Annotated in this window: 53 protein-coding genes and 6 tRNA genes (2 of these 59 only partly in view); 30 read left to right on the plus strand and 29 right to left on the minus strand. The window is 70.7% G+C overall.

What is annotated here, in order from left to right; genetic code table 11:
* On the plus strand, positions 1-550 hold the 3' portion of the coding sequence (locus tag EIZ45_RS02150) for a DUF4360 domain-containing protein (RefSeq protein ID WP_134661504.1). It extends 89 nt beyond the left edge of the window; the window shows 550 of its 639 coding nt (coding positions 90-639); the start codon falls outside the window, past its left edge; its stop codon occupies positions 548-550.
* Positions 551-587: 37 nt separating this feature from the next.
* On the opposite strand, the gene EIZ45_RS02155 is transcribed toward EIZ45_RS02150, so the two are convergent.
* Entirely contained in the window at positions 588-1025 is a 438-nt protein-coding gene (locus EIZ45_RS02155; RefSeq protein WP_134661503.1) for a MarR family winged helix-turn-helix transcriptional regulator, read from the minus strand.
* A 103-nt stretch (positions 1026-1128) separates the two neighbouring features.
* Here EIZ45_RS02155 and EIZ45_RS02160 point away from each other — a divergent pair, with 103 nt between their 5' ends.
* Positions 1129-1515, plus strand: a complete 387-nt coding sequence (locus tag EIZ45_RS02160) for a nuclear transport factor 2 family protein (protein WP_134661502.1) — start codon at positions 1129-1131, stop codon at positions 1513-1515.
* 94 nt (positions 1516-1609) lie between these two features.
* On the opposite strand, the gene EIZ45_RS02165 is transcribed toward EIZ45_RS02160, so the two are convergent.
* Positions 1610-2455 carry a WD40 repeat domain-containing protein gene (locus EIZ45_RS02165; protein WP_134661501.1) on the minus strand — a complete coding sequence of 282 codons (846 nt, stop codon included), beginning with the start codon at positions 2453-2455 and terminating at the stop codon, positions 1610-1612.
* Positions 2456-2717: 262 nt separating this feature from the next.
* Between EIZ45_RS02165 and EIZ45_RS02170 the strand changes: the two genes are divergently transcribed.
* Positions 2718-3146: a hypothetical protein gene (locus EIZ45_RS02170; RefSeq protein ID WP_134661500.1), complete on the plus strand. Its 429-nt coding sequence runs from the start codon at positions 2718-2720 to the stop codon at positions 3144-3146.
* 361 nt (positions 3147-3507) lie between these two features.
* On the plus strand, positions 3508-4458 hold the full coding sequence (locus tag EIZ45_RS02175) for an aldo/keto reductase (protein WP_134661499.1): 951 nt from the start codon (positions 3508-3510) through the stop codon (positions 4456-4458).
* A gap of 1 nt (position 4459) precedes the next feature.
* Here the strand turns inward: EIZ45_RS02175 and EIZ45_RS02180 are convergent, their stop codons facing one another.
* Genes EIZ45_RS02180 through EIZ45_RS02190 form a run of 3 tightly spaced genes read right to left on the minus strand, consistent with a single transcriptional unit; the run spans position 4460 to position 10080 of the window.
* Positions 4460-6547, minus strand: a complete 2088-nt coding sequence (locus tag EIZ45_RS02180; RefSeq protein WP_134661498.1) for an FUSC family protein — start codon at positions 6545-6547, stop codon at positions 4460-4462.
* Positions 6544-9642: a GH92 family glycosyl hydrolase gene (locus EIZ45_RS02185; RefSeq protein WP_134661497.1), complete on the minus strand. Its 3099-nt coding sequence runs from the start codon at positions 9640-9642 to the stop codon at positions 6544-6546. The genes EIZ45_RS02180 and EIZ45_RS02185 overlap by 4 nt, the downstream gene beginning before the upstream one ends.
* A gap of 39 nt (positions 9643-9681) precedes the next feature.
* The gene (locus tag EIZ45_RS02190) at positions 9682-10080 is read right to left on the minus strand and encodes a GNAT family N-acetyltransferase (protein ID WP_134661496.1); all 399 of its coding nucleotides are present in this window, start codon (positions 10078-10080) and stop codon (positions 9682-9684) included.
* Between the two features lie 55 nt (positions 10081-10135).
* On the opposite strand from EIZ45_RS02190, the gene EIZ45_RS02195 reads away from it, so the two are divergent.
* Positions 10136-10381 (plus strand): hypothetical protein, encoded by a 246-nt coding sequence (locus EIZ45_RS02195; protein ID WP_134661495.1) that lies wholly within the window; start codon positions 10136-10138, stop codon positions 10379-10381.
* 75 nt (positions 10382-10456) lie between these two features.
* Here EIZ45_RS02195 and EIZ45_RS02200 read toward each other — a convergent pair whose 3' ends face one another.
* Complete coding sequence (locus EIZ45_RS02200; RefSeq protein ID WP_134661494.1) at positions 10457-14764, minus strand: GH92 family glycosyl hydrolase; 4308 nt, start codon at positions 14762-14764, stop codon at positions 10457-10459.
* Positions 14765-15871: 1107 nt separating this feature from the next.
* On the opposite strand from EIZ45_RS02200, the gene EIZ45_RS02205 reads away from it, so the two are divergent.
* Together EIZ45_RS02205 and EIZ45_RS02210 are read left to right on the plus strand one after the other, a co-directional pair.
* Positions 15872-16525 (plus strand): bifunctional 2-polyprenyl-6-hydroxyphenol methylase/3-demethylubiquinol 3-O-methyltransferase UbiG, encoded by a 654-nt coding sequence (locus EIZ45_RS02205; protein ID WP_134661493.1) that lies wholly within the window; start codon positions 15872-15874, stop codon positions 16523-16525.
* Positions 16525-17157, plus strand: coding sequence for a class I SAM-dependent methyltransferase (locus EIZ45_RS02210; protein ID WP_134661492.1), 633 nt, complete (start codon positions 16525-16527; stop codon positions 17155-17157). The genes EIZ45_RS02205 and EIZ45_RS02210 overlap by 1 nt, the downstream gene beginning before the upstream one ends.
* A gap of 4 nt (positions 17158-17161) precedes the next feature.
* Here EIZ45_RS02210 and EIZ45_RS02215 read toward each other — a convergent pair whose 3' ends face one another.
* Together EIZ45_RS02215 and EIZ45_RS02220 are read right to left on the minus strand one after the other, a co-directional pair.
* Entirely contained in the window at positions 17162-18466 is a 1305-nt protein-coding gene (locus tag EIZ45_RS02215; protein ID WP_134661491.1) for a M20/M25/M40 family metallo-hydrolase, read from the minus strand.
* Positions 18459-19286, minus strand: a complete 828-nt coding sequence (locus tag EIZ45_RS02220; RefSeq protein ID WP_037805955.1) for a M55 family metallopeptidase — start codon at positions 19284-19286, stop codon at positions 18459-18461. The genes EIZ45_RS02215 and EIZ45_RS02220 overlap by 8 nt, the downstream gene beginning before the upstream one ends.
* Positions 19287-19474: 188 nt before the next feature.
* Here EIZ45_RS02220 and EIZ45_RS02225 point away from each other — a divergent pair, with 188 nt between their 5' ends.
* From EIZ45_RS02225 to mptB, 5 genes are all read left to right on the plus strand, one after another.
* Positions 19475-21259 carry an ABC transporter substrate-binding protein gene (locus EIZ45_RS02225; RefSeq protein ID WP_240690543.1) on the plus strand — a complete coding sequence of 595 codons (1785 nt, stop codon included), beginning with the start codon at positions 19475-19477 and terminating at the stop codon, positions 21257-21259.
* Positions 21260-21551: 292 nt separating this feature from the next.
* Positions 21552-22580 (plus strand): ABC transporter permease, encoded by a 1029-nt coding sequence (locus tag EIZ45_RS02230; protein ID WP_134661490.1) that lies wholly within the window; start codon positions 21552-21554, stop codon positions 22578-22580.
* Positions 22577-23494, plus strand: a complete 918-nt coding sequence (locus EIZ45_RS02235) for an ABC transporter permease (RefSeq protein ID WP_134661489.1) — start codon at positions 22577-22579, stop codon at positions 23492-23494. The genes EIZ45_RS02230 and EIZ45_RS02235 overlap by 4 nt, the downstream gene beginning before the upstream one ends.
* Positions 23491-25143 (plus strand): ABC transporter ATP-binding protein, encoded by a 1653-nt coding sequence (nikE, locus tag EIZ45_RS02240; RefSeq protein ID WP_134661488.1) that lies wholly within the window; start codon positions 23491-23493, stop codon positions 25141-25143. The genes EIZ45_RS02235 and nikE overlap by 4 nt, the downstream gene beginning before the upstream one ends.
* A 91-nt stretch (positions 25144-25234) precedes the next feature.
* Entirely contained in the window at positions 25235-26797 is a 1563-nt protein-coding gene (gene mptB, locus EIZ45_RS02245; RefSeq protein ID WP_134661487.1) for a polyprenol phosphomannose-dependent alpha 1,6 mannosyltransferase MptB, read from the plus strand.
* Positions 26798-26840: 43 nt separating this feature from the next.
* Here the strand turns inward: mptB and EIZ45_RS02250 are convergent, their stop codons facing one another.
* The 4 genes from EIZ45_RS02250 to EIZ45_RS02265 form a co-directional block, all read right to left on the minus strand.
* Positions 26841-27650: a hypothetical protein gene (locus tag EIZ45_RS02250; RefSeq protein WP_134661486.1), complete on the minus strand. Its 810-nt coding sequence runs from the start codon at positions 27648-27650 to the stop codon at positions 26841-26843.
* Positions 27651-27753: 103 nt separating this feature from the next.
* Positions 27754-28359 carry a short chain dehydrogenase gene (locus tag EIZ45_RS02255; RefSeq protein WP_134661485.1) on the minus strand — a complete coding sequence of 202 codons (606 nt, stop codon included), beginning with the start codon at positions 28357-28359 and terminating at the stop codon, positions 27754-27756.
* Positions 28356-29225 carry a helix-turn-helix transcriptional regulator gene (locus EIZ45_RS02260; RefSeq protein WP_134661484.1) on the minus strand — a complete coding sequence of 290 codons (870 nt, stop codon included), beginning with the start codon at positions 29223-29225 and terminating at the stop codon, positions 28356-28358. The genes EIZ45_RS02255 and EIZ45_RS02260 overlap by 4 nt, the downstream gene beginning before the upstream one ends.
* 61 nt (positions 29226-29286) lie before the next feature.
* Positions 29287-30840, minus strand: coding sequence for a hypothetical protein (locus EIZ45_RS02265; protein ID WP_167756317.1), 1554 nt, complete (start codon positions 30838-30840; stop codon positions 29287-29289).
* A gap of 106 nt (positions 30841-30946) precedes the next feature.
* Here EIZ45_RS02265 and EIZ45_RS45940 point away from each other — a divergent pair, with 106 nt between their 5' ends.
* Positions 30947-31417 (plus strand): nuclear transport factor 2 family protein, encoded by a 471-nt coding sequence (locus EIZ45_RS45940; protein WP_167754298.1) that lies wholly within the window; start codon positions 30947-30949, stop codon positions 31415-31417.
* A gap of 340 nt (positions 31418-31757) precedes the next feature.
* Here EIZ45_RS45940 and EIZ45_RS02275 read toward each other — a convergent pair whose 3' ends face one another.
* From EIZ45_RS02275 to EIZ45_RS02300, 6 genes are read right to left on the minus strand one after another with little or no spacing between them, the layout of a single operon-like run.
* Positions 31758-31946, minus strand: a complete 189-nt coding sequence (locus EIZ45_RS02275; protein WP_037805973.1) for a hypothetical protein — start codon at positions 31944-31946, stop codon at positions 31758-31760.
* 2 nt (positions 31947-31948) lie between these two features.
* Positions 31949-32539 (minus strand): hypothetical protein, encoded by a 591-nt coding sequence (locus tag EIZ45_RS02280; protein ID WP_134661481.1) that lies wholly within the window; start codon positions 32537-32539, stop codon positions 31949-31951.
* 1 nt (position 32540) lies between these two features.
* Positions 32541-33215: a hypothetical protein gene (locus EIZ45_RS02285; RefSeq protein WP_134661480.1), complete on the minus strand. Its 675-nt coding sequence runs from the start codon at positions 33213-33215 to the stop codon at positions 32541-32543.
* Between the two features lie 45 nt (positions 33216-33260).
* Positions 33261-33674, minus strand: coding sequence for a TIGR03668 family PPOX class F420-dependent oxidoreductase (locus tag EIZ45_RS02290; protein ID WP_134661479.1), 414 nt, complete (start codon positions 33672-33674; stop codon positions 33261-33263).
* Between the two features lie 2 nt (positions 33675-33676).
* A complete protein-coding gene (locus tag EIZ45_RS02295) occupies positions 33677-34576 on the minus strand; it encodes an LD-carboxypeptidase (protein ID WP_134661478.1) in 900 nt (299 codons plus the stop codon).
* Positions 34573-36504, minus strand: a complete 1932-nt coding sequence (locus EIZ45_RS02300) for a S9 family peptidase (RefSeq protein WP_134661477.1) — start codon at positions 36502-36504, stop codon at positions 34573-34575. The genes EIZ45_RS02295 and EIZ45_RS02300 overlap by 4 nt, the downstream gene beginning before the upstream one ends.
* Before the next feature lie 130 nt (positions 36505-36634).
* On the opposite strand from EIZ45_RS02300, the gene EIZ45_RS02305 reads away from it, so the two are divergent.
* Genes EIZ45_RS02305 through EIZ45_RS02315 form a run of 3 tightly spaced genes read left to right on the plus strand, consistent with a single transcriptional unit; the run spans position 36635 to position 38918 of the window.
* Positions 36635-37210, plus strand: coding sequence for a DUF3090 domain-containing protein (locus tag EIZ45_RS02305; protein ID WP_037805986.1), 576 nt, complete (start codon positions 36635-36637; stop codon positions 37208-37210).
* 8 nt (positions 37211-37218) lie between these two features.
* Positions 37219-38028, plus strand: a complete 810-nt coding sequence (locus tag EIZ45_RS02310; RefSeq protein WP_134661476.1) for an SCO1664 family protein — start codon at positions 37219-37221, stop codon at positions 38026-38028.
* Positions 38029-38039: 11 nt separating this feature from the next.
* Positions 38040-38918, plus strand: coding sequence for a phosphotransferase (locus EIZ45_RS02315; RefSeq protein WP_134661475.1), 879 nt, complete (start codon positions 38040-38042; stop codon positions 38916-38918).
* Between the two features lie 54 nt (positions 38919-38972).
* Here the strand turns inward: EIZ45_RS02315 and EIZ45_RS02320 are convergent, their stop codons facing one another.
* The gene (locus tag EIZ45_RS02320) at positions 38973-39965 is read right to left on the minus strand and encodes an aldo/keto reductase (protein ID WP_134661474.1); all 993 of its coding nucleotides are present in this window, start codon (positions 39963-39965) and stop codon (positions 38973-38975) included.
* A 161-nt stretch (positions 39966-40126) separates the two neighbouring features.
* On the opposite strand from EIZ45_RS02320, the gene EIZ45_RS02325 reads away from it, so the two are divergent.
* From EIZ45_RS02325 to EIZ45_RS02345, 5 genes are all read left to right on the plus strand, one after another.
* Positions 40127-40933 carry a DUF3097 domain-containing protein gene (locus tag EIZ45_RS02325; protein ID WP_134661473.1) on the plus strand — a complete coding sequence of 269 codons (807 nt, stop codon included), beginning with the start codon at positions 40127-40129 and terminating at the stop codon, positions 40931-40933.
* Positions 40934-41025: 92 nt separating this feature from the next.
* Positions 41026-41460, plus strand: a complete 435-nt coding sequence (locus EIZ45_RS02330) for an NfeD family protein (protein ID WP_037805993.1) — start codon at positions 41026-41028, stop codon at positions 41458-41460.
* Positions 41461-41576: 116 nt separating this feature from the next.
* Positions 41577-42923, plus strand: a complete 1347-nt coding sequence (locus EIZ45_RS02335) for an SPFH domain-containing protein (protein WP_370318107.1) — start codon at positions 41577-41579, stop codon at positions 42921-42923.
* Positions 42924-43092: 169 nt separating this feature from the next.
* On the plus strand, positions 43093-43329 hold the full coding sequence (locus EIZ45_RS02340) for a VOC family protein (RefSeq protein ID WP_134661472.1): 237 nt from the start codon (positions 43093-43095) through the stop codon (positions 43327-43329).
* Positions 43326-43898, plus strand: coding sequence for a dihydrofolate reductase family protein (locus EIZ45_RS02345; RefSeq protein ID WP_134661471.1), 573 nt, complete (start codon positions 43326-43328; stop codon positions 43896-43898). The genes EIZ45_RS02340 and EIZ45_RS02345 overlap by 4 nt, the downstream gene beginning before the upstream one ends.
* 22 nt (positions 43899-43920) lie before the next feature.
* On the opposite strand, the gene EIZ45_RS02350 is transcribed toward EIZ45_RS02345, so the two are convergent.
* Complete coding sequence (locus EIZ45_RS02350; RefSeq protein WP_134661470.1) at positions 43921-45264, minus strand: MFS transporter; 1344 nt, start codon at positions 45262-45264, stop codon at positions 43921-43923.
* Between the two features lie 166 nt (positions 45265-45430).
* Here EIZ45_RS02350 and EIZ45_RS02355 point away from each other — a divergent pair, with 166 nt between their 5' ends.
* Positions 45431-46000 (plus strand): TetR/AcrR family transcriptional regulator, encoded by a 570-nt coding sequence (locus EIZ45_RS02355; protein ID WP_037806002.1) that lies wholly within the window; start codon positions 45431-45433, stop codon positions 45998-46000.
* 1 nt (position 46001) lies between these two features.
* Here the strand turns inward: EIZ45_RS02355 and EIZ45_RS02360 are convergent, their stop codons facing one another.
* Entirely contained in the window at positions 46002-47069 is a 1068-nt protein-coding gene (locus EIZ45_RS02360) for a DUF5937 family protein (RefSeq protein WP_134661469.1), read from the minus strand.
* 101 nt (positions 47070-47170) lie between these two features.
* Here EIZ45_RS02360 and EIZ45_RS02365 point away from each other — a divergent pair, with 101 nt between their 5' ends.
* Entirely contained in the window at positions 47171-48361 is a 1191-nt protein-coding gene (locus EIZ45_RS02365; protein WP_134661468.1) for an MFS transporter, read from the plus strand.
* Between the two features lie 4 nt (positions 48362-48365).
* A complete protein-coding gene (locus EIZ45_RS02370) occupies positions 48366-49136 on the plus strand; it encodes an SGNH/GDSL hydrolase family protein (RefSeq protein ID WP_134661467.1) in 771 nt (256 codons plus the stop codon).
* Positions 49137-49311: 175 nt separating this feature from the next.
* On the opposite strand, the gene EIZ45_RS02375 is transcribed toward EIZ45_RS02370, so the two are convergent.
* The gene (locus EIZ45_RS02375; RefSeq protein ID WP_134661466.1) at positions 49312-49839 is read right to left on the minus strand and encodes a CGNR zinc finger domain-containing protein; all 528 of its coding nucleotides are present in this window, start codon (positions 49837-49839) and stop codon (positions 49312-49314) included.
* A gap of 506 nt (positions 49840-50345) precedes the next feature.
* Between EIZ45_RS02375 and EIZ45_RS45945 the strand changes: the two genes are divergently transcribed.
* From EIZ45_RS45945 to EIZ45_RS02400, 6 genes are all read left to right on the plus strand, one after another.
* Positions 50346-50430 (plus strand) — tRNA-Tyr (locus EIZ45_RS45945).
* Positions 50431-50456: 26 nt separating this feature from the next.
* Positions 50457-50529: transfer RNA gene (locus EIZ45_RS02380), tRNA-Gly, on the plus strand.
* A 30-nt stretch (positions 50530-50559) separates the two neighbouring features.
* A tRNA-Arg gene (locus EIZ45_RS02385) sits at positions 50560-50633 on the plus strand.
* A gap of 126 nt (positions 50634-50759) precedes the next feature.
* Positions 50760-50831: transfer RNA gene (locus tag EIZ45_RS02390), tRNA-Gln, on the plus strand.
* A gap of 4 nt (positions 50832-50835) precedes the next feature.
* Positions 50836-50907, plus strand: a tRNA-Gln gene (locus tag EIZ45_RS02395).
* A gap of 9 nt (positions 50908-50916) precedes the next feature.
* A tRNA-Lys gene (locus EIZ45_RS02400) sits at positions 50917-50990 on the plus strand.
* 203 nt (positions 50991-51193) lie between these two features.
* Here the strand turns inward: EIZ45_RS02400 and EIZ45_RS02405 are convergent.
* The 7 genes from EIZ45_RS02405 to narH form a co-directional block, all read right to left on the minus strand.
* A complete protein-coding gene (locus EIZ45_RS02405) occupies positions 51194-51679 on the minus strand; it encodes a hemerythrin domain-containing protein (protein WP_134661465.1) in 486 nt (161 codons plus the stop codon).
* On the minus strand, positions 51672-52898 hold the full coding sequence (locus EIZ45_RS02410; RefSeq protein ID WP_134661464.1) for an MFS transporter: 1227 nt from the start codon (positions 52896-52898) through the stop codon (positions 51672-51674). The genes EIZ45_RS02405 and EIZ45_RS02410 overlap by 8 nt, the downstream gene beginning before the upstream one ends.
* Before the next feature lie 133 nt (positions 52899-53031).
* The gene (locus EIZ45_RS02415; protein ID WP_167756318.1) at positions 53032-53799 is read right to left on the minus strand and encodes a YwiC-like family protein; all 768 of its coding nucleotides are present in this window, start codon (positions 53797-53799) and stop codon (positions 53032-53034) included.
* Positions 53796-54194 carry a CBS domain-containing protein gene (locus EIZ45_RS02420; RefSeq protein ID WP_037806013.1) on the minus strand — a complete coding sequence of 133 codons (399 nt, stop codon included), beginning with the start codon at positions 54192-54194 and terminating at the stop codon, positions 53796-53798. The genes EIZ45_RS02415 and EIZ45_RS02420 overlap by 4 nt, the downstream gene beginning before the upstream one ends.
* Positions 54187-54933: a respiratory nitrate reductase subunit gamma gene (gene narI, locus EIZ45_RS02425; RefSeq protein WP_134661462.1), complete on the minus strand. Its 747-nt coding sequence runs from the start codon at positions 54931-54933 to the stop codon at positions 54187-54189. The genes EIZ45_RS02420 and narI overlap by 8 nt, the downstream gene beginning before the upstream one ends.
* Positions 54930-55607, minus strand: a complete 678-nt coding sequence (gene narJ / locus EIZ45_RS02430; RefSeq protein ID WP_134661461.1) for a nitrate reductase molybdenum cofactor assembly chaperone — start codon at positions 55605-55607, stop codon at positions 54930-54932. Before narJ ends, narI begins: the two co-directional genes overlap by 4 nt.
* Positions 55604-56478: the 3' portion of a nitrate reductase subunit beta gene (gene narH / locus EIZ45_RS02435; RefSeq protein WP_134661460.1), read on the minus strand. It continues 751 nt past the right edge of the window; 875 of the gene's 1626 nt are visible here — the last part of the coding sequence; its start codon lies off the right edge, out of view — the gene reads right to left on this strand; it ends in the stop codon at positions 55604-55606. Before narH ends, narJ begins: the two co-directional genes overlap by 4 nt.

Genomic DNA, 56478 nt, shown 5'->3' on the forward strand with positions numbered 1-56478 from the left:
TATCATCGACGTGGCGACCGTGAACGGGACCGGCTGCCCGCCGGACACGGCCGCGGTTTCGGTTTCCGCGGACAACACCGCGTTCACCGTCACCTACAGCCAATACACCGCGCAGGTCGGCGTCGGCGCGCAGCCGACGGACTTCCGGAAGAACTGCCAGATCGGCCTTCGCGTGCACGTGCCGCAGGGGTTCACCTACGGGATCGCCTCGGCGGACTACCGCGGGTTCGGGCACTTGGAAAACGGCGCGTACGGCGTGGAGCGCGCGAACTACTATTTCCAGGGGAACTCGCCGACCGCGTACGCGACGCATCGGCTCGACGGGTTCTACGACAATGACTGGCAATTCTCGGATTCGACCGACATCGACGCGATTATCTACGAACCGTGCGGGCAGGAGCGGAACCTGAACATCAATACGGAATTGCGGGCGTATGCCGGCACTTCGGATCCGGCGAAGACGACGAGCTTCCTGACGATGGACTCGACGGACGGCAGCGTCCAGACGGTTTACCACTTCGCCTGGAAGACCTGCCCGGAAACCCGGTAACTGCGGGACGCGGACCCGTGAGCGCTTCCTCGGGCGCTCACGGGTCCGGCTGCGCGACGTTTTCCGCGAGCCTGCCCAGCAATGCGGCCAGGGTCGCGATTTCGTCGTCGGTGAACCCGCGGCGCATCCGTTTGTCGTGCGCGATCGCGGCGTCGGCGAGGCGGTGGAAGGTGCGTTCGCCGTAGCCGGTCAGCTCGACCTGGTGCACGCGCCGGTTTTCTGGGTCGCGGGTGCGGGTGAGCAGGCCGGCGGTTTCCATGCCGTTGAGGTGGTGGGTGAGCGTCGCGCCCTGGATGCCGACGGCGTCGGCGAGTTCGCGCTGGCTCGCGTGCTGGCGGGTTTTGAGCGCGATGAGGATCTGCCAGACCGGCTGCGATCCGCCGACCTCGGCGAGCGCGCGGTCGAACGCCTGGCCCGCGGTCTTGGCGGTGCGGGCGAGGAGAACGCCGAGCGGCGGGGTGGCGGGTCGGGGCACGGAGAGGACGGTACCGCAGGTTCGTCGAACTCTAACCGTTTGACGACGAACGATTCGATATCTAACGTTTGTGGTGTCTCATCGATCGGCACTGGAGGACACCATGGATGCTGCGGAGATCTCCGACCTGGGCAAACGCTGGGCGGCCGCCGAGGTCGCGGGCGACACGGAAACCTTGAGCGGCCTGGTCGCCGACGGATTCCGGCTCGTCGGACCGCTCGGATTCGTGCTCGACCGGCAGCAGTGGCTGGACCGCTACCAGTCGGGCGCGCTGGCGACGCAGCGCCTCGACTGGCGCGACGTCGAGGTGCGCGTCCACGGCGACACGGCGATCGCGATCGGCGTACACGACCAGGAAGCGACCCATCAGGGCAACCGCGTGGACGGCACCTTCCGGGCGACCCACGTGCTGGTGCGCGGCGAGGACGGCTGGCGGATCGCGGGGATGCACCTCAGCCCGATGGGCGCGCCGCCCGCTTTCGCCCGCTGACCCGGGGCGACGGACCGTGTGGCTCGGAGTGCCGCCTAGCCCAACGGCGTCGGGTCCGTGTCCCGAGGGCTCCGTCGCGGCATGTGGTGCGGGGTCAGGGTTTGCGCCACAGGTGCACGGTCGTGTCCGCGGTCGAGCCGGTAGTGGTGGCGATGGTTTTCCGGTCCGGGCTGACCGCGAAGCTGAGGATTCCGGGGAGACTGGCTCCGTCCTGGTTGCCGTCGAGGTCCCGGACCGTGACGGTTCCCGCCGCGAGCGCGAGGAGGTGCTGGTCGTCCAGCCCGGCTGAAGCCATGAAGACGTAGGCTTCCCTCATTTCCCCGTAGGCGGGAGCCGGGGCCAGGGAAAACGCCGGGCGCAGCTGCTCGTGCGTGGCGGTGTCCCACTGCCGCACCTGCGGCGGTGCGCCGGCTCCGGCGCTGGTGGTGATCAACGTCCGGCCGTCCGGCCGGAAGGCGAGGCAGCAGATCGGCTCGGTCTCGGAGAAGACGATCGGTTTTCCCGCTGTCTTGAGCGAAGCTGTGTCCCACAGGTCGAGCTGACTGGTGTGGGCGGAGTGGCCGTCCCACTGGTAGACGGCGAGGGTGCGTCCGTCGGGGCTGAATGCCGAGACCCGGAAGGCGGCTGGCGTGTCGATGCTGCCGATGCGGGTGCGGTCGGCGACGCGCCACAGATCGGTCCTGCGCGGGGAGGCCATCGGCACCGCCGCGACGCTGCCGTCGGGGCTGAGCTCGGGCCAGGCGCCGCCGCGGTCGATGTTCTCGAGCACGAGGGGTTCGCCGATTTCCCGGCCGGTTCGCGAGTCCCAGGTGCGCGCCGTGAACTGGTTGTCTTTGACCTGCGCGGTGACCAGGGTGATGCCGTCGGAGCGGAAGGTCATGCCGGGCAAGCCGGTTTCGGGGAAGGGGCCGATGCGCGGGCCGACCGGTTTGCGGGTCACGACGTCCAGGACGTCGATGGTGAAGTCGGCGTTGGCCGTCGCGAGGAGCCGGCCGTCGTGGTTGAACGTGACGTACTGCGGATGTCCGCGCGCGACGAGGAAGCCGGATTCGGTGAGCGGCGACGGGGGTGCGGGCGGGGGTGCGGGCGGGTCCGGCCACGCGATCCAAGCGGCGAGTCCGGCGATCGCCAGGGCGAGCGCGCTGATCAGGATCCGCCGACGCGGGGCGGCACGTCGCGGGGGGCGGCGGGGTGTCCGCGACTTGGTAGATCACCGAGTCGTCCAGCGGCATGTGCTGGCCGTCGAGGAACTGGGCGAGTTCGGCGGTTCGTTCGGCGACGAGTTTCTCGACGGCGGGCGGCCACGGGTCCGCGGACGGCCTGAGCGTTTCGAGCAATTCGGCGGCGGTGGGCCGGTCGGCGGGGTTTTCCGCGAGGCATGGGCGGAGCGCTTCGGGAAGCGCGGACTTCGCGGCGAGAAGGGTGCCGAGCGCGAAGACGTCGTCGGCCGGGTCGTCGCCGGTCGCGCGGGCGATGAGCCTCGCTCCGCTGCTGGTGAGCCGGATGTGGGACGGCGTCAGCTTCCCGTGCGCGAGTCCGGCGCTGTGGAGCTGGGTCAGGTCGGCTGCGATTCCGGCGGCCAGCCGGAGCACCGCGGGTTCGGGCAGTGCGTCGGGTACGTCCCGCAGTGAGGGGCCGGGCACGAATTCTTGTGCCCACCAAGGTGTGGACGCGTCCGGGTCGGCCTCGAGCACCGCGCTCAGCGCCGCGGTTTCGGCGGACTGCCGGGGCACCAGCGTGAGCGCGACCAGACGGTCGTTCGGTCCGCTGCCGAGCAGGACTCGGGTGGTCTCGTCCCGGGCCAGTTCCGCGAGCACTCGGTACTGACCCAGCCAGAGCGGGTCGTCGACCGCCGGTCTTCTCATCAGCTGCCTCCCCAGAAAGCTGTGCGAGAAGATCGATCCTGCCAGGTTTGCGGGCGCGCGAGGTACGAGCGGGCAGAATCGCTCGCCGTCACGGGCATCGGCGGGCGGGGAGTGCTTGAATGCGATCATGGTCGCACTTCGCACACTGGGCTCATCCGACCTCGCCGTCTCCCCGCTGTGCCTCGGCGGGAACGTGTTCGGCTGGACCGCCGACGAACCGGCGTCGTTCGCGGTGCTGGACGCCTACGCCGAGGCGGGCGGGAACTTCCTCGACACGTCGGATTCGTACATGTACCACTTCCCGGGCAACGAAGCCGGGCAGTCCGAACGCATCATCGGCAAGTGGCTCGCCTCGCGCGGGAACCGGGACGACGTGGTCGTGGCGACGAAGGTCGGGGACCACCCGGAGTTCAAAGGGCTTGCGCCGGCGAACGTCAAGGCCGCGGCCGAGGAGTCGTTGCGGCGGCTGGGGATCGAGCGGATCGACCTGTACTACACGCATTTCGACGACGAATCGGTTCCGGTCGAGGACATCGTCACTGCGCTGGACGAACTGGTGAAGGAAGGCAAGGTCCGCGCGATCGCGGCGTCGAACATCAGCCCGGAGCGGCTGGCCGCGTCGCTGGAGTTCTCCGACCGCGAGGGGCTGGCGAAGTACGTGGCGCTGCAGCCGAAGTACAACCTCGTCGCGCGGGACGAGTACGAGAGCGAGCGGCGGGGGATCGTGCAGCGGCACGGGGTCGCCTGCGTGCCGTATTTCGGGCTGGCGTCCGGGTTCCTGACCGGCAAGTACCGTCCGGGCCAGCAGGTGGACAACATCCGCAACCTGCCGGGGCTCGCCGGGGGTTACGCGGACACCGAGCACGGCGTGAAGGTGCTCGCGGCGCTGGAGGAGGTCGCGAAGGCGCGCGGCGCGGAGATGGCGACAGTCGCGTTGGCCTGGCTCGCGCAGCAGCCGACGGTGGCCGCGCCGATCGCGTCCGCGCGCACGGTCGAGCAGGTGCCCGCGCTGGTCGCGATGCACGACGTGGAGCTGAGCGACGACGAACTGCGGATTCTCGACGCCGCCTCCGCGTAGGTCAGCTGTGCCGCGGCGGGTCCTGCGCGCCGACGCCCAGCACGCGGCCCAGCGCGATCAAGCCCTCGTCGAGGTGGCTCAGGCTGGACAGCACGGCGCGGGTCTCGGCCTCGTCGATCCGGTCGGCGACCGGGGTGCCGTCGTCGCGGACGAGTTTCCGCGGCCGCGTGCCGCCGGGGTTGCTGACCGCCTCGTGCACGAGGTCGACGTTCGCGATGATCCGGCCGGCGAACTGGTCCAGCCGTTCCGAGACCGGTCCGGCGAGCTGGCCGGGCTGCGCGCGGGCGGCCACGTGCCGGGCGCGGAAGGCGATGCCCTCCAACGTGGTCAGCACGTGCCAGCCGTAGTCGCGGCGGGCGCTGCGCAGGTTGATCGGGTGGGTGAGCGGTTCGATGGTCAGCCGCACCTGCTCGACCGCGCGGTCGAGGTCGCGGGACATCTCGATGATGTTCACGTTCTCCCGGCCGGAGAGCAGGGTCGCGGCTGACTCGATGAACTCGTGCAGTTCGTCGAGCGCGATCGCGATGTCGTCCAGCATCACCGCGCGCGTGCGGACCGGCAGCACCACCACGGCGGCGAGCAGCCCGCACGCCGCGCCGACCGCGGTTTCGGCGACCCGGATCCACAGCACCTCGATGCTGAACGTGCCGAGCAGGCTGTAGAGCAAGCCGAGCATGCTGGTCACGAAGAACGCCATCAGGAACTGCGAAACCCGCGCGGTGTAGACCATGCCGAACACGCAGACCAGCAGCAGCGCGAGGATCGCCGGGGTGTTCCCGCTGACCAGCAGCGCCAGCGCGACGCCGCCGACGATGCCCAGCAGGGTCCCGCCGGTGCGGCGCATGCCTTTCACGAACCGCGCGCCCGCGCTGGAGGTGCCGATGAACACGACGAACACCGTCAGCACCGCCCAGTACCAGCGCTGCGGCGAGATCAGCTGCCCGGCCAGCACGGCGAGCCCGCCGCCGAGCACGGCCTGGATCGCGCCGCGGGTCTGGTTGTCGTAGGCGAACGCCTTGGTCGGTTCGTCGTCCTCGTCCTCCCCGACGGAGAAGTCCACTTCGGACTGCAGGCTGGCGATCCGCTGCGCCCGGTCGTCCGCGACGGCCAGTTCGGCGATCGCGCGGCGGACGCCGTCGCCGGGGTGCGCGCGTTCGTCGATCCGGCTGCCTTCCACGAGCATCCGGCTGTACTCGCCGGTCTCGCTGATCAGCGGCAGGTCGCGCGGGTCGCGTTCCATCAGCGACCGGAACCGGGCCAGCCGGGCTACGAGATCGTCCGCGACACCCTCGGGCAGCGGCTGCGAGCAGGTCCGGCGCACGGTGATCACCAGCCACTGCACGGCCAGTTCGACCTCGATCACCCGGCGGCGCAGCTGGTCGGCGCGGCGGTCGTCGACGACGTCGGGAGCGTGGTCCTCGATGAGCAGGACCACCTCGTGCAGCCGCTCCACCGAGGTGCGGATCTGCCGGTCGCTGCGGTCCGAACCGCCGGAGGAGATGTACGCCTCGGTCGCCCGCACCGCCGCGCCGAGCCGGGCCCGGAACGCCTGCCGGTAGCGGATCAGCTCGCTTTCGGCGTTGCGGCGCAAGAGAAGGAACCGCACGACGGCGTTCGCCGCGACCCCGATCGCCAGCGCGAGCAGCAGGTGCGGCACCTGCGCGAGGTGCGCCTGCAGGAACATCGGGAAGAAGAACAGGAAGAACGCCATCGACCCGAGCGCGATGCCGCGGGCGCCGAACCGCTGCACGTACACCGCGACGAAGATCAGCAGCACGAACACGATGCTGTCCGCGGGCGCGTACGCGGAGCCGAAGCACGCGGCGGTGATCGACGCGGCGCCGACCACGAGCGCGAGCAGCAGCGTGACGGCCTGGCCGCCGCTGGTGGCGTCGTTGACGGTGAACGCGCTCATCATCGCCGCGATGGCCGCGACGAGCGTCGTGGTGAGCGGGAAATGCAGCGGCAGCATCGCGAGGACCGCGATGACGATGCCGAGCACTGCGGACGCGGCGAGCCGCAGCCGGACGAGCCCGGGGTCGGCCGCCGCCAGCCGGTCGAGGAAGGCGTTGCGCACGTCGGTGATCATCGGGCCAGCAGCTCCCACTGGGCGAGGGCGGCGCGCCGCCGCGTCGAGGCGCGGACCCGCAGCCGGTAGTGCCGGCACGCGGCGGGTTCGGCGAGCACGAACGGCCGGGTCTGGCGCCGCCACCGGAACACCTCGCCGGAGCGTTCGTCCAGGGTCCGCCACCGGTGCCCGTCGTCGGAGCCTTCGAGCACCCAGTCCGTCGGATCGCCCGCTCGGCTGCCGGAGGTGAGCGTGTAGAGGACGACCTCGCGCGGCTCGCCTTCGACGGCGAACGCGATGGTCGGCCTTGGCGTGCGGAAGACGGCTTGGGTGCGGCTGGTGTTGTCCGCCAGAACGCCGTGGACAGTGCGGACGGCGAGGTCGCGCAGCGGAGCGGGGGCGGCCGGGTGGACCGGTTCCGTGCCCCAGTCGCCGGGTTCGGCGCGGACGTCGAACTCCAGCACCGCGCCGCGCGCGAGGACCGCGTGCGCGAGGGTGGCCGAAGGGTGCGGTTCGCCGTCGACAGTCAGGCCGTGCACGTACGGCGTGTCGGCCACGCTGTCGGCGGTCGCGGCGCGGGGTGCTCGGATCACCAGGTCCTTTCCGTTGTCGAGGTGCACGGTGGCGGAGCGGAACAGCGGAGCGCACACCGCGTACCGCGGGCTGCCGACGGCCAGCGGGTAGAGACCGAGGGCGGTGAAGACATACCAGGCCGACATTTCGCCGTTGTCCTCGTCCCCGGGATAGCCCTGGCCGAGTTCGCTGCCGACGTACAGCCGGCGCAATACCTCGCGGACGGTCCGCTGCAGTTTCGCCTGCGCCCCGGCGAAGGCGTAGACGAACGGGATGTGGTGCGAGGGCTGGTTGGAATGCCCGTATTGGCCCATCCGCACGTCGCGGGCCTCGGTCATCTCGTGGATCCGGCCGCCCTGGCCGGTTTCCGGGAGCCGGAAGAACTCGTCGAGTTTCGCCTCGAGACCCGCCGGGCCGCCGTGGAGCGCGGCGAGACCGGGACCGTCGTGCGGCACGGAGAACGCGGTGTTCCAGGCGTTGGTCTCCACGTAGTCCGGACCCCACGCCGTCGGGTCGAATCCTTCGGCCGCGTGCCGCCAGCCGCCGTCGAGGGTGCGGCCCTGGAAGAAGCCGGTCCGCGCGTCGAAGTGGTTGGCGTAGTGCTGGGCGCGCTGGCGGAAGTAGACGGCGTTGTCGGCGAACCGGCGGGCCCGCGCGCCGCTGCTTTCCCGGGCGAGCGCGTCGGACAGGTTGGCGAGGCCGAAGTCGTTGAGACAGCCTTCGAGCGCCCAGGACAGGCCGCCGCGCGTCGAGGTCGGGGTGTAGCCGAGGAACGCGGAGCGGCCGAGACCCTTGCGGCCCACGCCTTTGCGCGGAGGGGTGACGGTGGCGTTCTTGAGCGCGGCGTCGTAGGCGGCCTCGACGTCGAAGTTCGTGACGCCCTTCAGGTACGCGTCGGCGAACGCGACGTCGGAACTGGTGCCGGTCATCAGGTCGGCGTAGCCGGGGGAGGACCAGCGGGCGATCCAGCCGCCTTCGCGGTACTGCTGCACGAAACCGTCGATCATCCGGCCGCACTGGCGCGGCGCGAGCAGCGCGTACGCGGGCCAGGCGGTGCGGTAGGTATCCCAGAAGCCGTTGTTGACGTACAACTCGCCGTCCACGACCTTCGCGCCGGTGCGCCGCCGCGTGCTCGGCCGGAAACTCCGCACGACCGGGCTCGCGTGCCGGATGCCGCGCGGCGTGTTCTCGTGCGCGACGTTCGGATACAGGAACAGGCGGTAGAGACACGAGTAGAAAGTGGTCAGCTCGTCCTCGGACGCGCCTTCCAGCTCGACCCGGCCGAGCGCCTCCTGCCAGCGTTCCCGCGCCCGGTCCCGGACCTGGTCGAACGTCGTGCCCGCCGGGATTTCCAGCGCCAGATTGCGTTTTGCCTGCGCCAGGCTGATCAGCGACGTCGCGATCCGCAGCGTCACCTCGGGCTCGGCGAACTCCAGGCTGCCGGTCACCGTCCGCCAGAACGGCCGCCGGATCCGCCCGCCACCGGAGGGCCGCTGGTCAGCCTCGGCGTAGACGAACATCCGCCGTGCGCCGGTCGACAGCCCGCTCCGCACCCACGTGTGCCCGGTGACGATCCCGCGCTCGGCGTCGATCCGGATGCCGCCGCGGTTGCGGGCGTTGTCGAACAGCACCCAGCCGCGTTCGGCCGGGAACGCGAACCGGAACATCGCCGCGTGCTCGGCCGGCGCGAGCTCGGCGGTGATGCCGTCGCGGAACTGCACGCGGTAATGGTGCGGCCGGTCGGTCTCGTCGTCGTGGCTGAACGCCAGCGAACGCCGCCCGCGGTCCGGCTCGACCGGTCCGGAGCCGGGCATGAGGTGGAAGGTGTGCCGGTCGCCCATCCACGGACTCGGCTGGTGGCTGAGCCCGAACGCCTGCAGCCGCGGTTCGTTCCGCTCGTCGTTGTGCCGGTGGTAGGAGTAGAACCAGCTCAGCGCCCGCGCGTCGGTGACCGGGGTCCAGAAGTTGAACCCGTGCGGGACCGCGGTGGCCGGGAAGGTGTTGCCGCGCGAGAACTCGTCGCTGGAATGCGTGCCGCGCGTCGTGCGGACCCAGTCGACTGGATCTTTGCGCTCCGGCGGATGCTCGGCGATCCGGACGTCGTCCAGCCAGCCCGTTCCGTCGCCGTCGAACGCGGTCGTCAGCAGGATCCGCCGCACCCGCCGTCCGGCGAACGCGTTCAGCGGACGGCGCACCAGGTTCCACTGGTCGACGTAGAGCGCTTTCTCTTCGGGGGCGAACCCGGCGCGGCTGCCGTCGTCGAACTCGACATCGAGCGCGACCCGCGTGCTGCGGTAACTCGGCACCGGACCGTCGGAAGCCGGGAAGACCACATACGACAGTGCACTGTGGTCAGTGACCGGAATGTCCACCTCGAACAACACGACCGGCGGCCCAGCCTGGTAGCGCAAGGCTTTCGCCCCGGTGAACCCGACGCCGGTCTTCGCGGTCGGCGACCGCTGCGGCCCGCTGTCCACCCGCGCCCCCGCGACCGGCTGCGGATCGCCCGCTTCGAACGAGGAGAAGAACGCAGCCGTGGTCACGCCCCCACGGTAATCGCTCCCGCACCGGCGCGCGCCGGATCAGCTCGCGGTGAGCCGGATCAACCCCGCGTCAGTGGAGGTGAACCCGCAGGCGCCGAAGTAGAACGGGCGCAGGCGCGGTTCGAAGTCGACGTGCAGCCACTCGCAGTCCGCGTCCCTCGCGGCATCCCGCGCCCGGCGGACGAGTTCGGTGCCGATGCCGCGGTGCTGCCAGTCCGCGTGCACCTTCGGGTCGAGGAGGAACGCGTGGTCGGCACCGTCCCAGGCCAGGTTCGCGAAGCCGACCAGCTGATCGCCGTCGTGGGCGCTGACCCAGCCGAGACTGTGCTGCCTCGCTCGGTTCCACCAGCCGGGTTCCGCGTCTCCGCCGTGCGCTTCGGTGAGAGCGACGAGCTGCGCGTCGGCGAGGTCGGCTCGCCAGGCGTAGGTGATCTCCATGACGCGACGCTCCCACGGGTTTCGGCGGGCGAGCCACCGAATAAGCCGGGGCGGCGTGCTCTCTGCCGAGCTCCCGCCCCGCTGGAAACACGACGAAGACCTGAACATCCGCTACCCGGGCCTCCGCACCCTCACCCACGACCCGGCCGACTGGACCGGCTTCGGCGCGGTCACCCTGGACGAAATCCTGCCCCACGAGCACGGCTGCAGCCACGAGATCGGCTTCCTCGCCGGATCGCTCACAGTCGTCAGCCGCGACCTGACCGCGGCCTGGACCGAAGCCGACTGCCCGGACAAGTAGCCGGACGCGCCGCAGGCCAGGCGCCCGGAACGGATCCGGGCGACCTGGCCTGCGGCGGGTAGGAAAATCAGCCGATCACAACTGCGCGCACTGCCCGGCGGACGGGCCGCGGACGGTGTTGGCGAGGTCGTGGTCGGTCGGGGCGGGGGAGTTGCCCGTGCAGGCCAGCGGCCCGCCCACGGTGCTGCTCGCGATCAGCGGCCCCTGGTTCCCGGTCAGGTTCACCGGGCCCGAGATGTCGGTCAGCTCGATCGACACCGGACCCGTGCTGCCGGTGATCGACACCGGACCGGCCACCTTCGTCCGGTTCAGCACCACCTGCGCCGCGCCGGCCGCCGCGAGCGGGCCGGTGATCTGGCCGCCGCGCACGATCAGCGAAGCGCCGCGCGCCACGTTCACCGGACCCGACACCGTCGCGCCGTTCAGGCACACCACGCCGCTCGACACGGTCAGCGGGCCGTTCTGCACACCGGTCAGCGTCTTGGTGCACGACGCGTCCGGACGGCCCAGCAGCTCGAACTCCGCCATCGTCGCCGGCCCGCCGGTGGTCGCGGTGACCTCCAGCCGGTAGTAGGCGTAATGCGCCGGGTTCTTCACCGCGAACGCCCGGGTCTGCTGCCGCCACTGGAACGACTGGTCGGTCTGCTGATCGGCGACCGTCCAGTTCTTCCCGTCGTACGAACCCTTCAGCGTCCAGCTCTTCGCGTCGCCCGCCCCGGTGCCGGAGGTGAGCGTGTAGTGCGTGACCGCCTCGTCGGTCGACTTCAGCTGGTACTGCACCGCACCGGTCACCTTCGCCTGCGTGCGCGAGGTGTTGTCCAGCAACGCCGACGCGTCCGAACCGTCCGAAGTGGACAGCGTGCCCAGCCCCGGCCCGGTCTCGTCGTGCAGCGGCGTCGGCACCGCGTCGCCCGTGGTGATCGACTTCGGCGCGTCGCCCGCGCCGGTGCCCCACGTCGACGGGTTCGGGCCCATGTCGAAGTCGAGCGTGGCGCCGTGCGCGAGCACGTCGTGCGGCAGCGACGTCGACGTCCAGTTCTTCCCGTTGACCTTCAGACCCTGGACGTAGACGTTCTTCGCCGAGTTCTTCGGCGCGTTGATCACCAGGTCCCCGCCGGGCAGGTGCACGGTCGCCTTGGTGAACAGCGGCGACCCGATCGCGTAATCCGGGCTGCCCATCTGCAGCGGGTAGAAGCCCAGCGAGCTGAACACGTACCACGCGGACATCTCGCCGTTGTCCTCGTCGCCCGCGTAGCCCTGGCCCAATTCGCTGCCGGTGTAGAGCCGCGACACCGCTTCGCGCACCTTCGCCTGCGTCTTCGCCGGCTGGCCCGCGTAGTCGTACATGTAGAGGATGTGGTGCGAAGGCTGGTTGGAGTGGCCGTACTGGCCCATCCGCACGTCCCGCGCCTCCCGCATCTCGTGGATCACACCGCCGTAGCTGCCCGGGAAATTCGCCGTCTCCTGGTCGGCGAAGAACTGGTCGAGCTTGGCGCCCAGCTTGTCCTTGCCGCCGTAGAGATTCGCCAGCCCCTGCCCGTCCTGCGGCACGGTGAAGGCCATGTTCCAGCCGTCGGTCTCGGTGTAGTCCCCGCCCCACTGGCGCGGGTCGTAATCGGCCTTGGCCTTCGTGAACTTCCCGCTCGCGTCCTTGCCCTGGAAGAACCCGGTGCTCGGGTCGAACAGGTTCACGTACTGCTGCGCCCGGCTGGTGAAGTACTGGTAGTTCTCCAGGTACTCCGCCTTGCGCGGATCGTTCGCCGCGGCCTGGTCGTACAGCTTCTTCGACAGGTTCGCGATGCCGAAGTCGTTGACGTAGCCCTCGATCGCCCACGAGAAGCCCTCGCCGGTCGAATTCGGCGTGTACCCGAGGAAAATCGACTGGTCCAGACCCTTGCGGCCGACCGCCGAGTTCGGCGGCGTCACCGTCGCGTTCTTCAGCGCCGCGTCATAGGCCGCCTTGACGTCGAAGTTCGTCACGCCCTTCTGGTAGGCGTCGGCGAACGCGACATCCGAGCTCGTCCCGGTCATCAGGTCCGCGTAACCGGGGGAGGACCAGCGCGCGATCCAGCCGCCGTCGCGGTACTGCTGCACGAAACCGTCCACCATCTTGCCCGCCATGTCCGGCGTGAGCAGCGAATACGCCGGCCACGTCGTGCGGTAGGTGTCCCAGAAGCCGTTGTTCACATACGTCTGCCCGTCGACGACCTTCGACCCGGTCTGCGTCGCGGTGTCCGGACCCGCCTTCGGCGACACCGGGCTCGCGTACCGGTACTTCGGCGCCTCCTTCGAGCCGACGTTCTCGAAACCCTCGTTCGGGTACAGGAAGAGCCGGTACAGGTTGGAATACAACGTCTCCAGCTGGTCCTTCGACGCGCCCTCGACCTCGATCACGCCGAGCTGCTTGTCCCACGCCTGCTGCGCCGCGTCCCGCACCGAGTCGAACCCGGCGTTCGGGGCGATCTCCTGCTCCAGGTTCTTCTTCGCCTGGTCCACGCTGATCAGCGACGTCGCGATCCGCATCGTCACCGTCTTGTCCGCGCCCGCGTCGAACCGCAGATAGCCGGTCACGTTGTCGCGGTTCTGCCCGGTGAGCTTGCCGCCGGTCGTGACGGGCTTGTCGAACGTCGCGTAGACGAACATCCGCCCGGCGCCCGCCGACAGCCCGCTCTTCGCGTCGGAGTACCCGCTGAGCGTGCCGTGCGCCGGGTCGAGCGTGAGCCCGCCGGAGTTGTTGACGTTGTCGAAGATCAGGCTGGAATCAGCGCCCGGGAACGAGAACCGCATCATCGCCGCGTGATCGGCCGGCGCGATCTCGGTCTTGATCCCGTTCTGGAACGTGACGCCGTAGTAATGCGCCCGCGCCACCTCGTTGTCGTGCGTGAACGGCAGCGCCCGCTTGTCGCGGTTCGCGTCCGGCACCCCGCTCGCCGCCGACGGCATCACCTGGAAACTCTGCCGGTCGCCCATCCACGGGCTCGGCTCGTGGCTCACGCTGAACGCCTGCAGCTGCGGGAGATTGTCCGCGTTGTTCTGCGAATGGTAGTTGTACAGCCAGCTCGCCGAACCCGCGTCGGTCACCGGCGTCCAGAAGTTGAAGCCGTGCGGCACCGCGGTCGCCGGGAAGTTGTTGCCGCGCGAGAACGTGCCGTTCGCCATGGTGCCGCGCGTGGTGAGGACGTTGTCGCTGGGCCGGGTGCTGGCCGGGGGAGTCGGCGTCGCCGAGATCTTCAGATCGTCCAGCCAGCCCGCGAACTGCGCCGGGCCGTCCGGGTTGTCGTAGCCGATCGCGATCCGGTCGATCGTCTTGCCCGCCGCGACCCGCCCGATCGCCGACCGCACCAGGTTCCACTGGTTCGCGTAGAGGACCTTGCTCGCGCCCTGGCCCTCCGGCGTCAGCGGGAAACCGTACTGGTCGGTCGCGCCGAGATCGCGCAGATGCGTGCCGTCGGTGAAGTCCAGGTCGACCGCGACGTTCGTGCTCGGGTACTTCAGATCGCCCTCGACGAACTGCGGCTGCACCTTGTACGACAGCTCGCTCGTCTCCGTCACCGGGAGATCGACGTCGTAGACCTTGTTGTAGGAATACCCGTGCCCGGCCTTGGGCTGGCTGCCGGAGTACCGGAACGCCTTCTTGCCGGTGAACCCGACCCGGTTCTTGTTCGTGTAGCCCTGGCTCGGACCCGAATCCACGACGCTGCGCATGTTCGGCAACGGCGGCGGGGCCGGATCGTCGTTGGCCAGCAGCAGCTCCGAGAACTGCATGATGTCGTCGCCGTTGTTGCGCGTGACATCCAGCTGGTAATAGCGGTACGCGTCGCTCGGCGCGGACAGCTTGTAGTCGTTCTGCTGGAACCGCTTGTCGAACGACTGGCCCGCCTGCTTGTCCAGATCGGTCCACTGCTGGCCGTCGTTCGAACCGCGCAGCGTCCAGTCCCGAGGATCGCGGCCGGGCGCGTCGTTCGCCGAGGACACCGCGTAATGCGTGATCTTCGTCGGCTCCGACAGCGTGAACGTCACCGACGCGGTCGGATCCCACGACAGCCACTTCGTGCCGGTGCTGCCGTCGATCAGATTCGCGGCGACCTCGCCGCCGCCGGTGTTCTCGCTGGTAGCGCTGATGTCGGTGACCTTGCCCCGGATGTCGCCGGGGATCGCGGTCCCGTTCGCGCCGTCCACGCCCGAAGCCCGCGGCTTCCCGGCGGCATCGGTGTCGACAGCGTCCTGGATCGGTTGCGGGTCGTTCGGCTCGAACGAAGAAACGAAGTCCGGCGGGGCGGCCTCGCCCGGCGCGGCACCGGCCGCGGCGGGCAGGACGACCAAGCCCGCAGCCGCCACCGCCGCGACGAGCACGGCATGCAACGGTCTGGCGCTTCGGGGCATCATTGCTCCCAGTTCGTCAGGGGATCGGGGGCCCGGGACTTCGCGAAATCCCGGGGTGCCGGAAGCTCAACGCGCGGGTGACATCGATGTCAAGGCCGCCCCGCAAACCTGACCGGAAACGGACAACCCTTCACCGCCCCGCTACGGCAACCGGGTGTCGGCCCAGCCCGGGCCGCCCGGCTACGACAATCGGGCACCCCGATGCGGCAACCCGGTGCCTGCCTGGCGCGAACCGCGCCCATCCGGCAGCCCGGCGCTCTACCCGCCCGGGCCACCCCGATCCGGCAACCGGATGCTCGCCTGGCCCGAACCGCACTGCTATGGGAACCGGATGTTCGCCCGGCCCGAACCGCCCCGACGCGACCACCGGGCACCCGCCCACCCTCCCCGCCGGGGCCGCGCCGCTACGGCAAACGGGGTGACCGCCCGGACGCGGCGTTCGGGTGACCGCCTCGCCCGTCCCGGCCACGGTGCGGCAATCGGGGTGTCCGTCCTGCCTGAACCGCCTCGATGCGGCATGGGGTGCGTGCCACGCACCGAACCGCCGCATCGGGTGTGTCAGATGCACCGAACGCCGCATTGGGTGCGTCAGATGCACCCAATGCGGCATTCGTGCATCTCGCGCGTAGCGAGTGCAGATGCGCAGAACTCTCCCCATCCGGCGGCCCCGGCAGGCGCGAGGGAGGTGCGTGAGGGTTCCCCTCACGGAATCAGATTCCGTGAGGGGAACCCTCACGCACCGCTCGCATGCAGTCGGTGGGCGGGCTCGCTGACGCAGCCCTCGCTAGTAACAAAACCCCATCGGGCTCGTCGCATGCACCCGATGCCGCATTGGGGCGGCAGGCGAGGCGCAGGCGCGAGGCGGCCAACGAGGCGGAGGCGCGGGGCGAGACGGCTAACGAGGCGGAGCCTTGGCGCTGCCGTCGGCGAGCCCGAGGTCCGTGAAGGGCTCCTTGAGAGAACCAGATTCCCTCAAGGAGCCCTTCACAGCCAGCCGCGCGGCCGGACCGGGAAACCGCGGGGGAGATCCGGCCCAGGCGGAGAAGCCATCGGCACTCGGCCAGTCGAGCGCACCGGAGCCCAGGCCCGGCGGGTATAACAGAGTCCATGCCAGACGACGCCATCGATCCCGACGAGGAAGCCCGCCGCCGGGCCGGACTCGCCCTCGCCAACGGCGACCCCACCGGGTGGTTCGAGCCCCTCTACGCCGCGGCGGAAGCGGGCGAGGCCGTCCTGCCGTGGTACCGCGGCGAGCCCTCGCCGGAGCTCGCCGCCTGGATCGCCGGGCGGCCCGGCAACGGGCGTCGCGCGCTCGTCGTCGGCTGCGGCATGGCCGACGACGCCGAACTCCTCGCCGCCGCCGGATACGAGACGTCCGCCTTCGACGTCTCGCCCAGCGCGATCAAAGCCGTGCTCAACCGCTTCCCCGACACCGTCGTCTCCTACCGCACCGCGGACCTGCTCACCCCGCCCGCGGAATTCCACTACGCCTTCGACCTGGTCGTGGAGATCATGACCGTCCAGTCGATGCCCAAGGACGTCCACGACCCGGCCATCGCCTCGGTGTCGGGATTCGTCGCCCCGGGCGGAACGCTCGTCGTCGGCGCGGTCGCCGAGGAAAGCATCGACCTCGCCACCTGGTCCGGGCCGCCGTGGCCGCTCAGCAAGGCCGAGGTCGAATCCTTCGCCCGCGACGGCGTCACCCTCGCCTCGCTGGAACGGGTCCGCGACAGCCGCTGGTGGGCGGAGTTCGCCCGCTGATGCCCGAGGACCGTCCCGCGACCAGCCACGAACGCGCGTCCGGGCGTCCGTGGGACGAGTCCTATCAGGACGGTCCGGCACCGTGGGACCTCGGCCGCCCGCAACCGGCGATCGTCGAGCTCGCCGCCGAAGGGGCATTCCGCGGCACGGTCCTCGACGCCGGCTGCGGCACCGGCGAGAACGCGCTGCACCTCGCCGCGACCGGACTGTCCATTGTGGGCATCGACGTCGCGGAAACCGCTGTCGCGCAAGCGAAAGAGAAAGCCCGCAGTCGAGGGGTCGCCGCCGAGTTCGCGGTCGGCGACGCCTTCCGGCTGTCCACTGTGGACCAGACCTTCGACACCGTCCTCGACTGCGGCCTGTTCCACACCTTCGACGCCCGAGAACGCCAGACCTACGTCGCGAGCCTCGCGTCCGTCACCGAACCGGGCGCGAGGCTGCACATCCTGTGCTTCCGAGAAACCGACGGGGACGCCGGACCGCACCCGGTCGCCCGCGCCGAACTCGAAGCGCCGTTCCAGCGCGAAACCGGCTGGCAGCTGGAAACCCTGCGCGACAGCCGGATCGTCGCCCGGTTCGCCCCGGACGGGCTTTCCGCCTGGCTGGCGACGATCCGGCGCGTCGACGCCTGACCGCTCAGCACGACTCCAGGAACCGCGTCAGCACCCGCGTCCCGAACCGCAGCCCGTCCACCGGCACCCGCTCGTCCACGCCGTGCGCCATCGCCCGGTACGGGAAGCCTTCCGGCAGCGCCAGGGGAGCGAAGCCGTAGCACGCCATCCCCAGCTGGCTGAACGCTTTCGCGTCCGTCCCGCCGCCCATGCAGTACGGCACCACGACCGCCTCCGGGTCCTCCGCCCGCAGCGCCTCGGCCATCGCGTCGAACCACGGCGAATCGACCGGAGCCTGCACCGGCGGCTGATGCGCCACGAATTCCCGCGTCACACCCTCGCCCAGCAACGAATCCACCACCGCGAACAGGTCGTCCTCGGTCCCCGGCAGCACCCGGACGTCGACCTGCGCGGTCGCCGTCGACGGGATCACGTTCACCTTGTACCCGGCCTCGAGCATCGTCGGCGTGGTGCTGTTGCGCACCGTCGGCACCGCCAGCGACCCGGCCGCCCCCAGGCGCGCCACCGTTTCGTCGACCGCGTCGCCCGACGACAGGTCCACCGGCACGCCCAGCGCCGCGCCGGTCCGTTCCAGGAACGCCCGCACCGTCGGCGTCAGCTGCACCGGCCAGCGGTGGTCCGCGATCCGCTGCAACGCCCCGACCAGCCGCACGACCGCGTTCTCCGCGTTCGGCCGCGACCCGTGCCCGGCCCGCCCGTTCGCGGTCAGCCGCAGGTGCGCGGTCCCGCGCTCGGCCGTCCCGACCGGGTACAGCCGCACTTTCCGGCCGTCCGCGGCGGGCACGTGATAGCTGTACCCGCCGGACTCGCTGATCGCCGCCGCGCAGCCCTCGAACAGGTCCGCGTGCTCCTTGACCAGCCAGTGCGCGCCGTAGTCGCCGCGGTCCTCCTCGTCGGCGACGAACGCCAGCACGAGATCCCGCCGCGGCACCAGCCCGGACGCGACGGCGGACAGCACCATCGCGCAGAAATCCTTCATGTCGACCGCGCCCCGGCCCCACAGGAACCCGTCGCGCACCTCGCCGGAAAACGGCGGTACAGACCAATCGGCGGCGCGCGCGGGCACCACGTCCAGATGCCCCTGCACGAGCAGCGCGGGCAGCGTCGGATCGGTGCCCGGGATCCGCGCGATCACGTTCGACCGCTGCGGCTCGGGCTCCAGAATCCGCGACGGAACCCCGTGCCGGTCAAGGAATTCCGCGACGTACTCGGCGGCGAGCCGTTCGCCCGCCGCCTCCCCGCCGCCGTAGTTGGTGGTGTCGAACCGGATCAGGTCCGCGCACAGCGAAACCACGTCGACCTCAGCCATAAATGCCCTGCACCGCCCCTGCCGCGATGGCCGTGACCACCTTGAACGCCTTCATCGCCTCGGTCATGCTCGGCGCCTCGAACGCGACCCGCCGCGTCCCGGTCTGCTCCACGGTCGGGATGACCGCGGTCGCCTGCGCCAGATGGCTCGCGTCGAACTCGACCTCGATCCGGTGCCGCCCCGGCGTCCGCTCGGTCCGCCCGGCCAGCCCCATCGCCTCGCGCGCGCCGGTTTCCAGCAGCCGCGCGGTGCGCGCCGGCGGCAGGCAGATCGCCGCGTACCGGCTCACGCATTCCTTGACCTGCACCAGTTCCGCGTCCGGCGCGTAGTCGCGCGCGTCCTCGCAGGTCTGGTCGTCGCCGCTGACCAGCAGCACCGGCACGCCGTACTCGCCGGCCATCGCGGCGTTCAGCCTGCCCTCGCTCGCCGGGACGTCGTCCAGCCACACGCCGGTGATCTGGTTCTCCAGGTACGTGTGCGACAGGACGCCGTCGAACCCGGCTCCGGCGTGGTAGCCGAGGAACACCACACCGTCCACACCGGAATCGATGCCCTGCATCATCGACAGCGGCTTGTGCCGCCCGGTCAGCATCCGCGCGCGTTCGTCGAGGTCTTCCAGCAGCAGGTTGCGCTGCGACGAGTGCGCCTCGTTGACGAGCACGTCGGTCGCGCCCGCCGCGTACAGGCCGGCCAGCACCGCGTTGACGTCGCCGGTGAACATGCCCCGGAACCGCTGCCACTGCGGGCTCCCGGGCACGACGTCGTCGGTCCAGGTGACCCCCGTGGCGCCTTCCATGTCGGCCGAGATCAGGATCCGCATGCCGGGCACTCTAGTGATCCGCCCCGCGAGCATAACGATCGGACACGCAGCGGCACCGTCACATATTGCGCACTTCCCGCCGTATGTGGTTACTTTTCGTCTCTGGGGTCGGGGATTGACGATGGGGTGGTTCTCAAGTGCGAAATAAGCACGGGCGGCACGGGTTGCGCCGCGTTTTCGGTGTCGTGATGGCGGGAACGCTGGCGATTCTGCCGCTGGCAGGGACGGCGGCAGCACAGGCGGCACCACAGCAGGCCCAGCCGAAGGTGCTGCGGGTCGCGCTGACCACTGGTATCGACCACTTGAACCCGTTCACCGCCGGGCTCGCCGCGTCGACCCAGGTCGGCCGGTTCATCTACGAGTTCCTGACGATCCCGTCGCAGGACAAGGCCGAGGCCTCCCCGGCGCTCGCCGAATCGTGGACGACCTCGCCGGACAAGCTGACCTGGACGTTCAAGATCCGCAAGGGCGCCAAGTGGTCCGACGGGCAGCCGGTCACCGCGAAGGACGCCGCGTTCACCTTCAACCGGATGCTCACCGACTCCACCGCGCGCACCGCGAACGGCAACTACGTCGCGAGCTTCGAGTCGGTGAAGGCGCCGGACGACACCACGCTGGTGATCAAGACCAAGACCGTCCAGTCGTCGATGACGCTGCTCGACGTCCCGATCGTGCCCGAGCACGTGTGGTCGCAGATCAAGGACCTGAGCGACCCGAAGACCGACACGATCCCGGTCGTCGGCGTCGACGACGGGCCCTACCAGATCACCGAGTACAAGCAGAACGAATACGTCAAGTTCAAGGCCAACAAGAACTACTGGCGCGGCGCGCCGAAGGTCGACGAGCTGCAGCTGCTGGTGTTCAAGGACGTCGAGGCCGCGGTGAACGCCCTCAAACAGGGCGAGGTCGACGTGATCAACCGGCTCACCCCGACCCAGTTCGACGCGCTCAAGGGCCAGCCGAACATCGAGCTGAACAAGGCGCCCGGCCGCCGCTACAACGCGATCAACCTGAACCCCGGCGCCGAGAACTCCGAGAACAAGCCGATCGGCAACGGCAATCCGGTGCTCAAGGACATCCGGGTGCGCCAGGCGATCGCGCAGTCGATCGACATCAAGACGATCGTGGACAAGGTCGCCGGCGGCTACGCCCAGCCCGGCGGCGGCGTGGTCCCGCCGATCTACTCGGCCTACCACTGGGCCCCGGCACCGGGGGAGGCGCGCAAGTTCGACCTCGCCGCCGCCAACGCCACGCTCGACGCGGCCGGCTACCCCAAGGGCCAGGACGGCATCCGCACCGCGCCCGGCGGCGCGCGCCTCGAACTGCGTCTCGCCGGACACGCGAACCGCGCCCAGGACCAGCGCCTCGCCCAGTACATCACCGGCTGGCTGCACGACATCGGCATCTCGGTGAAGCAGGAACTCGTCTCCGACGACGAGCTCAACGACCGCACCAACGCGGGCAACTACGACCTCGCGATCTCCGGCTACGCGAACAACCCGGACCCGGACTACTCGCTGGCCCTGCACACCTGCGCCGCACGGCCGAACGCCGAAGGCAAGGGCGGCACCACCGACACGTTCTTCTGCGACCCGCAGTACGACGCGCTCTACGCCAAGCAGCTCGCCGAAACCGACCCGGCCGTCCGCGCCGGCTACGTCAAGCAGGCCCAGGCGCGGCTCTACAGCCAGGCCGTGAACGTCGTCTACGACTACGACGACGCGCTCGAGGCCTACCGCTCCGACAAGTTCTCCTCCTTCGGCAAGCAGCCGCAGCCCGAGGGCTCGATCCTCGAGCAGACCGCCTACTGGGGCGTGTACGGCGCGGTCCCGGCCGACGCGTCGGCGGCTTCCTCGGACAGCGGCTCCGGCACGACGGTGTGGATCGTCGTCGGCGCGGTGGTGCTCGTCGTGCTGGTGGGCGGCGGCATCGCGCTGTCCCGCCGCGGCAAGTCCGCCGACGACCGGGAGTGAACCCGATGCTGTCCCAGCCGCCTGTTCCCGCGCGGCGGTCCGTGAAGGACTCCCTGAGGGAATCCAAGTCCCTCAAGGAGTCCTTCACGGCGCGCGAGTCCGATGTCAGGAACTCAAGCTGTGCTGCTTCTGCGTGCCGAACGTCCACAAAGGACACTAAGCTCGTAGAAATGACCGGTTTAAGCCCTCGCGACCGCTTGCTCGCGTCCGTGAGGGGAACCCTGAGGGAATCTGATTCCCTCAGGGTTCCCCTCACGGACAGCCGCGCCGTCCAGCAGAAGGGGAGCCGCGGGTGAGCCAAGCGATAGCGCCCGACCAGGCCGCGGTGCTCGCCGACCCCGACGAGCACCGCGGCGGGACCGGGACCCTCCGGTTCGTCCTGACCAAGATCGCCGAGGCGGTCGCCAGCGTCTTCCTGGTGATCGTCCTCGGGTTCTTCCTCTTCCGCCTGCTGCCCGGCGACCCGGTCGCGTTCATGGCCCGCGAACGCCCGACCGACCCCGGCCAGATCGCCGAACTGCGCGAACGGCTCGGCATCGACAAGCCGATCCTCGCGCAGTTCGGGAACTACTTCGCCGGCCTGTTCCAGGGCGACTTCGGCGAGTCCTACATCGAACGCCGCCCGGTGCTGGACATGATCGGCGAACGGCTGTGGCCGACCGTGCTGCTCGTCGGCAGCGCGACGATCCTGGCCGTCGCGCTCGGGCTGTGGCTCGGCATCCGCGCGGCGTGGAAGCGCGACAGCTTCTTCGACCGCGCGCAGACCGGGATCGCGCTGACGCTCTGGTCGGTCCCGCAGTTCTGGCTCGGCCTGCTGCTGCTCGTCGCCACCAACGGCCTGTTCCCCAGCCGCGGCATGCATTCGCCCGACGCCGGGCCCGGATTCTTCGCCCAGAGCCTCGACGTGCTGCACCACCTGATCCTGCCGTGCCTGACGCTGCTCGCGGTGTTCTACGCGCAGTACATGCTGGTGATGCGCTCGTCGCTGCTCGGCGAAATGAACGCCGACTACCTCACCACCGCCCGCGCGAAAGGCCTCCGCGACGACCTCGTCCGGCGGCGGCACGCGGTCCCGAACGCGCTGCTGCCCACCGTGACGCTGATCTTCATGCAGTTCGGCATGGTGGTCGCCGGCGCGGTCACCGTGGAAGCGGTGTTCAGCTGGCCCGGACTCGGCCAGCTCACCTACGACGCGCTGCACGGCCCGGATCTGCCGGTGCTGCAAGGGGTTTTCATCGTCCTCGCCAGCGCCGTCGTCCTGATGAACCTGTTCGCGGAGCTGCTCTACCGCGTGCTCGACCCGAGGGTGCGTGCCGCATGACCACCGCCTCGCCCGCCGCCGAAAGCGCCCGCGCGATCGCGTGGCGCCGCCGCCGCGCCGGAATCGCCCGCACCTGGCACGAGTTCGCCACCCAGAAAGCCGCGCTCACCGGGCTTTTCCTGCTCGCGCTCACCGTGCTGCTCGCCATCGCGCTGCCGCTGATCAGCGACCCCGGCGGGCTCGACGTCACCCGCGTCACCGGAAAACCGCTCAGCCCGCCGGACGGCGAATTCTGGCTCGGCACCGACATCGACGGCCGCTCCGTGCTGCTGATGACGTTGTGGGGCACCAGGATCTCGCTGCTCGTCGGGTTCTGCGCGACCGTGCTCAGCGTGTTCATCGGCACCCTGATCGGCATCACCGCCGCGCACTTCGGCGGCTGGGTGTCGGCGGTCCTGCTGCGGTTCACCGACTTCTTCCTGGTGCTGCCGTCGCTGGTGCTGGCGATCGCGCTGTCGGCCGTGCTGCCGCGCGGGATCTGGACGATCGTGCTCGCCATCGGCGTCACCGCATGGCCGAGCACCGCGCGACTGGTCCGCGCGCAGACGCTCACCATTGAAAGCCGCCCCTACATCGAACGCGCCCGCGCGCTCGGCGGCGGCCACCTGCACGTGATCGCCAAGCACGTGCTGCCCGGCGTCGCCCCGCTCGTGCTCGCCAACACCACCCTCGTGGTCGGCAACGCGGTCATCGCCGACGCCACCCTCTCGTTCCTCGGCGTCGGCGACCCCACCTCGATCTCCTGGGGCGCGATGCTCGAAACCGCCCTCAACAACGGCGCGGTCACCCGCGGCGCCTGGTGGAACCTGCTCCCGCCGGGCATCGCGATCGTGCTCGTCGTGCTGATGTTCACCCTCGTCGGCCGCGGGCTGGAAACCGTGCTGAACCCGCGGCTCAAAGGACGGCACTCGTGACCGCGCTGCTCGAACTGAAAAACCTCGGCGTCACCTACCGCGCCGGCGGCGGCGACGTCCCCGCGGTCCGCGGCGTCGACCTGACCCTCGACGCGGGCGGCACGCTCGGCGTCGCGGGGGAGTCCGGCTCCGGCAAATCCACCGTCGCGATGAGCGTGCTCCGGCTCCTGCCGCGCAGCGCGAAGATCACCGGCGAGATCCTGCTCGACGGCGAGAACGTCAACGACATGCGCTGGGGACGGCTGCGCACGGTCCGCTGGGCCGAGGCGTCGGTCGTGTTCCAGGGCGCGATGCACGCGCTCAACCCGGTCCGCCGCGTCGGCGAGCAGATCGCCGAACCGATCCGGCTGCACGCGACCGAGGGCAAAACCCTCTCCGAAGCGCAGGTGCGGGCCCGCGTCACCGAACTGCTCGAACAGGTCGACCTGCCGCGCTCGCGGGCGGGTGCGTACCCGCACGAACTGTCCGGCGGCCAGAAACAGCGCGTGATGATCGCGATGGCGCTGGCCTGCGAACCGCGGCTGGTGATCGCCGACGAACCGACCACCGCGCTCGACGTCATCGTGCAGGCCCAGGTGCTGTCCGTGCTGTCGAAACTGGTCGCCGAACGCGGCATCGGGCTGATCATGATCAGCCACGACCTGTCCGTGCTCGCCGCCACCTGCGAACGCATCGCGGTGATGTACGACGGCGAACTCGTCGAGGAACGGCCCAGCGCCGAGCTGATGTCCTCGCCGCAGCACGAACACAGCAAAGCGCTCGCCGCGGCCTTCCCGACGGTCGGCGACCCGGTCTCGCGCTACGCCCCGGCCACCGCGACCCCGCTGCCGCCGGAACCGGAGGAACGCGCCGGCTCCGACGACGCGCCGCTGCTCGCCGCCGAGAACCTGCACGTGTCGTTCCGCGACCGCAAGGGCAAGCCGATCCACGCGGTCGACGGGGTGGACCTGGAGGTCCGCCGGGACGAGATCGTCGCGCTGGTCGGCCAGTCCGGCTCCGGCAAGACCACCCTCGCCCGCACCCTGCTCGGCCTGCAGAAACCCGACTCCGGAACGGTCCGCTACGCGGGCAAGCCAGTGCCCTCGTCCGGAGCCGGGCTGCGCGCGTACCGGCGGGAAGTCCAGCTCGTCCTCCAGGACCCGACCAGCGCGCTGAACCCGGCCCACACGGTCTACGAGGCGGTCGCCGAAGGCCCGCGCATCCACGGGCTGCCGAACGAACGCGACGTCGTGCTCCAAGCGCTCGAATCCGCCGAACTGCGCCCGCCGGAGAAATACCTCGACCGGCTCCCGCACGAACTGTCCGGCGGCCAGCGCCAGCGCGTCGTCATCGCCGGAGCCCTCGCGCTCGAACCGTCCCTGCTGCTCGCCGACGAACCGGTGGCCTCCCTCGACGCGTCCGTGCGCGGCGAGATCCTCGCGCTGCTGCTCCGGCTGCGCCGCCGGCTCGGCCTCTCCGCGCTGGTCATCACCCACGACCTCGGCCTGGCCTGGAACATCGCCGACCGGGTCGCGGTGATGTACCGCGGCGAACTCGTCGAGACGGGTACCGTCGAACAAGTCCTGCTCGAACCGCGGCACGAGTACACGAAGTCGCTGCTCGCGGCGCTCCCCGGGGGCACCGCGCAGCGGACCGCGGCCGAACGCTGACCGCGGCCCCGCCCCGGGCGCGCGCCGAACCGGCCGCGCCCGGAGCCCGTGCGGGCCCAGCCGACTGCACCCGGTAATCTTCTGGATCGAAATGGCCACTACTACCGACGACGCGCAGCCGAACGCCGGCACTCTCGACCGGCAGTTCCTGACGCCCGCGCGCTTCCCCTACCGGACCATCGCGATGGGCACGGTCGGAAGCGCCCTCCTCATGCTCGCCGCGCTCGGCGCCGGCGGCATCCTCATCCGCGACCCCGTCCTCGGCCACGGCCCGCTCTCGTGGGTCCGCTACGGCCACGGCCGGGCGCTCGCCAACGCGCTGCTCTACAGCGGCTTCGGCCTCGTCGTGTGGGCGTGGGTGCGGCTCGGCCGCTACGCGCTCGCCGGGCGCATCGGCAGCAAGCCGATCCTGATCGCCGCGCTGTGCTGGATGGCGCCGCTGATCGTGTCGCCGCCGCTGTTCACCCGCGACGTCTTCTCCTACCTCGGCCAGGGCGCGCAGCTGCTCTACGGGCTCGACCCGTACGCCAACGGCCCCGCCGAACTGCCGGTGCTGCCGAACGTCGTGCAGAACGTGCACCCGCTGTGGCAGACCACGCCCGCCCCGTACGGGCCGCTGTTCCTGCTGATCTCCAAGGGCATCGTCGCGATCACCCAGGACCACATGATCGCCGGCGTCATCCTCACCCGGGTCGTGCTGCTCGTCGGGCTCGGCATGACGCTGTGGGCGCTGCCCCGCCTGGTCAAGCACCTCGGCGGGAAGCTCCCGGTCGCGCTCTGGGTCGCGGTCGCCAGCCCGATGATGGTCATCCACCTCTTCGGCGGCCCGCACAACGACCTGATGATGCTCGGCTTCCTCACCATCGGGATGCTCGCCGCGCTCGAGCGCAAGCACGTCGTCGCGGTCGTGCTCGTCACCATCGGCATGCTGATCAAGCCGACCGCCGCCGTCGCGCTCCCGTTCATGGTCTGGATGTGGGCCGCGGACATGAAGGGCCCGTCGAAGACGAAGAACTTCTTCAAGGCCGGTGCCGCGTCCGTCGGGCTGTTCCTGCCGGTGTTCGTCGTCGGCACCTGGCTCTCGCTCGGCTCGCTCAACCTCGGCTGGTGGTCCGGCCTCAAGGCCCCGCAGCTCATCACCAACTGGCTGAACTTCCCCAGCGGCATCGGCGAGGCCGTCTACAACCTCGTCCACATCATCGCCAACGTCCAGCCCTCGCCGTTCGTCACCGTCGCCCGAGCCATCGCGATGGTCGGCCTCGTCGTGTTCGGCGTCCGCCAGTGGTGGCTCGCCCGCGGCGGCGGCAAGGAAGCCGTCTACCGCGCCGCGATCACCCTGCTCGCCGTCGCGATCCTCATGCCGCCGACCCTGCCCTGGTACCTCACCTGGGGCTTCGTGCTGATCTCCGCGTTCCCGTGGGAACGGCGGAACCTGTCGGCGATCGTGGCGATCTCGGTGTTCGTGACTCTCGTGTACTACCCGACCGGCGAGCAGGCGCTCTACGACTGGTGGTTCATCGCCATCGTCGTCGTGGTCAGCCTCTACGCCGCCGCGTCCCTGCTGCGCCCCGACCCGCTCGGCCTCGTCGCCGCCTGGCGGAAGAAGCCCAAGGACGAGGAATTCCTCCCGGAAACCCCCGCCAAATCCTCCTGAGCCGGTGGTCCCGGTCCCGCACCGGGACCACCGCACTCCAGGGCTACGCGCGGTTCGCGCGGTAGTTCCGGAACAGCAGGTACGTGTCGAGAATGTCCGCCGGATCGCTCTCGACCGAACGGTAAATGCCCCACTTCGGCCGCACGTAGTCGCCCTGGTCCGGCAGCTTCACCCCGGTCCGGCGCCCCTGCGCGGCGACCGGCGCACCCGCACCGGCGCCGTTGCGGATCACGCACGCCGCCGCTCCCGCCTCGCCCGGCGTGAGGGTCCACTCGACCGTGATCCACTTCTCCCGCAACGGAGCCAGCTTCGCCGCCGCGATCGACGGCGAACCCGGATTCGCGTACGCGCGAGCGGAAATCATCTCCACCCCGCCGTCCCGGACCAGATCGAGCGTCACCCACGGCCCGTCGTTCGTCGCCGGGGTCTTGGTCTGGAAGATGTGCGTGAACCGGCTCGTGCCGTGCAGGCTTGCCGGAATGAACATCTCGTAGGACAGCGTCCACGTCTCGCCGCCGCGCATCTTCAACGCGGAACCGTTCTGCACCATGCCCTTCGTCTCGGTCCGCTGCCGATCCCCGCCGCCGGTGGTGTCCCGGTCGTCGCGCCAGATGGTGAACCGGTAGTGATTCCCCTCCACCACCACGTACTTCCGGCCCGGATGCAGACCGCCCCGATCCGCCTCGACGCCCTCGAACGCCTTAAGCCCGTCCTTCACCGGATCGGGATGCCACAACGGACTCGCGGCAGCGGCGAAACGGGCCAGCGGCCCGGCCGAGAACGGAACAGCGAGGGCTGCCCCGGCGATCGTGCGCAGCGCCGCACGGCGCGGGAAACCACGGGAATCCGGCATCGCGGAGTGTCCTTTCCGAACAGGAACGAAAGGGGCACATCGGCCGGCGGCGCAGTACATCCGATGTCTGGTGAGTCAAAGGTAAGAGTCCTGCCGAAGGCGGTCAAGCGTAGGCCCGCACGACCGTCCCCGTGCGGTCGCCTTCGACGCAGTTCACGTAGTGCCGCACCAGTTCGTCCATCGGGACCGGGCGCATCCCCGGGAAATGCCCGCCGAACTCGTCCGCCGAATCGCCGACCATCGCCGGGCTCACCGCGTTGACCCGCATCCCGCGCGGCAGCTCGATCGCCGCCGACAGCACGAAACTGTGCAGCGCCCCGCTGATCACCCCGCCGCCGGTGACGTGCGGCCACGCCTCGTCGGCGAAAATCCCGGACGTCAGCGTGAACGAAGCGCCGTCCGCCGCGTGCCGCTGCCCCTGCAGGACCAGCTCGACCTGCCCGTAGAACTTGGCCCGCATGTTCTCGTGCAGCTCCGCCGACGTCAGCTTCGCGAACTCGTCCAACGCGCCGTGCGCGGCGATGCTCACGACCGCGTCCACCGCGCCGACCTCGCGGTACATCGCCGCGATCGTCTCCGGCTCCGCCAGATCGACCCGCACCTCGCCCGACGTCCGCCCGGCCACCACGACGTCGTGCCCGCGCGACCGCAGCTCCGGCACCAGCCGTTTTCCGATCGTCCCGGCGCCGCCGACCACAAGAATTCTCATCGCACCTTCTCCTTCGCCAAGGGTTCCGCACAGCTCCGGCCCAGCAACGCGAGCGCGTCGGCGTCCGCGGCTCCCGGCAACGCGTAGAACAGGCCGAGCTGCTGATCGTCGTCCGGCAGCGTGACCGTCTCGTTCGCTAGCGTCAGACGTCCGACCACTGGATGGTTGAGTTCGCGCACGTAGTACGAGCACGTCCGGACCGGCCGCTTCGCCCACATCCGCGCGAACTCCGGGCTCTCCACCGCCAGCCGCCCGACCAGCTGTTCCAGCACCGGATCGTCCCGATGCCGCGCGACCGCCTGATGCAGCGCCGCGACGGTCACCGACGCCTTGTCCGCCCAATCCCGGTACAGCGCGCGATGATGCGGGTCGAGGAACAGCATCCGCGCGATGTTCGGGCGAATCCGCTCGTCCGGCGAGTCGAACGCGACATGCCCGGCCAGCAGGGCGTGCCCGAGCCGGTTCCAGGCCAGCACATCGGCCCGGTGATCGACCACCACCGCCGGCATCGCGGGCATCGCCGCGAGCAAATCCCGCACCGCGGGCCTGAGCTTCGTCCGTCGGGACCGCGGCCGAACCGCCCGCCGCGGCGCCGCGAGCGCCCGCAGATGCTCGTGCTCGGCCGGATCCATCCGCAAGGCCGCGGCCAGCGCGTCGATCACCGCGTCCGAGGCGCTGCTGCTGGCTCCTTGCTCGAGCCGCGTGTAGTAGCTGACGCTGACCCCGGCCAGCTCGGCCAGTTCCTCCCGGCGCAACCCGGGAACCGCGCGCCGCGTGCCGCCCGGCGCGATGCCCGCGGCCTCCGGCGTCAACCGCTCGCGACGGCTGCGCAGGAAACCGCCGAGTTCGTTGCTTCCGTTGCTCACCAGGCCATCCTGGCGCGCCGCCGAGCCCGCCGCCTGCCCCTGACCGGGATACCCGGCGGCGTCAGAACATCTTGCTCAGCACGTCGTGCCAGGCGGTGACGGTCTGCGCGAGCTGCGCCCCGCTCTTGGCGGCCTCGGCCACCGCGCTCAACGCCAGCTTCGCCCGTCCGCGCTTCTGCTTCTCGCCGGGTTCGGCGGCCGCCTCGGCGATGTCCTTGACGTGGTAGAGGAGTTCCTCGCGCTCGTCCTCCGGCAGATCCGGATCCTCGCGCACCGCGGCCGAAAGCGCCTCGATCGCCTCGGCGAGCCGGTCGTCCCGTCCGGCGACCGGAGCCAGCACGGTCGTGATGTCCCGGACCGTGCTGTTGAGAATGAAGTTGCTGTGCGTCACGTCGCCGCCGATTTCGATGCGGTGGCCGGACTGCGGCGCGGAATCCCGTTTGTAGTCGGCCATGTTGCCGAGCACCTCCGTGAGATAGGCGAGAGCGATGGTGACGTAAGCCAGGTAGACGCGGGCGAAGCCGCCGTGGCTGAGCTGTCCGGTGTTCCACTGCGCGACCCACTGGAACCCCTCGGTGCCCCTGGCCAGCCGGCGGCGGATCTCCTCGGTCACGAACCCGTCCAGCACCCCGCCGTCCAGCTGCCAGCCGGAGCGGAACTTCGCGGGCCACGACCCGGTGAGCGCCCGCTCCCGCAGCTTGGCGGTGTCCGCGAGAAACTCCCGGAGGTCCTGCTCCATCGCCTCGCCCGACACGTGGTCTTTGAACCGCGCTTCCTTGGGCCGGTGCATGAGCGGAAGCAGCTTGGGCCGGGGGAGCGCGGCCAGCCCGTCCGCGACCGCGACGAGCGCGGCGTGCAGGTCGCCGAGAAAGGATTCCCATTCGCCGGGCGGCAGGACCGCGATCCCCGCGCCGTCGTCGGCCCGCCCGTAGCGGGTCTGCAGGCTGTCCCGGAACCGCTGGGCCAGCGCGCCGGTGAGCGTCGCCAGCAGACGCTCTGCTCCGGGATGGATGTCCGACACCAGATTCCGCCGGGCGGCCGCCCACCCGAGCAGGTCCTTGACCTGAGCGACCACCTCGCGGGTCGGACGGGTGCCGCTGCGCTCCGGCCCCCACCAGACGTTGTAGCGGCCCCAGTCTTCCTCTTCCTGGAAGTACCGCCCCGGTTCGCACAGCCGCTCGACCGGCGGGCGCAGCGCCTTCGCGCGGGCGCGGGCTTCCTCGGCGATGCGGACCGGGATCGCCGCGAGCACGTCGCGGATCGCCCGCCGGGCACTGTCGGCGTCGGACACGGCTTCGCGCACCGTGCCGTCCAGCGACAGCTTCAGCGGACCCGGAGGCCGGGCGTCGGGCAGCTTGGCCGCCCGGGTCGCGCGCTGCCATTCGGTCGCCCGCGAATACCGCTCGCTGCGGGTCTTGTCCTTGGCGGACTTGGCGTTCGCCGCGACCGTCGTCTTGTTCTTTTCATACGCCTTCGACGCCAGCCACAGCCCGCCGCCGATCAACGCGATCCAGACGACGACGTTGAACCCGCCGGTCACCGCGTGGTCGACGTCGCTGTTGACCGCCGCGGCGATCAGCACCACGACGATGACGACCGCGATCGCACACCCCAAAACGCCCCCCGCCCGGCCCGCACCGGGAGTGCGACCGCCGTCACAGCATGATGCCACGACCGGCCGGCGCGGGACGATGACAGCGGAACCCCGAGGGGAGAAGCCGGTGCAGGAACACGAACTCGACGCCTTGCTCGCCACGTCCCGCATCATCCGCACCTTCAACAGCTACTACCGCGCGGTCGACGAGCGGCAGTTCGACGCCCCGCGCTTCCAGCGCATCTTCGCGCCGGACGGCAAGATCGTGCGCCCGGGCGGCGCCGAAATCGCCGGACCGGCCGACATCGCGGACAGCCACGCCCGCAGCTTCGCCCGCTTCGAGGCGAGCCAGCACCTGCTCACCGGCCACGACGTCGACCTCGACGGTGCCACCGCCGAGGTGCGGGCGAATCTCGTGGCGATCCACCTGTGGAAAGACCGCCCGGTCACCGTGCGGATGGGGGACCGCGCGTTCACCGCGGGCGGCGTCGTCACCGCGGACCTGCGAGAAACCGGGAAAGGCTGGCGCATCACCGAAGTCCGCACCAGGATCCTGTGGCGGACCGGCTATTTCGGCGACCTGGCGCAGACCCGCTGACGGCGTCCGCGAACTGGCCGCAGAACCCGAGCTGCGGATCAGCGGCGCCGGGGACCGGGCCTTCACCGTGAGCTCGGCGTCGTCGGGCAGGCCTTTGCCGTGCGAGGAGAACCGGGTCACGACCGCGAGATCGTGGTCCCCGGACACCGTTTTCCCGCAGCCGAGCGCCTTGTCCAGCGCGGAGACGACCTGCTCGCCGGTATCGCCCGCGTACTCGGCGAGCCGCTGCCGGATCCACAGAGTGTCCTTTGTGGAGTACGCCTGCGCGCCGTCCCGCGCGGCCGCGTCCCAAGAAAGATCGCCAGCTCCCGGCTCCGCGTGACGACCCCGCGAGCACCGGTCAGCGCTTGAGCGCCCGGTACCGGTTGACCAGCGCGGTGACGGTCGCGTGGTCCGCATGGCGGTTGAGCGCGGCCACCAGATCGTCCGGGCACCGCTGGAACGCCTCGCCCCACCAGCGGCGGGCCCGGTTGTCCCAGACCTGGTACCCGCCGGGCACGCCCCGCGCCACGTAGCGCCGTTTCGCCATCGTCAGTCCCGGTCGAACGCCGCGGCGAACATCGGGGCCAGTTGCTTCAGCTTGGCCTGCAGCACTGGCGCTGCGACGCTGCTGCTGCCGGTCCGAACGGCGAGCAGCCGGTCTCCGCGGCCGAGCACCAGCACGCAACTGGTCAGCCTCGGCTCCCGGAACCGGCGGCAGAACGCCAGGTGCCGGTCGGCGAGACCGGAAACGGAGAACCGCGTGGCCAGATCGGGGTACTTGCTGCAGCTCAGCGACTCCTCGAGGACGGTGACCATCTGCTCGCCGGAGTACCCCTCGTACTGCGCCGCCAGCTGCCAGACCTCCAGCTCCCCGGCGCTGGCAGTCGCCTGCACGTTGCTGCGCAAGGCGGACTCCCACGGCTGCTTGCCCTCGCACGCCGCCACGACGTGCAGCGGCGTGATCCACTTGACGGCAAAGGACGACGGAGCCTGCTTCTGCTTGGCGCCCGCCTCGCTCAACTGCTTCTCGTCCGGCAGGTATCGGGTGAGCTCGTCCGCGGAAGACGACGCGGGGGGAGGGGTGCTCGCGCAACCTCCGGCGAGCAGGACGAGCCCCAGCAGCGTGATGAGTCTTCGCACGTCAATCCTGGTCGAACGCGGCGGTGAAGGTCGGAGCCAGCCGCTTCAGTTCGGCTTGCTGTTCCTCGGCGCTCGCGAGCCAGCCGGCGGCGGTGAGCGCGAGCACGCGGTTGCCGTGCGCGAACACCAGGACGCACCCGGCCACCCGCGCGTTCAACTGACCGCAGAAACCGAAGTGCGGGTCCGCGACCCCGGCGACCGAAAACCGCGACTTCACCGCCAGCCGCCGTCCTTCGACCACCGCGCTCCCGCAGTCCAGTGCGGTACGGAGACCGGAAACGACCTGTTCGCCGGAGAAACCCCGGTACTCGGCAAGCAGTTCGTCGATCTGCATCTGGTCGGTCACGGACACCGCCCGCACCCCGTTCTGCGCGTCGGAATCCCACGGCTGGTCCGCGCCGCACGCCCGCACGATGCGCAGCGAAGTGCCGGGGGAGACGCGCGTCCGGTGCTGCTGGATGCGGACCCGGGCCGCGGACAATTGCTCGTCGCTCGGCAGATACTTCGTGAGGTCTTTCGCGACCGGAGCAGCCGAAGCCGAAGCGGACACCGGAGCAGAACTGCTCGCGGAACTGGACGGCGGGCCCGCACTCGGCGCCGAAGGCGCTGCCGGGGTTTCCGCGGCACAGCCAGCGACCAGCAGCACAAGACCGGTCACCGCGACGGAAATACGCATGATCCTCCCCATTCGGGAGAAAGATCGCCGGACTCCGGTCCAGCGTTACGAGCCCGCCCAGCCCCGCCAGGTCCGCACCTCGGTCACCACCACCGCATGCTCCGGCGGCCGTTCCGCGTACTGGGGATACTTCGCGGCCAGCCATTCGACGTACGAGTCCCGCGAAGCATCCGCGACCACCCGCGCCACCCCGTCCGCGCGCGCCCACCACAAGCGCGACCAGTCCTCGTCGTACTCGTCGACCAGGAACGACACCGCCGGGTTCTCCGCGATATTCGCCAGCCGCCGCAACGACGTCGTGGTCTTCGGCTTGTGGTCGACCGCGAACACCACCGTGTCCTCGCGCACCGCGAATGTCACCGGCACCAGATGCGGGACCCCGCGACCGTCCACTGTGGCCAGCCGGGCCACCCGCGCCGCGGCGAACCGGGCCCGGGTTTCCACAGTGGACAGTCGCATGCTCAGTCCAGCGCGGGGGAGTCGAGGGTCAGCGTGCCCAGTTCGGTGTCGAGCGAGGCCGAAACGCCGAGCGGCACCGTCGGCGACCCCGCCACGTGCCCGAAGCCGAACCCGCTCAGCACCGGGACCCCGAGCGGCGACAACCGTTCCGCCAGCAGTTCGCGGACCTCCGCCGGGTCGCCGCACGCGGCCCACGAGCCCAGCACGATCCCGCGCACGCCGTCGAACCAGCCCGAGCGCAGCAGCTGCGTCACCATCCGGTCGATCCGGTACGGGCTCTCGGTCACGTCCTCCAGCAGCACGATCCCGCCGCGCGCGGACCCCTGCTCGGCCGTGCCGATCCCGGACGCGAGCAGCGACAGGTTCCCGCCCACCAGCACGCCCAGCGCACGACCCGGCACGACGACGTCCGGCTCCCGCGCCCGCAGCACCCGCGCGTGGTCCGGCTCGAACAACGTCCGCCGCAAGTGTTCCGCCGCGGGCTCGTCGAACAGCACGCTCGCGGGCATCGGCGAAAGCAGCGACGCGAGGCCCAGATGCGTGTGCACGGCCCGGTGCAGCGCGGTCACGTCGCTCGACCCGGCCAGCACCTTCGGACCGGCGGCCCGCAGCGCCGCCCAGTCCACCAGATCGATCATCCGCTGCGTCCCGTACCCGCCGCGCGCCGCCAGCACGCACCGGACCTCCGGGTCCAGCCACGCCTCGGCGAACTCCGCCGCCCGAGCCTGGTCCGGCGCGGACAGATACGACCCGCCCGAAGCCCGCACCCCGGCCCCGACCCGCACCTTCACGCCCCAGCTGCCCAGCACCGGCAACGCGGCGTCCAGCAGATCCTGCGGCACCGGCCCGGACGGCGCGACGAGCGCGACCGTGTCCCCAGCGGAAAGTCTCGCGGGCCTCATCGGGACAGCTCCAGCCGCGGCACGTCCGGCGTCTCGAAGCCGAACACCTGGCCGTAGAAGGAAAGTTCGGCCTCCAGCGCGGCGACGATCGTCTCCGCCTTCCGGAACCCGTGCTGCTCGCCCTCGAACCGCAGGTACGCGTGCGGGATCCCGCTGCCGTCGATCTCGGAGACGAACCGGTCCGCCTGCTCCGGCGGGCAGATCTGGTCCTCCAGGCCCTGCAGGAACAGCACCGGCCCGGCCAGCGCGCCCACGTGCGTCATCGGCGAGCGCTCCCGGTACCGGTCGGCGGCCTCCGGATACGGGCCGACCATGCTCACCAGGTACTGCGATTCGAAGTCGTGCGTTTCGCCGCCCTCGCCGGTCCATCCGGTGAAGTCGAGGATCGGGAACTTCACCGTCGCCGCCGCGTAGGTGCGGGTCATCGTGATCGACGCGGCCGAGGTGAACCCGCCCGCGCTGCCGCCCCGGATGCCCAGCCGGGCCCGGTCGGCGATCCCTTCCGCGACAAGCGCTTCGGCGACCGCCGCGCAGTCGCGCACGTCCACCACGCCCCACTGCTCCCGCAGCCGCTCGCGGAACGCCCGCCCGTATCCGGTGGAGCCGCCGTAGTTCACCGCGACCACGCCGATGCCGCGGCTGGTGAAGTACGCGAAGTCCAGGTCGAGCGATTCGTCGCTGTGCCCGGTCGGGCCGCCGTGCACATGCACCACGTACGGCGGCAGTTCGCCTTCCGGCGCGGCGAAGTCCGGGTTCGTCGGCGGGAACACGTACGCCGGGATCTCCGCGCCGTCCGGTCCGGTGAACACGCGCTCCTGCGGCACCGGCAGGTACTCCGCGGGCGGCAGCGAGGCCGGCTGCGGCGTGAGGGCGCGCCACTTCCCGGTGTCCGGGTCCAGCACCACGACCGCGCTCTCGTGCCGGGGCCCGCCCGCGATCCCGGCGATCCCGTCCGGCGTCGCGGCCAGCCCGCTCGACGACCACACGGTCAGCTCGGTGTCGACGCGCGTCACCGAACCGTCGCTCTCGTCCAGAATCGCGAGCTTGCCGGAGTCGAGGACCGCGTGCTTCCCGCCGCCCAGCGGGGCGAACCAGCTGGTACCGAGCTTCCACATCGGCCCGCCCAGCTCGCGTTCCGCGGGCGCCAGGTTCGCCACCGAACCGTCGAGCCCGACCCGGTGCAGGTTCCACCAGCCGTCCGGGTCGGCGAGCACGAGCAGCTGGTCCGCGGACTCCCACGCCACCTGGCACACCGCGACCTCCGGCCCGCCCGCCAGCACGCGCGCGTCCCCGAACGACCCGTCCGCCGCCACCGGCGCGACGAACAGCTCGGTCCCGTCCCACGGCATCGCCGGGTGGTCCCACGCGAGCCACGCGGCGTGCGCGCCGTCCGGCGACAGCTGCGGCGCGGTGAAGAACCGGTGCCCCTCCACGAGCACCCGTTCGGCGGAGCCGTTCAGCGGGATCGCGACCAGCTCGCGGGAGATGTCCGTGCGCCGCGGGCCGGTGCTGCGCTCGCGGACCGCCCACACCTCGCCGTCGCGCCCGGGCCGGAGGTCGCCGTACCGGACGCCCTGCGGCGTGGCCGGTTCCGGCGTCAGCGGGGCGACCTCGCCGTCCTTGAGCGCGTACACCCGCTGATCGGCCCAGTGCGTGAACACCACGACGCCGCCGACCGCGAGCCACGGCCGCCCGCCGTACTCGTGCACCCGGTTCCGGACGTTCCACGGCGCGGGCAGCACGTCCTCGGCGCCGCCGCCGGGAAGCGCGCGCACGAGCGCGACCCGGCCGCCTTCGGCGGGCCGCGCCTCCGCCCACCAGAGCGCGCCGTCGACCGCGGCGAGCCATTGCGCGCCGCCGCCTGCGGCCGCGGCGCCGGCCGCTGTGACGGGAGAGGTCCAGGTTCCATGAGGAGAGATGCGAGGCACCCGGAAAGCCTAACGAGGATCCGCTGCGTGTCCGGATCCGCACGCACCGCGCAGGAAACGCGCGCGAAGGTCCCTCAACCCGGGGCGGCGGATGCCGATCATGCGTCCGTGGCCTAGGGTCGAAGACGCTATGTCACGCGTAATCCACGTCTTCCGCAAGCCCGACCGGTTCGTGGCCGGCACGGTCGGCGAGCCCGGCGACCGCACCTTCTACCTCCAGGCGACGGAGGACGTGCGGACGATCAGCGTCACGATCGAAAAACAGCAGGTCGTCGTCCTCGCGGAGCGGCTCGGGTCGCTCCTGGAGGAAGTCGCCAGCCGGTTCGGCGCCGACGTGCCCAGCCACGCCCCCGACGACGAGGTCGACACCGACCCGCTCACGGTGCCCGTCGAGGAGGAGTTCCGGGTCGGCACGATGGGGCTCGGCTGGGACGCCGACTCCGGCGCGGTCGTCGTGGAGCTGCTCGCGATCACCGAGGGCGAGATCGACGAGACCGTCGTGCTCGACGACACCGAGGAAGGCCCGGACGCGGTCCGCGTGTTCCTCACCCCGGTCGCCGCCCGCGCCTTCGCCGAACGCGCCGACCGCGTCGTGAACGCCGGCCGCAAGCCGTGCCCGCTGTGCGGCGAACCGCTCGACCCGGCCGGGCACATCTGCCCGCGGCAGAACGGGTACCGGCGCGACGTCGACGTGACCGAGGACTGAGGGCGGCCGTGGCGAGCACCGCGCCAGGACCTGCCGACCCCGCCGCCCGCGATTTCGTCTCCCGCGGGCGCATCGACGTCGAAGGCAGGCTCGTCGACGCCTCCAACGTGACGCTGTTCTGCGCGATCGAACTCGACGGCGTCACCGGCCGCGTCGTGTACAAGCCGGTGTCGGGGGAGCGGCCGCTGTGGGACTTCCCGGACGGCACGCTGGCTGGCCGCGAGGTCGCGACCGCGATGATCTCCGACGCCTGCGGCCTCGGCACGATCCCGCCGACCGTGCTGCGCGACGGCCCGTTCGGGCCCGGCATGGTCCAGCTGTGGGTCGAGACCGACGAGGACGCCGAAGTGGTCGACGTCTGCGCGCCCGACGAGGTCCCGGAAGGCTGGCGCACCGTGCTGCACGCGCACGACCGGCTCGGCGAACCGGCGGTGCTCGTGCACGCCGACCACCCGGACCTGCGCGAACTCGCGGTCCTCGACATCGTCGTCAACAACACCGACCGCAAGGGCGGGCACCTGCTGGCCGGAACCGACGGCCACGTCTACGGCGTGGACCACGGCATCTGCCTGCACACCGACCCGAAGCTGCGCACCGTGCTGTGGGGCTGGATCGGCGAGGACCTGCCCGAGGACGCCGTCGAGAAACTGCGGAAACTCCGCGCGGACCTCGACGGCCGCCTCGGCGCGGAACTCGGCGAACACCTGACCGCCTTCGAGATCCGGGCGCTCTCGCAGCGCACCGACTACCTGCTCGCCGAGGCGGTGTTCCCCGAGCCCGGCGACGACTGGCGCGCGATCCCCTGGCCGCTGTTCTGATGGCGGAATCCATGGACACCGCCCTGATGGACGCCGACGCCCGCGCCCGCCTCGTCACCCGGTTCGGTCCCGTCGCCGAAGCCTGGTGCGACGCGCTGCCCACGCTCGTCGAGCGGCTCTGCCGCCAGTGGGGCCTCACCGTCTCCGAGGCCCGGCCCGGCAACACCGGCCGCACCCTGCTCTGCCGCGACGGCGACGGCACGCTGAAGGTGCTCAAACTCTGCCCGGACCGCGCGATCGCGACCGCCGAGGCGACCGCTCTGGGCTCCTGGGCCGGGCTGTCGCGGGTCGTGCAGATCCTCGACGCCGACCTCGACCACGGCGCCGTCCTGCTCGAAGGACTCGAACCCGGCGACACGTTCACCGGCCGCGGCGCCGACGTCCCCTGGGACCAGATCGGCGAACTGCTCGCCGACGTGCACGGCGTCCCCGCCGCCGGTCCGTTCCCGACCCAGCTCGAACGCGTCCGGTTCATGTTCGGCCTCGCCGAACAACGCCTCGCCGGATCCCCGGCCGAAGCGCACCTGCCGCTGGAAGCGCTGCGCACCGGCCTCGCCCGGTCCGAGAAACTGGCGGCCAGCGGCCCGATCGCCCTCGTGCACGGCGACCTGCACCCCGGCAACGTCCTGGACGCCGGACCGGAACGCGGAGCGGTCGCGATCGACCCGCGGCCGTGCGTCGGCGACCCGGCCTTCGACGCCGTCGACTGGGCGGTGCTGCCGATGGCTCACGGCGGTGCCGTCGAGGACGGGATCGCCGAGCTCCCGCACCTCGACGGCGACCGGGTCCGCGCGTGGTGCGTCGCGCTCGCCCCGCTGGTCGCGATGGGCCCGCTCCGCCGCGGCGGACCCACGCCGTTCACGGATGCGGTGCTGCGGATGGCTCGCTGAGCCGGACAGCCCGGCTCGAAGACTCCTGCCGGGCTGGACCCTCGCGACCAGCAGCTAGCCCCGGGCGACCTCAGCGGTGTGCGCGGGGATGTAGCGCTCGCCCCGCACCTGGTCGCTCAGCGGCTCCAGTGCGGCCAGCGCCTCGGCGTCCAGAACGATCTCCAGCGCGGCCGCGTTCTGCTCCAGCCGGGCCGGACTGCGGGTGCCCGGAATCGCCGCCACCCCCACCCCTAGCCGCTCGGTCTGGGCATACACCCAGGCCAGCGCCACCTGAGCCGGCGTGGCACCCAACCGCTCGGCCACCTCGCGCACGGTCTGCGCGATCTTCTCGTTGGCGTCGCCCGCCTCGCCGGCGAAGCGGGGATTGGTGCGCCGGAAGTCCTTCTCGCCCAACGCGGAGCGGTCCAGGGCCCCGGTCAGGAACCCCCGCCCCAGCGGCGAGTACGGCACCAGCCCGACCCCCAGCTCAGCCATCACGGGGGTGACCGCCTCGACGTCGCGCGTCCACAGCGAGTACTCGCTCTGCACCGCGGCGATCGGATGCACCGCGTGCGCCCGGCGCAGCAGTTCGCCGTCGACCTCGGACAGGCCCAGATGCCGGACCTTGCCCGCCTGGACCAGCTCGGCCATCGCCCCGACGGTCTCCTCGATCTCCACGTCCTGGGGCGGGCGGTGCGCGTAGTACAGGTCGATCACGTCGACGCCCAGCCGCAACAACGACGCGTCGCACGAACGCAGCACGAAGTCCCGTGCGCCGCAGATGCGCCGCGCGCGGTCGCCGGCGCTGCGGTCGATGCCGAACTTCGTGGCCAGCTGCACCTGGTCGCGGCGGCCGTGGACGGCGCGGCCCACCAGCACCTCGTTGTGCCCGGCACCGTAGGCGTCGGCGGTGTCCAGGAACGTGACGCCCAGCTCCAGGGCACGGTCGATGGTCGCGAGGCCGCCGTCCCAGTCGGAGGCGCCGTAGCTCTCGCTCATCCCCATGCACCCCAGTCCCATCGCGCTGACGCGAAGACCGGACGAGCCGAGCGTGGTTCGGGTGATCATGCGGTTGCTCCTCCTGCCCGGCGGACCCGGGCGGCACCTCGGCGGCTGACGCCACCGACGCTAGGAGCTGGAGCGAGCTCCACGTCAAGCCGGCGCATCGGCCGCCCGTCCCCGGCGTGGCGGCGGGACGCCCCGGCGCCGCGCCGATAACGTGCCCGACCGTGCGCTATCACGACGTGCTGTCCGGCCCCCGCAAGCGGAAAGTGCCGGAGGTCCCGGCCGAACCAGGGCTCGTGGTCGAAGACCCGGCCAGCGGGTACTGCGGCGCGGTGGTGAAGATCGAACGCGAGCTCGTCGTCCTCGAGGACGCCAAGGGCCGCCACCGGGTGTTCCCGCTCGCGCCCGCCGCGTTCCTGCTCGAAGGCAAACCGGTCACGCTCGTGCCGGTCAAGAAGACCGCCGCCCCCGCGCGGCAGGTGTCCGCGTCCGGCTCGGTCCGCGTGCAGGGGCTGCAGGCCCGGGTCGCGCGCGATTCCCGGATCTGGGTCGAGGGCAAGCACGACGCCGAACTGGTCGAACGCGTCTGGGGACACGACCTGCGCGTCGAAGGCGTCGTCGTGGAACCGCTCGACGGCGTCGACGTGCTCGCCGACCGGATCGCCGAATTCGGCACCGGACCCGGCCGCAGGCTCGGCGTGCTGGTCGACCACCTCGTCGCGGGCAGCAAGGAATCCCGGCTGGTCGGGCAGATCCGCGACGAGCAGGTGCTGGTCACCGGCCACCCGTACATCGACGTCTGGCAGGCGGTGAAACCCGCGTCGGTCGGCATCCGCGCCTGGCCGGAGATCCCGCGCGGCGTCGAGTGGAAGGCCGGCATCTGCGACGCGCTCGGCTGGGGCGAGCCGTACGAGGGATGGCAGCGCGTGCTCGCCGGGGTGCGCAGCTTCCGCGATCTCGAAACGCCGCTGATCGGCGCGGTGGAACGGCTCATCGACTTCGTGACCGAACCGGGTGACGACGCTCCATAGTGTCCGGTATGTCGGAAAAATCCAAGGTCACGCGTCGGTCACGTCGAGTAGTTTGCCCGGTGCGAAACGACGCGATCTGAGAGCATGAGGGCATGGCAGCGGCTCTGATCTGGCTGATCATCGGCATCGTCCTGATGATCGCGGAGGTGATCTCCGGGGACTTCGTGCTGATCATGCTCGGCGTAGGCGCGTTGCTCGGAGCCGGCTCGGAGGCGCTGACCGGCAACATCTACATCGACGTCGCCGTCTTCGCGGTCAGCTCGGTCGGGCTGCTCGCGCTCGCCCGCCCGGCGCTCAAACGCCGCTTCCTGGCCGGGTCGGCCATCCCCACCGGCATCGACGCGCTGGTCGGAGCCCGGGCCGTCGTGGTGTCCACTGTGGACTACGATGCCGGCCAGGTGAAAATCGGCGGCGAGGTGTGGTCGGCGCGCGCCGTGCACGAATCGCAGCCGCCGATCGCTCCGGGCACCAGCGTCACGGTCGTCGAGATCTCCGGCGCCACGGCCGTGGTGGACATCGTCTCGTGAGGTTCCGTCCGAGGAAAAACGGTACTAGGTAAGGGGAAACGCTCTTGTCGACAATAGCGATCGTCGTGGTCGCACTGCTGGCTCTGTTCGTCATCATCACGGTGGTCAAGGCGATCATGGTGGTGCCACAGGCCCAGTCGGCGGTGATCGAGCGGCTCGGCCGGTTCCGCACGGTCGCTTCGCCCGGCCTGACCTTCCTCGTCCCGTTCCTGGACAAGGTGCGCGCGCGGATCGACCTGCGCGAGCAGGTCGTGTCGTTCCCGCCGCAGCCGGTGATCACCGAGGACAACCTGACGGTGAACATCGACACCGTCGTGTACTTCCAGGTCACCGACTCGCGCGCGGCCGTCTACGAGATCTCGAACTACATCATCGGCGTCGAGCAGCTCACCACCACCACGCTCCGCAACGTGGTCGGCGGCATGAGCCTGGAAGAGACGCTGACCTCCCGCGACTCGATCAACACCCAGCTGCGCGGCGTGCTCGACGAGGCCACCGGCCGCTGGGGCATCCGCGTCGCCCGCGTCGAGCTGAAGGCGATCGAGCCGCCCGCCTCCATCCAGGACTCGATGGAGAAGCAGATGCGCGCCGACCGGGAGAAGCGCGCGATGATCCTCACCGCCGAAGGCCAGCGGGAATCGTCGATCAAGACGGCCGAAGGCCAGAAGCAGAGCCAGATCCTCGCTGCGGAAGGCCAGAAGCAGGCCGCGATCCTCGCCGCCGAGGCGGAACGGCAGTCGCGGATCCTGCGCGCGCAGGGTGAACGAGCCGCCCGCTACCTCCAGGCACAGGGCCAGGCGAAGGCGATCGAGAAGGTGTTCGCCGCGATCAAGGCGGGCCGCCCGACGCCGGAAGTCCTTGCCTACCAGTACCTGCAGACCCTGCCGCAGATGGCGCAGGGCGACGCGAACAAGGTCTGGATGATCCCGAGCGACTACGGCAAGGCTCTCGAAGGCTTCGCCCGCGCGCTCGGCGCCCCGGGCGACGACGGCGTGTTCCGGTACGAACCGCCCAAGGACGACACGCCCGCCAAGCCGGACCTCGACGACGACGAGGTCGCCGGCTGGTTCGACACCACCAGCGACCCGAAGGTCGCCGAGGCGGTCGCCGCCGCGGAAGCGGTGGCGCGCAAGGAAGTAGAGGGACCGCTGGGCGCGTCCTCGGGCGAGTCGCGCCGGGCGATCGGCGGGGCGCCGGCGAAGCGGGAGGCCCCCGAGCCGGTGCAGGAGGAAGAGCCGCCCGCACCGCCGGAGCGTCCGCAGCCGAGTGCGCCGCCGCCTGCTCAGCAGCAGCAGTCGCTGCCGCAGCCGCAGCCCCCGGCCGGGCCGCCGCAGGGCGGGCCGTACCAGGGCCCGCCGCCGCAGCAGTTCGGCGGACCGCAGGGCCCCGGACCGGGCAGCGGACCGTTCCCGCAGCAAGGCCCGTTCGGCGGACCGCAGGGCGGACCGCCGCCGCAGCGCTGATCACGTCACGCGAAGGGGCTGCCACTCCGATTTTCGGGGTGGCAGCCCCTTTTTTCTGTGCCTGCCGCCGAAAAAGAGTCTCGCCCCCGGTTGTCGAATCCGGCACCGCGCGTTCGACGCACTGGTGAAAGCGGCTCACCACAAGGCCAGGCGCGACGGAGGCACCGTAATGCGGACATTGCACCTCGGACTGCGGGTGACCGACCTCGATCGGTCGCTGGCGTTCTACCCGGCGATCGGCTACGAGACGGGCACCGGCGTGAGCCACCTGGTCGTGCAGGTCGAGTCGATGGCAGACACGCTCGCCGCGCTGGCCGCCCGCCGGATCGAACCCGTCCAGTGGCCCCCTGGCCATACCGACGGCATGACCGCCGTCGACTTCCTCGAAAAGGAGATCGGGAAATGAGCAGAACCCCAGTGCGGCTGTACATGTCCGTGTCCGTCGACGGATACATCGCCGGTCCGGACGACCGGCCCGGCCAGGAGCTCGGCCGCGACGGATTCCGGTTGTTCGATTGGCTCGACGACCGGGCGGAGGAGGGGATCAACGGGCAGGTGTACGCCGAGGCATCCGCGACCGGCGCGGTGATCTCCGGACGCCGCACGTTCGAGCTGGCCAACCGGTGGCACGGCGACCACCACGACGGCGTCCCGATCCACGTGCTCACCCACCACGTCGACCCGGGCGACGTGCCGCCGGGCAGCGCGAAGTTCTACACCGACGTCAATGCGTGCGCCGACGAAGCCCGCGCCAAAGCGGGGAAGCGGCCCGTGCTGGTCCACGGCGCGGGCGCGGCACAGGCACTGCTGGCCGCGGACCAGCTCGACGAGATCGAACTGCACCTGATTCCGGTGCTGCTGGGCGCGGGACGGCGGCTGTTCGAACCGACCGGACTCGGCCGCGTCGAACTCGAGCCCGTGCGGCGGCTCGAAGGCCGCGGCGTCACCCACCTCCGTTACCGCGTAGTCCGGTGACGTCCGGACTACGCGGCTCTGGTCAGCGCGCGTACACGCCGACGTCGTCGATGTTGGCCTTCGAGCGATCAGGCAGCGCGATCACGCACGCCACGGTCACCACGACCGACGCGACGATGTAAATCGAGATCGAGTACGGCGTGCCGGTGGTGTGCAGCAGCCAGGCCGCCAGCAACGGCGCGGGACCGCCCGCGAACACTGACGCCAGCTGATATCCCAGCCCCGCCCCGCCGTAGCGCAGATGCGTCGGGAAACTCTCGCCGATCAGCGCCGCCTGCGGGCCGTACTGCATCGAGTGCGCGACCAGGGACACGATGATGGCGAGGAAGATCATCCCGTGCCCGCTGTGGGTCAGGACCGTGAAGTACGGGAACGCGATCACTCCGGTCAGCACCGCGCCGGTCAGGTACACCTGTTTGCGGCCGATCCGGTCGGAGAACTGGGAAAACAGCGGGATCAGCACCAATTCCGCCGCGGCCCCGACCAGGACCGCGTTGAGCACGAACGTTTTGCTGAATTCCGGGCGCTGCACGACATAGACCAGGACATAGCTGGTGAACAGGTAGAACGGCATCTGCTCGCTGAAGCGCAACCCGGCCGACAGCAGGATTTCCCGCCAGTGGTGCCGGACCACGTCCTTCACCGGGGCTTTCGACGTGCGCTTGGCCGCGACCGCCGCGGCGAACATCGGCGTTTCCAGAATCCGCAGCCGGATGACCAGGCCGATCGCCACCAGCACCAGGCTCAGCAGGAACGGGATCCGCCAGCCCCACGAGGAAAAGGCTTCCGGCGACAGCGTCGCCGACAACAGGGTCATCCCGCCGGTGCCGAGCACAAGCCCGACCGGGACGCCGACTTGCGCGAAACTCGCCAGCAGGCCGCGTCGTCGCTGGTCGCCCCATTCCATGGCCAGCAGCACCGAACCGCTCCACTCGCCGCCGATCGCGATGCCCTGCACCAGGCGCAGCAGGACGAGGATCAACGGGGCGGCGATGCCGATGGTCGCCGCGCCGGGAAGCAGGCCGACCACGGCCGAGGACAGGCCCATCAGCAGGAGCGTCACGATGAGCGTCGCCTTGCGGCCGAGCCGGTCGCCCCAATGGCCGAAGATCGCCGCGCCGACCGGGCGGGCCGCGAAACCGACCGCGTAGGTCGCGAACGACTGCATCACCCCGGCGTAGGCCGACGACGCGGGGAAGAACAGATGGGGAAAGACCAACGCGGCGGCGGTGTTGTAGAGGAAGAAGTCGTACCACTCGATGGTGGTTCCGATCGACCCGGCCAGGGCCGCCCGGCGTACCTGCACCCGCCGGTCGCCGGTCGACGCTTGGACTGACTGGGTGACCTCGTTGTCGCCTAGAGTCATGGTCGTGCACCTCTCGTGACGGTCGTCACACTACAGTGTGAACGACCGGCAGAGGTTTGACGATTCCTGACGCCTGCTCCGGACGGGTTGTTTCCGCCGCTGCGGCACGCCCGACGGACCAGTATCGGGCGCCGCGCGGCCAGCACGCGCGACTACCATCACAGCCGTGACGGAGGACAAACCGCTGCGCGCCGACGCGCGGCGAAACCGCGCCAAGGTGCTCGAAGCCGCCGAGACGGTCTTCGCGGCCAAGGGCACCGGTGCGCCGACCGAAGAGGTCGCGCGCGAGGCCGGCGTCGGCATCGGCACGGTGTTCCGGCACTTCCCCACGAAAGAAGCGCTCCTGGAAGCCGTGCTCTACGCGCGGCTGCACCGGTTCGTCGACGAGGCCGACGCGGTCGTCGCGCAGAACGCCGAGGACGCCGGAGCCGCGTTTTTCACCTTCCTCACCAGCTGGATCGAGATGTCCAGCGCCAAAAACGCCTACTTCGAAGCGCTCAGCTCGGCCGGCGTGTGCGTCCCCAGCACGGGTTCGGTGATCGGGGAGCGGCTGCGCGAATCCCTCGGCGTGCTCCTGCGCCGCGCCCAGGACAGCGGCGCGGTGCGGCGCGACGTCACCACCACCGAACTGATCCCGGTGATCATCGGCACCGCGAAGGCCGCCGAGCACGTCGGGTCCGACCGCGCGCTGCGGGACCGCACGATCGCAATCCTCTTCGACGGCCTCCGCACCTGAGTCAGCGCAGCACGGCGGCCAGCAGATCGGTCCCGAGCGAGGACAGTTGCGGCAAGTCGAGCGAATAGCGCACGTACCGGCCTTGTCTCTTCGCGGTGAGCAGGCCCGCCCGGCGCAGGACCGCGAGATGCCGGGACACCTCCGGCGCGGAGAGATCCCAGCTATGCGCCAGTTCGCTGGTCGTGTGCGGGCTGCGCGCGAGTGTCCGGACCAGCCGCAGCCGCACCGGATGCGCAAGCGCGTCGAGTCGCAGTTCAACCGTTTCCAGCGGCACCAGCGCGGCGTCGGCGACCGGATACTGCACCACCGGCCGCCAGCCCGCCGCGTGCACCACGACCAGGTGCGGACTGCCGAACACGCTGGGGATGAAGGTGACGCTTTCCCGGGCGGCGGTCGCCTTGTCCTGCAGCTTGTCCACGACGATGCGGCAGCCGTCTTCCGACAAGGCGACCGCACTGGACACCGCATCGAGCGCCGCACGGATTCCCTTGTGTCGCAACAGATCCTGTTTGCGCCGAAGGTCGGCGGAGAGCTGTGGTTCCAGCCCGGCCCAAGCACTGTCGAAGAACGCTTCGGCGCATTGCTCGAGGGTGTCGCGGATCCGGGCGCGCGTGGCCGCGGGATCGGTCAGCAGGCTTTCGGCGAACGCTTCCTGGCGAGGGCCGCGCGCTTGGGCGAGGTCGAGGGCGCGTTCGCGCGATGCCGGGTCGGTGAGCGGAGAACGGGTCGCGATCCGGGTGCTGCCGCAGGTCGAGACGAGCGCCGCGGTCGCATAGGTTTCGTCGTCGATCGCGTCGACGTCAGCCAATTCCTCGGCGAGAGCAGGGCGCGGACGTCCGGGCAACAGGAAGTCGGCTTGCGAGGACCGCCACAGGGAATCCGCCTCTCGCACGCGTTCGGCCAGTTCAGGCCGCAGCCCGGCCCAGACTTCGCCCGCCCACGCGGCGAACCGCGGATGATGGCCCGGTTCGGCGAGCACGTGCAGCATCGCGGTCAGCTCCGCGAGCGGCGACGCGGCGAACCGCACCTGCTCGGCCGGCAGTCCGGCGATGTCGATCCTCAACGGCACCGCACCAGCATCGCCGATCGAGCGGTCCGGGACTTCGCCGGTTGACGGAAACTGCGAATCGGCGTGCTCCGCCCCAGGCCCGCGCGGCACTGTCGAGCGCCATGACCACCAAGATCCGGCCGAGCGCGCTGATCCGCGTGTCCGGCGGCCCGCGCTACGCGGCCGCGATGGCCGTCGACGCGCTCGGCACCGGCCTGTTGCGCCCGTTTCTCCTGATCTACGGCGTGACCGTGCTGGGCTTGTCCGCGCCCGCGACCGGCGCGGCCATGACCGCAGGCGTGCTCGTCGGCCTCGGCTGCATGCCGTTCGTGGGGCGATGGCTCGATCGAGGTGCGCGCACCACCGTGGTGGCCGCTTCGATGCTGGTGCGCGCACTCGGCGTCGCGATGCTGCTGGCCGCGCCGACGGGGGAGATGTGGCCGTTCGTCGGCGCGGCGATCCTGCTCTCCGCAGGCAACCAGGCTTGGCCAGCAGCGCACGCCGCGCTCGTCGCGACGCTCGCCGCCAACCGGGAACGCGACGCCGCCCTCGCCGCTGGCCGTTCCCTCCGCAATGCAGCGCTCGGCATCGGCGCGTTACTCGCGACCGCGTGCCTGGCAGGCGGCTCGGATGCGTTGCGCACCATGGCGATCGGCACCGGAATCGCGTACCTGGTCGCCGCGGGCTTGGCTTGGTCAGTGCGGCTGCGCGCCCCGGCTATGCCGGCGGAGCCGACCCTCGAGCGCGCGCCGCGGATGGGTGCGCTGCTGGGCGCGAACGTCGTCTACGCGTTCTGCCTCAACGTCCCGGAGATCGCGTTGCCGCTGGTGCTGACCGCGTACCTGCACGCGTCCCCCGTGTGGTCGGCGGCGATCTTCGTGGCCAACACAGTGCTCGTGGTCGCCCTGCAAGTGCCGGTCACCGTCCTGCTCTCGCGGATCTCCCGGCGAACCGCACTAGCGACCGGCGGAATCGTGCTGACGGTGTCCTACCTCGGTTTCCTCGCCGCGACCCTGCTCGGATCCGGCTGGGCGGCACCGGCGATCGCCGCGGTCTCGGTGGTCTGCACCATCGGCGAGATCATCTACGCAGGCAGCGCCACCGCCTTCGTCCTGGCCCTCGCACCTGCACGCCTGCTCGGGCAGGCGGCCGCCCGCTTCGAACTGTCGACCGGCATCGGACTCGCGGTCTCCCCGGCAGTGCTCACCGCACTCGCTCCGCTCGGGCCTGGCGCGCTCTGGGGCGGTCTCGCGGGAGCTACGCTGCTGTCCGCGGGCGCCGTGACCAGGGCGGGGGAGCCGGGCCTAAACTGAGGCAATGACCAACCGCTTAGTCTGTATTGGCGACTCGTTCACCGAAGGCGTCGGGGACGACGATCCGTCCGCGCGCAACGGGGTGCGCGGCTGGGCCGACCGGGTCGCCGAGGTGCTGGCCGCCGGTGAGCCGGGATTCCAGTACGCCAATCTGGCGGTGCGCGGGAAGCTCCTGCCGCAGGTGCTGAACGAGCAGATCGAACCGGCACTGGCGATGAAGCCGGACCTCGTCACCGTCTACGCGGGCGGCAACGACCTGATGCGGCCGCGCGTCGACATCGACAGCCTCGCCGACTCCTACGAACGCGCCGTGGCCCGCTTCCGCGCGGCCGGCGCGCAGGTGCTGCTGTTCACCGGCGTCGACGGCGTCGAGGACGCGCTGTTCCGCCAGATCCGCGGGCGGGTCGCGATCTACAACGAACACGTCCGCGGCATCGCGGCGCGGCACGAGACGCTGCTCGTGGACATGTGGTCGATGCGCCAACTGCGCGACCGTCGCATGTGGTCCCCCGACCGGCTGCACCTGAATGCGGCCGGGCACACCGAAATTGCCATCGCCGTCCTCGACGCGCTGGGCGTGCAGCACAGCCTCACGCACGCCGCGCTGGGACCGCGCCCGCGCCTGTCCACCCGGGAACAGCGCGCGGCAAACCTTCGCTGGGGCAGGGAACACGCCCTGCCGTGGATCGGCCGACGCCTGCGCGGCGAGTCTTCCGGCGACACGATCGCGCCGAAGTACCCGGAACTGCAGTCGTTCGAGGCGATTGCTGACTGACTGGTGGTCTAGCCCGCAAGTTGCCGCACGCGATCGTCGGCCACGTCTGCCCGCATGCCGCCGCGCGCGGTTGTTCGACGGGGCTGACCGGTCGTCTAGTCCGCGGGCGGTGGTCTGCCACGTCGGCTCGCGTGCCGCAGCGAGCAGTCGGCGCGGCTGCCGCCTCATATGTGGTCTAGCCCGCGAGCTGCCGCGCGCGATGGTCGGCGACGTTGACTCGGGTGCCGCAGCGAGTGGAGCAGAACCGTCGACGTCCGTTGCGCGACGTGTCCACGAACGCGACGCCGCACCCCTCACGCGCGCATACGCCGAGACGGTGCGGCTCCTCGCACACCAGATGCGCGAGCCCGCCCGCCGTGTAGGCGTAAAACCGCTCGACCACCCCCGCGCCCTCGCTGGAGTAGTGCAGATGCGGCGCTTTCCCGTCGTGACTGGCGATATTCGGCCGACACGCGGCGACGGCGAGCAGCTCATTGAGCAGATCGATCCGCTCGCCGGTCGTCTCCGCGACGAACACCTGATGCAGCCGCCGCCCCCACGCGAGAATCCGCCCCGCCTCGTCCGCGGTGATGCGCGGCAGCACCATGTCGCGAGCCTGCCCCGCGGCCCGCACCTCGGCGGCCGTGACGTCGTCGCGCTGGGCAAGGGTCGCCAGGTCGGCAGCTACCTGCGCGCCCGCGCCACCGTAAGGGTTGAAGTGCACTCGCCCATTACAGCACAACCCTTCTTCTTCGGAAAGACCGCCTGGAAACTGTTCTGCGGAAAATAAGATTGACGCATGCCTTCGCGGTAGGTGAAGATGATTCCACCACAGCGGATGAGGGAGCGGACATGACGAACATGCGGACGCGGGAGATGCGAGGCCAGTATCCGGCCGCCGTCCGCGCTGTCCAGCGTGCGCCGCTCCACCAGCGCCAAATCGGCCGAAAAGGCGGAATCCTGGGCGGTATCCGCTCCCTGACCTGACGCAGCAGTCGTTGCGCGCACAGGGAGCCGCCCATCGGGAAACCGATCCGGGCGGCTTCTCTCGTCAGGGCGGCTTCGCACAATCAATTCCCATTTTTTCGCAACTGCTGCTGCCCATTTCCGGGCGGCGGTTCTTTGACAACTGCACAGCGAAGCAAGACATTTCCGAGACCCGTCCCCGTCGCCTCACCCGCGGCCAGGACGAGCGCCGGGTCCGGCAGCCAACCGCCGCCGGACCCGCACGGTGAAGACGGGGCGGTGGCAGCCCCACCCGGCTGTAACCCGGGCGCCCTTTGCGGCATTGAGGGTTCGACTCCCTCCTTCACCACCGCGCCCGAGCCCAGGGCGCTTCCTGCGGTCGTGGTGAACTCAGCGGACACGTCGGTCTTCCAAACCGAAGCAGAGGGTTCGATGCCCTCCGGCCGCTCGCGGTCCGCTGCCTTGGCACCGGACGCACACCCCTGTAGCTCAGTCGGACAGAGCGCCGCACTACGAATGCGGAGGCCCCAGGTTCAAGTCCTGGCAGGGGTACGGGCCCGGCGCCGAGGGGGCGCCGGGGCTTTCCGCCGGGTGCGAGGGGCAGTGGCGACCCCGCCTGGTTCGGGACCAGGAGACACCGCGTTCGACCCGCGGGCATCCCACTTCGCCATCGCTCGTTCCCGGTTGGTGTAGCAGGCAGCACCGCGGATTTTGGATCCGCTGGCCCAGGTTCGACTCCTGGACCGGGAGCCGATGCCCGTTCGTCCAACTGGCAGGACGCCGCGCTCTGGACGCGGAAACCGAGGTTCGAACCCTCGACGGGCAGCCCCAGCTCGGGCCGTTAGCTCAATCGTGCAGAGCAGCCGGCTTTTACCCGGCGGGTTCAGGGTTCGAATCCCTGGCGGCCCACTCTCGAACCCCAGGTCACCGGGCTCGGTGACCTGGGGTTTTGTGCTGTCCGGGAGCGGGTCTTCCGGTGCGGGACTGTCCATTGTGGTCTGGTGTGAGCCCGAGAGGCGCGGGCGGGGTGCGCAGAGGATGTGCTGGATCACCTTCATGTCCACTCCGGCGGCCAGCATCAGCGTCGCCTCTCCCCGCAGCTATGCCTGCCCCTAGCCTGGACACGCCCTGTACTGCGTCGAGAACCCGGCTTCGATGTTTCGGCGTACCGCGTCGACGGCCTCCCACTGGGCCGGGTCGAGCCGGCTGAGCGCGGCGGGGAAGACGCCGTCCTGCTCGGCGAGGATGTGTTCGCGCAGCAGGTGCAGCGTGGCCATCAGCCGCGCGGGCCACGCCGGGTCGGCAGGTGTCCCGTCGGCGGCCTCGCCGAGCACGTGCTCGATCTGCCGGTGCTGATCAGCCAGCGCCGCGAGGTGGTCCGGGAACTCGTCGTGCAGCGCTGGGAAAAGGCCTTGCTCTTCGACTGTCGTGTGTGGACCGAGGACTTCGGCGATCCGGCGGGCGAGGTTTGCCATCGCTGCGACGTCGTTCGCGCCGTGCGCGGTGCGGGTGCGGCTGATCAACGCGACCGCCTCGTCGTGCTCCCGGGTCAGTTCTGCGATCGCGGGCACAGCCTGGCAGCCGCAGTACTCACACACCGGCCTTCTCCACACGGAAGTGCTGCTGCAACGACCGCTTCGCCACCGTTGCGGTGAACGCGAGGGCTGCGGCGGCGACCAGCGCGAGTGCGGCAAGGCCGAGCGCATACGAGCCGAGGCCGCCGTAGAGCGCTCCCATCACCAGCGGCGGAATGAAGCCGCCCAGGCCTCCGGCAGCTCCGACGACTCCGGTCACCGAACCGACCTTGTTCGCCGGGACGAGCATGGCGACCATCGCGAACACTGCGCCGCTCCCCGCTCCGAGGGCTGCGGCCATTGCCAGGAATGCCAATGTGCCGAGCGGCATCAGGCCGGGAGTGAACGCCTGTACCGCGGCGCAGGCAGCGACGACGCCGAACACTCCGGCCAGCACGCGCACGGGGCCGAAGCGGTCCGAAAGCCAGCCGCCGATTGGGCGCATCACCACGGCGAAGAGGACGAAACCGGCCATCCGGTTGGCGGCGTCGCTCTGGGCCAGTCCGTAACCGGTCTTGAGGTAGGCCGGGAGGTAGACCGAAAACGCGACGTAGCCGCCGAAAGCGATCGCGTACAGTGCCGAGGCCTGCCAGGTCACCGCGAGCCGGAGGGTCTGGCGCATCCGCTGGGCCAGCGGTTCCGTCGGGACCGTGCGGTCGGGTGCGTCGCGCAGCAGGACGGCAGCGAGGATCGCGTAAGCGACGAGGACGGCCGCGGTGATCAGGAACGGGGTCGCGACGCTTCCGGCCCTGACCAGCGGGACGGTCGTCAGCGCGCTGATCGCGGTGCCGCCCATGCCCGCGCCGAAGATGCCGATCGCGAGTCCGCGCCGCTCGGGCGGGAACCAGGCGTTGACGAACGGGACGCCGATCGCGAACGACGTGCCGCCGAGGCCGAGGAAGAAGCCGCCGATCAGGAGCGCGAGCAGCGACGAACGCCCGGCGAGGCCGAGGAACAGCACCGGCAGCGCGGTCAGGGCCGAGAGCACCGGGAACATGATCCGGCCGCCGTAGCGGTCGGTGAGCGCGCCGACCGGGATCCGGCCGAGCGAGCCGACCACGACCGGGACGGCGACCATCAGGGCCTGTTCGAACGCGGTCAGCTTCAAGGAGTCCTTGAACAGCGGGCCGAGCGGGCTGAGCAGTGCCCAGGCCCAGAAGTTGAGCGCGAACCCGGCGGTCGCGAGGGTCAGCATCAGCGCGGGTCTGCCGGCTCCGGCCGGGCGGTCCTGTGTCGAGGTCATCGACGCCTCATTCGTGTCGTGCGAGCGCCCGCCGGTCGGCGAGGGCCCGTCCAGTTTCCGGCTCCGGCGGGGATCGGCAGCAGAGCCGAATTTCCCCGGGCGGGGGCCGAAGGTCCTCACCGTCCACTCCGGACTAGAAGGTGAGAAATCCCGCAGTGGCAACGGAAACCAGTCCGGCGAGCTCGACCATCCCGATCCGCGACGGCCGCCACGACGGGTCGTGCCACCAGGCGGCGCGAGCGGCGAGCAGCACGAACGCGGCCACCGGCCACCACCAGCCGGCGGCTATCGCGAGCGCGAGCGTCGCGACGACGGCGGCGAGCGAGAAAGCCCGCGCCGCAGCGGTATACGCGGGATTGGCGCGCTCGCGGATCAGCGACTTCACGTGCAGCGTGGAGCCGATGAGCGCGACGGCGGTGAGCGCCGCGGCGGCGAGCACCGGCGCGGCGGTCATGGCTGCCCAGGGCTGGCTCCCGGCGGCCACTCCGGCCACGACCGGAACCAGCAGCGCGCACTCGGCGATCAGGACAAGATCATTGGCCATCGACCGTTCGCGGCGTGCTCGCGCGAACCCGAGATTGACCCCGAACAGCGCCAGATAGCCGAGCAGTACCCAGATCAGCCAGGGACGCGCGCTGAGCACGACCGCGCCCGCTGTTACGCACACCGGAATCCACAGCAGCGCGGCCCGGCGGAACCGGCTGGGCCGTCGTGCGGTGAGCAGCCCGGTCACGGCCCAGCCCGCCGGATGGGCGGACACCCAGGCCACCGCGAACGGGATCAGCCAGGCGGACCAGCCGCCTGCCGCGGCGCCGAGCAGAAGCGGCAGGCCGAGAAATCCCCAGGCTCCGTGCTGCGGCGGAACGACGGGAGCCTTGCGGCGCGTCGTCGGTGCGGTCACCGCAGAGGCTCCGCGGCCCGCGCGGCGACGTCGGCGTCGCTGCAGAATCCGGTGCGGTGGCGTTTGAGGCACAGCAGTCCGAGCAGTGCGCCGTCGTGGTCGACGACGGCGAGTCTCCGCTGCCCGCGACGGAGCAGGAGCTGGCGCGCGTCCTCGGCGGGCAGGTCGGCGGAGACGGTCCGGCCCGTCAGCCGGACGTACCGCAGGGCGGGGCCGGATGCGGTTTCGTCCAGGTCTTCGCGAACGAGCGTGCCCAGGAGCCGGCCGGACTCGGTGAACAGGAGCATGTGGACGTGGTCGTCGGCGAAACAAGCCCTGGCTTCGGCGACGGAAGCCTTGGCGGGCAAGGTTTTCGGCAGCCGGACGACCACATCGGCGACCGTCGGTTCAGGCAAGGGTTTGCCTCTCTCCGGTCGCCCGGTCTCGCACGACGGCCGGAGCCGGTTGCGGTGCGGGCGGCGCGCCGCGACGGGCGCGGTAGACGACGTACGGCCGCCACAGGTAGGCCAGCGGCGCCGACCACACGTGCACCAGCCGCGTGAACGGCCACAGCGCGAGCAAAAGGAATCCGCCGACCGCGTGCAGCTGGTAGACCAGCGGGGCGTCGATCATCAGCTGGCTCTGCGGGGAGAACCAGAAGATGCCGCGGAACCAGACGGCGATGGTCTCGCGGTAGTCGTAGCCGTGTCCGAACAGGTTGACGCCGACCGTGGCCGTCATGCCGAGCGCCACCATCGCGGCGAGCGCGACGTAGAGGACTTTGTCCATTGTGGTCGTGGCGCGGCGCACCCGGCCGTTGACCACGCGGCGCGCGATCAGCAGCACCAGCCCGGCGACCAGCACGAGCCCGGAGAGCGTGCCGCCCCACACCGCGACGGCGTGGTACAGCCCTTCGGGGACACCGATCGCGCTCGTCAGCGACGACGGCACCAGCAGGCCGCCCGCGTGTCCCACGATCACGCCGAACGCGCCGAGGTGAAACAGCGGAGAGGCCCACCGCAGAATGCGGCTCTCCAGCAACTGGCTGGTGTGCGTCGTCCAGCCGAACTGGTCGTGGCGCCACCGCCAGACGTGGCCGAGCACGAACACCGCCAGGCAGGCGTAGGGCAGCACGATCCAGACGAAGGTGGTCACGGGGCACTCTCCAGGGAAGGACACGAGCCAGAGGTGAGTTCGGGGCCGAAGCCGATCGCGTCGACGTCGGCTCCGTAAGCCGCCAGCCCGACCGATTCCACCGGCGGGCCGTCGACGGCTAGTGCGGCGACCGCTGCCCGGTCGTCCGGAGTCAGCGGCGGCAGCGCGGCGACGACGGCGTCGAGGACGTGCCGATACGGCGAACCGGCCTCTTCGAGCGCGCAGCGCAGCAATTCCAGGCCGCGGCGGTGCTGGCGCAGCGGGGCCTCGCCGTCGCCGGGACCCGCGGCGGCGGCGAATTCCAGCACCACCGGCAGCAGGTCGGGCAGTTCGCCCTCGGCCAGGCGCAGGCCGTGCGCGCGGTAGCGCTGTTTCAGCGTGAGCAAAGCGATGCCGCGCTTGCGGGTGTCGCCGTGCAGGTAGTAGGTCAGGTACAGCCCGCTGCGCCGACGCAGGTCGAATGTGCGCACGTAATGGGTCTCGACGGCGAGCGACTCGGTGGTGAGCAGCCAGTCGAGAAACTCCGCCAGCCGGTCGCGGACCTCGGGGTGGGCGAGCGCCTCGACCGTCTCGCGGAGTTCGTCCGCCGCGGAGAACAGCCGGGCGTCGGGATAGGCGAGCAGGACCGAGGCGAGGTCGAACAACCGGGTCCGGTCCGCCGGATCGACCGTCATGCCGTGCCTCCCGCCGGGTCGATGGTCAGCCCGAGCCTGCCGTCGGAGCGACGGCTGAGGAGGCCGCGGCGCCCTGGACGGACTCGCTCGTCTTCGGACACGAGGTGGAATCGCTCGGCGGTGGCTGCCGGTTCGGTCATCCCCGGCCCGCCCGTGCAGTCGAGCGAGCAGTCCGAAGTGGACGCTGCCTGCGCTTCGAGGGCCGCGGCGTCCTTGTCGTAGGCCGCGGGCACGACGTAGCGCTCGTCGTACTTGGCGATGGCCAGGAGCCGGTACATCGCTTCGATCTGCTCGCCCGGCATTCCCACGGCCTCGCACAGTTCCTCGGCAACAGTGCCGTCGAGGGTGCGTGCCCGCATGTAGGAGCGCATTGCGGCGAGCTTCATCAGCACTCCGGCCACCGCCTCGGAGTCGCCTGCGGTGAACAGCTCCGCCAGGTACTCCACCGGGATCCGGAGGTCGCGGATGGTGTGGAAAACGTCGTCGGCGTCGGTGTCGTCGCGTCCGGCGGCCCCGACCGCGTCGAGCACCGGGGACAGCGGCGGCACGTACCAGACCATCGGCAGCGTGCGGTACTCCGGATGCAGCGGCAACGCGATCCGGTACTCGCTGATCAGCCGCCACACCGGCGACGCCTGCGCGGCGAGCACCCATTCCTCCGGCAGGCCCGCTTCATACGCCAGCCGCACCGTTTCGGGGTCGTGCGGATCGAGGAACGCCGCCCGCTGCGCGGCGAGCAGCTCGTGCTCGTCCTCCACCGAGGCCGCGGCCAGTACCGCGTCCTCGTCGTAGAAGACCAGCCCGAGATACCGCAGCCTGCCGACGCAGGTTTCGGAGCAGATGGTCGGCTGGCCCGCTTCGATCCGCGGGA

The sequence above is a fragment of the Amycolatopsis sp. CFH S0740 genome, assembly GCF_004522315.1.
Taxonomy (GTDB): domain Bacteria; phylum Actinomycetota; class Actinomycetes; order Mycobacteriales; family Pseudonocardiaceae; genus Amycolatopsis; species Amycolatopsis nivea.

Bases quoted from the DNA above. Each gene is read 5' to 3' on its own strand.
- EIZ45_RS02160 (WP_134661502.1), top strand. From the start codon at position 1,129: ATGGATGCTGCGGAGATCTCCGACCTGGGCAAACGCTGGGCGGCCGCC.
- EIZ45_RS02175 (WP_134661499.1), top strand. From the start codon at position 3,508: ATGGTCGCACTTCGCACACTGGGCTCATCCGACCTCGCCGTCTCCCCG.
- EIZ45_RS02180 (WP_134661498.1), bottom strand. From the start codon at position 6,547: ATGATCACCGACGTGCGCAACGCCTTCCTCGACCGGCTGGCGGCGGCC.
- EIZ45_RS02190 (WP_134661496.1), bottom strand. From the start codon at position 10,080: ATGGAGATCACCTACGCCTGGCGAGCCGACCTCGCCGACGCGCAGCTC.
- EIZ45_RS02200 (WP_134661494.1), bottom strand. From the start codon at position 14,764: ATGCCCCGAAGCGCCAGACCGTTGCATGCCGTGCTCGTCGCGGCGGTG.
- EIZ45_RS02205 (WP_134661493.1), top strand. From the start codon at position 15,872: ATGCCAGACGACGCCATCGATCCCGACGAGGAAGCCCGCCGCCGGGCC.
- EIZ45_RS02210 (WP_134661492.1), top strand. From the start codon at position 16,525: ATGCCCGAGGACCGTCCCGCGACCAGCCACGAACGCGCGTCCGGGCGT.
- EIZ45_RS02215 (WP_134661491.1), bottom strand. From the start codon at position 18,466: ATGGCTGAGGTCGACGTGGTTTCGCTGTGCGCGGACCTGATCCGGTTC.
- EIZ45_RS02220 (WP_037805955.1), bottom strand. From the start codon at position 19,286: ATGCGGATCCTGATCTCGGCCGACATGGAAGGCGCCACGGGGGTCACC.
- EIZ45_RS02225 (WP_240690543.1), top strand. From the start codon at position 19,475: ATGGCGGGAACGCTGGCGATTCTGCCGCTGGCAGGGACGGCGGCAGCA.
- EIZ45_RS02235 (WP_134661489.1), top strand. From the start codon at position 22,577: ATGACCACCGCCTCGCCCGCCGCCGAAAGCGCCCGCGCGATCGCGTGG.
- mptB (WP_134661487.1), top strand. From the start codon at position 25,235: ATGGCCACTACTACCGACGACGCGCAGCCGAACGCCGGCACTCTCGAC.
- EIZ45_RS02250 (WP_134661486.1), bottom strand. From the start codon at position 27,650: ATGCCGGATTCCCGTGGTTTCCCGCGCCGTGCGGCGCTGCGCACGATC.
- EIZ45_RS02255 (WP_134661485.1), bottom strand. From the start codon at position 28,359: ATGAGAATTCTTGTGGTCGGCGGCGCCGGGACGATCGGAAAACGGCTG.
- EIZ45_RS02275 (WP_037805973.1), bottom strand. From the start codon at position 31,946: ATGGCGAAACGGCGCTACGTGGCGCGGGGCGTGCCCGGCGGGTACCAG.
- EIZ45_RS02285 (WP_134661480.1), bottom strand. From the start codon at position 33,215: ATGCGTATTTCCGTCGCGGTGACCGGTCTTGTGCTGCTGGTCGCTGGC.
- EIZ45_RS02290 (WP_134661479.1), bottom strand. From the start codon at position 33,674: ATGCGACTGTCCACTGTGGAAACCCGGGCCCGGTTCGCCGCGGCGCGG.
- EIZ45_RS02295 (WP_134661478.1), bottom strand. From the start codon at position 34,576: ATGAGGCCCGCGAGACTTTCCGCTGGGGACACGGTCGCGCTCGTCGCG.
- EIZ45_RS02305 (WP_037805986.1), top strand. From the start codon at position 36,635: ATGTCACGCGTAATCCACGTCTTCCGCAAGCCCGACCGGTTCGTGGCC.
- EIZ45_RS02315 (WP_134661475.1), top strand. From the start codon at position 38,040: ATGGACACCGCCCTGATGGACGCCGACGCCCGCGCCCGCCTCGTCACC.
- EIZ45_RS02320 (WP_134661474.1), bottom strand. From the start codon at position 39,965: ATGATCACCCGAACCACGCTCGGCTCGTCCGGTCTTCGCGTCAGCGCG.
- EIZ45_RS02330 (WP_037805993.1), top strand. From the start codon at position 41,026: ATGGCAGCGGCTCTGATCTGGCTGATCATCGGCATCGTCCTGATGATC.
- EIZ45_RS02335 (WP_370318107.1), top strand. From the start codon at position 41,577: ATGGTGGTGCCACAGGCCCAGTCGGCGGTGATCGAGCGGCTCGGCCGG.
- EIZ45_RS02340 (WP_134661472.1), top strand. From the start codon at position 43,093: ATGCGGACATTGCACCTCGGACTGCGGGTGACCGACCTCGATCGGTCG.
- EIZ45_RS02345 (WP_134661471.1), top strand. From the start codon at position 43,326: ATGAGCAGAACCCCAGTGCGGCTGTACATGTCCGTGTCCGTCGACGGA.
- EIZ45_RS02350 (WP_134661470.1), bottom strand. From the start codon at position 45,264: ATGACTCTAGGCGACAACGAGGTCACCCAGTCAGTCCAAGCGTCGACC.
- EIZ45_RS02365 (WP_134661468.1), top strand. From the start codon at position 47,171: ATGACCACCAAGATCCGGCCGAGCGCGCTGATCCGCGTGTCCGGCGGC.
- EIZ45_RS02370 (WP_134661467.1), top strand. From the start codon at position 48,366: ATGACCAACCGCTTAGTCTGTATTGGCGACTCGTTCACCGAAGGCGTC.
- EIZ45_RS02410 (WP_134661464.1), bottom strand. From the start codon at position 52,898: ATGACCTCGACACAGGACCGCCCGGCCGGAGCCGGCAGACCCGCGCTG.
- narJ (WP_134661461.1), bottom strand. From the start codon at position 55,607: ATGACGGTCGATCCGGCGGACCGGACCCGGTTGTTCGACCTCGCCTCG.